The sequence below is a fragment of the Pseudomonas sp. G34 genome (assembly GCF_031119625.1).
Lineage (GTDB): Bacteria > Pseudomonadota > Gammaproteobacteria > Pseudomonadales > Pseudomonadaceae > Aquipseudomonas.
The window spans coordinates 1-56,384 of sequence record NZ_JAVHZV010000004.1 but is presented as its reverse complement, the minus strand read 5'-3'; the positions used below and the strand labels follow the sequence as shown (position 1 = coordinate 56,384).

General features: G+C 64.9%; 51 protein-coding genes and 1 pseudogene (1 of these 52 running past the window's edge). 21 read left to right on the top strand and 31 right to left on the bottom strand.

The window, feature by feature from the left end; genetic code table 11:
• Positions 1–613, bottom strand: the 5' portion of a protein-coding gene (locus tag QYS36_RS02805; RefSeq protein WP_308838054.1) for a hypothetical protein. The gene continues 341 nt to the left of window position 1, outside the view; the window shows 613 of its 954 coding nt (coding positions 1–613); its start codon is at positions 611–613; its stop codon lies beyond the left edge, outside the window.
• Positions 614–848: 235 nt separating this feature from the next.
• Between QYS36_RS02805 and QYS36_RS02800 the strand changes: the two are divergent.
• A pseudogene (locus QYS36_RS02800) lies at positions 849–974 on the top strand (L-rhamnonate dehydratase); the annotation flags it as partial.
• A 130-nt stretch (positions 975–1,104) separates the two neighbouring features.
• On the opposite strand, the gene QYS36_RS02795 reads toward QYS36_RS02800, so the two are convergent.
• Together QYS36_RS02795 and QYS36_RS02790 are read right to left on the bottom strand one after the other, a co-directional pair.
• A complete protein-coding gene (locus QYS36_RS02795) occupies positions 1,105–2,496 on the bottom strand; it encodes an insulinase family protein (protein WP_308838053.1) in 1,392 nt (463 codons plus the stop codon).
• Entirely contained in the window at positions 2,496–4,139 is a 1,644-nt protein-coding gene (locus QYS36_RS02790) for a Na/Pi cotransporter family protein (protein ID WP_308838052.1), read from the bottom strand. The genes QYS36_RS02795 and QYS36_RS02790 overlap by 1 nt, the downstream gene beginning before the upstream one ends.
• 416 nt (positions 4,140–4,555) lie before the next feature.
• Here QYS36_RS02790 and QYS36_RS02785 point away from each other — a divergent pair, with 416 nt between their 5' ends.
• The 4 genes from QYS36_RS02785 to QYS36_RS02770 all read left to right on the top strand — a co-directional run bounded on the left by QYS36_RS02785 (position 4,556) and on the right by QYS36_RS02770 (position 8,801).
• Complete coding sequence (locus QYS36_RS02785) at positions 4,556–5,536, top strand: helix-turn-helix transcriptional regulator (RefSeq protein ID WP_308838051.1); 981 nt, start codon at positions 4,556–4,558, stop codon at positions 5,534–5,536.
• Between the two features lie 94 nt (positions 5,537–5,630).
• On the top strand, positions 5,631–6,503 hold the full coding sequence (locus QYS36_RS02780; protein ID WP_308838050.1) for a transporter: 873 nt from the start codon (positions 5,631–5,633) through the stop codon (positions 6,501–6,503).
• A gap of 10 nt (positions 6,504–6,513) precedes the next feature.
• Positions 6,514–7,695 carry an MFS transporter gene (locus QYS36_RS02775; protein WP_308838049.1) on the top strand — a complete coding sequence of 394 codons (1,182 nt, stop codon included), beginning with the start codon at positions 6,514–6,516 and terminating at the stop codon, positions 7,693–7,695.
• Positions 7,692–8,801 carry a class II histone deacetylase gene (locus QYS36_RS02770; protein ID WP_308838048.1) on the top strand — a complete coding sequence of 370 codons (1,110 nt, stop codon included), beginning with the start codon at positions 7,692–7,694 and terminating at the stop codon, positions 8,799–8,801. Before QYS36_RS02775 ends, QYS36_RS02770 begins: the two co-directional genes overlap by 4 nt.
• A 122-nt stretch (positions 8,802–8,923) precedes the next feature.
• Here the strand turns inward: QYS36_RS02770 and QYS36_RS02765 are convergent, their stop codons facing one another.
• From QYS36_RS02765 to QYS36_RS02755, 3 genes are all read right to left on the bottom strand, one after another.
• Complete coding sequence (locus QYS36_RS02765) at positions 8,924–9,697, bottom strand: TerC family protein (protein WP_308838047.1); 774 nt, start codon at positions 9,695–9,697, stop codon at positions 8,924–8,926.
• A 91-nt stretch (positions 9,698–9,788) separates the two neighbouring features.
• Complete coding sequence (locus QYS36_RS02760) at positions 9,789–11,093, bottom strand: CitMHS family transporter (protein ID WP_308838046.1); 1,305 nt, start codon at positions 11,091–11,093, stop codon at positions 9,789–9,791.
• A 294-nt stretch (positions 11,094–11,387) separates the two neighbouring features.
• Complete coding sequence (locus QYS36_RS02755) at positions 11,388–12,302, bottom strand: AEC family transporter (RefSeq protein WP_308838045.1); 915 nt, start codon at positions 12,300–12,302, stop codon at positions 11,388–11,390.
• 89 nt (positions 12,303–12,391) lie between these two features.
• Between QYS36_RS02755 and QYS36_RS02750 the strand changes: the two genes are divergently transcribed.
• The 7 genes from QYS36_RS02750 to QYS36_RS02720 all read left to right on the top strand — a co-directional run bounded on the left by QYS36_RS02750 (position 12,392) and on the right by QYS36_RS02720 (position 18,995).
• Complete coding sequence (locus QYS36_RS02750; RefSeq protein WP_308838044.1) at positions 12,392–12,796, top strand: GFA family protein; 405 nt, start codon at positions 12,392–12,394, stop codon at positions 12,794–12,796.
• Positions 12,797–13,036: 240 nt separating this feature from the next.
• Complete coding sequence (locus tag QYS36_RS02745; protein WP_308838043.1) at positions 13,037–14,998, top strand: methyl-accepting chemotaxis protein; 1,962 nt, start codon at positions 13,037–13,039, stop codon at positions 14,996–14,998.
• 141 nt (positions 14,999–15,139) lie between these two features.
• Positions 15,140–15,529, top strand: coding sequence for a response regulator (locus tag QYS36_RS02740; protein ID WP_308838042.1), 390 nt, complete (start codon positions 15,140–15,142; stop codon positions 15,527–15,529).
• A gap of 103 nt (positions 15,530–15,632) precedes the next feature.
• Positions 15,633–15,953, top strand: coding sequence for a hypothetical protein (locus QYS36_RS02735; protein ID WP_308838041.1), 321 nt, complete (start codon positions 15,633–15,635; stop codon positions 15,951–15,953).
• A gap of 125 nt (positions 15,954–16,078) precedes the next feature.
• Positions 16,079–17,047, top strand: coding sequence for an XdhC family protein (locus tag QYS36_RS02730; RefSeq protein ID WP_308838040.1), 969 nt, complete (start codon positions 16,079–16,081; stop codon positions 17,045–17,047).
• A 3-nt stretch (positions 17,048–17,050) separates the two neighbouring features.
• Positions 17,051–17,605 (top strand): nucleotidyltransferase family protein, encoded by a 555-nt coding sequence (locus QYS36_RS02725; RefSeq protein ID WP_308838039.1) that lies wholly within the window; start codon positions 17,051–17,053, stop codon positions 17,603–17,605.
• A gap of 277 nt (positions 17,606–17,882) precedes the next feature.
• The gene (locus tag QYS36_RS02720) at positions 17,883–18,995 is read left to right on the top strand and encodes a metallophosphoesterase (RefSeq protein ID WP_308838038.1); all 1,113 of its coding nucleotides are present in this window, start codon (positions 17,883–17,885) and stop codon (positions 18,993–18,995) included.
• A gap of 2 nt (positions 18,996–18,997) precedes the next feature.
• On the opposite strand, the gene QYS36_RS02715 is transcribed toward QYS36_RS02720, so the two are convergent.
• Positions 18,998–19,984, bottom strand: coding sequence for a LacI family DNA-binding transcriptional regulator (locus tag QYS36_RS02715; RefSeq protein WP_308838037.1), 987 nt, complete (start codon positions 19,982–19,984; stop codon positions 18,998–19,000).
• 160 nt (positions 19,985–20,144) lie between these two features.
• On the opposite strand from QYS36_RS02715, the gene QYS36_RS02710 reads away from it, so the two are divergent.
• The 3 genes from QYS36_RS02710 to QYS36_RS02700 are packed head-to-tail and all read left to right on the top strand — an operon-like array spanning position 20,145 to position 23,653.
• Positions 20,145–21,311, top strand: coding sequence for a Gfo/Idh/MocA family oxidoreductase (locus tag QYS36_RS02710; RefSeq protein WP_308838036.1), 1,167 nt, complete (start codon positions 20,145–20,147; stop codon positions 21,309–21,311).
• Positions 21,308–22,375, top strand: coding sequence for a sugar phosphate isomerase/epimerase (locus QYS36_RS02705; protein ID WP_308838035.1), 1,068 nt, complete (start codon positions 21,308–21,310; stop codon positions 22,373–22,375). The genes QYS36_RS02710 and QYS36_RS02705 overlap by 4 nt, the downstream gene beginning before the upstream one ends.
• Positions 22,376–22,417: 42 nt before the next feature.
• Positions 22,418–23,653, top strand: coding sequence for a nucleoside permease (locus tag QYS36_RS02700; protein WP_308838034.1), 1,236 nt, complete (start codon positions 22,418–22,420; stop codon positions 23,651–23,653).
• Between the two features lie 25 nt (positions 23,654–23,678).
• Here the strand turns inward: QYS36_RS02700 and QYS36_RS02695 are convergent, their stop codons facing one another.
• From QYS36_RS02695 to QYS36_RS02685, 3 genes are read right to left on the bottom strand one after another with little or no spacing between them, the layout of a single operon-like run.
• Complete coding sequence (locus QYS36_RS02695; protein WP_308838033.1) at positions 23,679–25,349, bottom strand: phosphoethanolamine transferase; 1,671 nt, start codon at positions 25,347–25,349, stop codon at positions 23,679–23,681.
• Positions 25,350–25,359: 10 nt separating this feature from the next.
• Positions 25,360–25,899, bottom strand: coding sequence for a cytochrome b/b6 domain-containing protein (locus QYS36_RS02690; RefSeq protein WP_308838032.1), 540 nt, complete (start codon positions 25,897–25,899; stop codon positions 25,360–25,362).
• On the bottom strand, positions 25,899–26,165 hold the full coding sequence (locus tag QYS36_RS02685) for a PepSY domain-containing protein (protein WP_308838031.1): 267 nt from the start codon (positions 26,163–26,165) through the stop codon (positions 25,899–25,901). The genes QYS36_RS02690 and QYS36_RS02685 overlap by 1 nt, the downstream gene beginning before the upstream one ends.
• A gap of 151 nt (positions 26,166–26,316) precedes the next feature.
• On the opposite strand from QYS36_RS02685, the gene QYS36_RS02680 reads away from it, so the two are divergent.
• Together QYS36_RS02680 and QYS36_RS02675 are read left to right on the top strand one after the other, a co-directional pair.
• Positions 26,317–26,982: a response regulator gene (locus QYS36_RS02680; RefSeq protein ID WP_308838030.1), complete on the top strand. Its 666-nt coding sequence runs from the start codon at positions 26,317–26,319 to the stop codon at positions 26,980–26,982.
• Positions 26,979–28,340: an ATP-binding protein gene (locus QYS36_RS02675; protein WP_308838029.1), complete on the top strand. Its 1,362-nt coding sequence runs from the start codon at positions 26,979–26,981 to the stop codon at positions 28,338–28,340. Before QYS36_RS02680 ends, QYS36_RS02675 begins: the two co-directional genes overlap by 4 nt.
• A 24-nt stretch (positions 28,341–28,364) precedes the next feature.
• On the opposite strand, the gene QYS36_RS02670 is transcribed toward QYS36_RS02675, so the two are convergent.
• The 11 genes from QYS36_RS02670 to QYS36_RS02620 all read right to left on the bottom strand — a co-directional run bounded on the left by QYS36_RS02670 (position 28,365) and on the right by QYS36_RS02620 (position 41,113).
• Positions 28,365–30,314, bottom strand: coding sequence for a DUF4105 domain-containing protein (locus QYS36_RS02670; RefSeq protein ID WP_308838028.1), 1,950 nt, complete (start codon positions 30,312–30,314; stop codon positions 28,365–28,367).
• Entirely contained in the window at positions 30,311–30,631 is a 321-nt protein-coding gene (locus QYS36_RS02665) for a DUF2388 domain-containing protein (RefSeq protein WP_070884159.1), read from the bottom strand. The genes QYS36_RS02670 and QYS36_RS02665 overlap by 4 nt, the downstream gene beginning before the upstream one ends.
• A 74-nt stretch (positions 30,632–30,705) precedes the next feature.
• Positions 30,706–31,023 carry a DUF2388 domain-containing protein gene (locus QYS36_RS02660; RefSeq protein WP_308838027.1) on the bottom strand — a complete coding sequence of 106 codons (318 nt, stop codon included), beginning with the start codon at positions 31,021–31,023 and terminating at the stop codon, positions 30,706–30,708.
• 194 nt (positions 31,024–31,217) lie between these two features.
• Positions 31,218–31,430: a DUF1127 domain-containing protein gene (locus QYS36_RS02655; RefSeq protein WP_074881216.1), complete on the bottom strand. Its 213-nt coding sequence runs from the start codon at positions 31,428–31,430 to the stop codon at positions 31,218–31,220.
• 386 nt (positions 31,431–31,816) lie between these two features.
• Positions 31,817–33,253 carry an NAD(P)(+) transhydrogenase (Re/Si-specific) subunit beta gene (locus QYS36_RS02650; protein WP_308838026.1) on the bottom strand — a complete coding sequence of 479 codons (1,437 nt, stop codon included), beginning with the start codon at positions 33,251–33,253 and terminating at the stop codon, positions 31,817–31,819.
• Position 33,254: 1 nt separating this feature from the next.
• The gene (locus QYS36_RS02645) at positions 33,255–33,569 is read right to left on the bottom strand and encodes an NAD(P) transhydrogenase subunit alpha (RefSeq protein WP_111460703.1); all 315 of its coding nucleotides are present in this window, start codon (positions 33,567–33,569) and stop codon (positions 33,255–33,257) included.
• A 55-nt stretch (positions 33,570–33,624) separates the two neighbouring features.
• Positions 33,625–34,746, bottom strand: coding sequence for a Re/Si-specific NAD(P)(+) transhydrogenase subunit alpha (locus tag QYS36_RS02640; protein WP_308838025.1), 1,122 nt, complete (start codon positions 34,744–34,746; stop codon positions 33,625–33,627).
• Positions 34,747–35,791: 1,045 nt separating this feature from the next.
• Positions 35,792–36,163 (bottom strand): hypothetical protein, encoded by a 372-nt coding sequence (locus QYS36_RS02635; protein WP_308838024.1) that lies wholly within the window; start codon positions 36,161–36,163, stop codon positions 35,792–35,794.
• A 214-nt stretch (positions 36,164–36,377) separates the two neighbouring features.
• The gene (locus QYS36_RS02630; protein ID WP_308838023.1) at positions 36,378–37,187 is read right to left on the bottom strand and encodes a putative RNA methyltransferase; all 810 of its coding nucleotides are present in this window, start codon (positions 37,185–37,187) and stop codon (positions 36,378–36,380) included.
• Positions 37,187–38,329, bottom strand: coding sequence for a succinyl-diaminopimelate desuccinylase (gene dapE, locus QYS36_RS02625; protein WP_308838022.1), 1,143 nt, complete (start codon positions 38,327–38,329; stop codon positions 37,187–37,189). Before dapE ends, QYS36_RS02630 begins: the two co-directional genes overlap by 1 nt.
• Before the next feature lie 174 nt (positions 38,330–38,503).
• Positions 38,504–41,113: a glycosyltransferase gene (locus tag QYS36_RS02620; RefSeq protein ID WP_308838021.1), complete on the bottom strand. Its 2,610-nt coding sequence runs from the start codon at positions 41,111–41,113 to the stop codon at positions 38,504–38,506.
• Positions 41,114–41,331: 218 nt separating this feature from the next.
• Between QYS36_RS02620 and tcdA the strand changes: the two genes are divergently transcribed.
• Positions 41,332–42,144, top strand: coding sequence for a tRNA cyclic N6-threonylcarbamoyladenosine(37) synthase TcdA (gene tcdA / locus QYS36_RS02615; RefSeq protein ID WP_308838020.1), 813 nt, complete (start codon positions 41,332–41,334; stop codon positions 42,142–42,144).
• Here tcdA and QYS36_RS02610 read toward each other — a convergent pair.
• From QYS36_RS02610 to QYS36_RS02595, 4 genes are all read right to left on the bottom strand, one after another.
• Positions 42,141–42,545: a SufE family protein gene (locus QYS36_RS02610; RefSeq protein WP_308838019.1), complete on the bottom strand. Its 405-nt coding sequence runs from the start codon at positions 42,543–42,545 to the stop codon at positions 42,141–42,143. The genes tcdA and QYS36_RS02610 overlap by 4 nt on opposite strands.
• Positions 42,542–43,747, bottom strand: a complete 1,206-nt coding sequence (locus QYS36_RS02605) for a cysteine desulfurase (protein ID WP_308838018.1) — start codon at positions 43,745–43,747, stop codon at positions 42,542–42,544. The genes QYS36_RS02610 and QYS36_RS02605 overlap by 4 nt, the downstream gene beginning before the upstream one ends.
• A 91-nt stretch (positions 43,748–43,838) precedes the next feature.
• Positions 43,839–44,873, bottom strand: a complete 1,035-nt coding sequence (dapD, locus tag QYS36_RS02600) for a 2,3,4,5-tetrahydropyridine-2,6-dicarboxylate N-succinyltransferase (protein WP_308838017.1) — start codon at positions 44,871–44,873, stop codon at positions 43,839–43,841.
• Between the two features lie 37 nt (positions 44,874–44,910).
• On the bottom strand, positions 44,911–45,258 hold the full coding sequence (locus tag QYS36_RS02595) for an ArsC family reductase (protein ID WP_308838016.1): 348 nt from the start codon (positions 45,256–45,258) through the stop codon (positions 44,911–44,913).
• A 183-nt stretch (positions 45,259–45,441) separates the two neighbouring features.
• Between QYS36_RS02595 and QYS36_RS02590 the strand changes: the two genes are divergently transcribed.
• A complete protein-coding gene (locus QYS36_RS02590; RefSeq protein ID WP_308838015.1) occupies positions 45,442–47,082 on the top strand; it encodes a Na+/H+ antiporter in 1,641 nt (546 codons plus the stop codon).
• Between the two features lie 226 nt (positions 47,083–47,308).
• Here the strand turns inward: QYS36_RS02590 and QYS36_RS02585 are convergent, their stop codons facing one another.
• The 6 genes from QYS36_RS02585 to leuS all read right to left on the bottom strand — a co-directional run bounded on the left by QYS36_RS02585 (position 47,309) and on the right by leuS (position 54,936).
• A complete protein-coding gene (locus QYS36_RS02585) occupies positions 47,309–48,460 on the bottom strand; it encodes an acyl-CoA dehydrogenase family protein (protein ID WP_308838014.1) in 1,152 nt (383 codons plus the stop codon).
• Between the two features lie 158 nt (positions 48,461–48,618).
• Entirely contained in the window at positions 48,619–49,911 is a 1,293-nt protein-coding gene (locus tag QYS36_RS02580) for a lytic murein transglycosylase (RefSeq protein ID WP_308838013.1), read from the bottom strand.
• 71 nt (positions 49,912–49,982) lie between these two features.
• Positions 49,983–50,135, bottom strand: a complete 153-nt coding sequence (gene arfA / locus QYS36_RS02575) for an alternative ribosome rescue factor ArfA (RefSeq protein WP_013792548.1) — start codon at positions 50,133–50,135, stop codon at positions 49,983–49,985.
• Between the two features lie 230 nt (positions 50,136–50,365).
• Positions 50,366–51,400, bottom strand: a complete 1,035-nt coding sequence (holA, locus tag QYS36_RS02570) for a DNA polymerase III subunit delta (RefSeq protein WP_308838012.1) — start codon at positions 51,398–51,400, stop codon at positions 50,366–50,368.
• Between the two features lie 225 nt (positions 51,401–51,625).
• On the bottom strand, positions 51,626–52,231 hold the full coding sequence (gene lptE / locus QYS36_RS02565) for an LPS assembly lipoprotein LptE (protein WP_308838011.1): 606 nt from the start codon (positions 52,229–52,231) through the stop codon (positions 51,626–51,628).
• A gap of 98 nt (positions 52,232–52,329) precedes the next feature.
• Positions 52,330–54,936 (bottom strand): leucine--tRNA ligase, encoded by a 2,607-nt coding sequence (leuS, locus tag QYS36_RS02560; protein ID WP_308838010.1) that lies wholly within the window; start codon positions 54,934–54,936, stop codon positions 52,330–52,332.
• Between the two features lie 179 nt (positions 54,937–55,115).
• Here leuS and QYS36_RS02555 point away from each other — a divergent pair, with 179 nt between their 5' ends.
• Positions 55,116–55,442: a hypothetical protein gene (locus QYS36_RS02555; RefSeq protein WP_308838009.1), complete on the top strand. Its 327-nt coding sequence runs from the start codon at positions 55,116–55,118 to the stop codon at positions 55,440–55,442.
• Between the two features lie 67 nt (positions 55,443–55,509).
• Positions 55,510–56,274 carry a YdcF family protein gene (locus QYS36_RS02550; protein ID WP_308838008.1) on the top strand — a complete coding sequence of 255 codons (765 nt, stop codon included), beginning with the start codon at positions 55,510–55,512 and terminating at the stop codon, positions 56,272–56,274.
• The last annotated feature ends 110 nt before the right edge of the window (positions 56,275–56,384 follow it).

Here is a 56,384-nt window from a genome sequence, read left to right as displayed (position 1 = left end):
CGTCCCGCAGAAAATTGATGACGTAAGATCCCGCCAAGTCGTCGGCTCTTCTTAAGCTTTCACCCAAGTCATAGGTTTCATTGCGATACAGCATGTCGCGATTGGTCATTTCCAGAAAAGCTACCTGGCGCTCTGCTGGGGTAAAAAGCCCCGAGTCGTTGAAGGAGATCTTCGAAAGCGTCACGCGATCCAGCGACGCGAAAGGGTTTTCTGCCGTCTGGGCACCGTAGAGTTTTTCCTCACCGTAATGATGCTCGAGAAGGTAGTTGGCTGCCTGCTTCGCTACCGTTTGCCGTTCGTGGTTGAGATCGTCGGGCAACTCCTGAAGAAAATCTGCGTTTTTGCTGTGCTCTTTGATCTGCTGGTGGTTAAGGTCCAGAAAGGCATCGAAATTTATGGCAGCGGTGGTACTTCCGGTGGACTCGCTCTTGAGTAGAAGAGATATCTTCGTGGCTGCGGGCGAGATAGTTACCGTAACGCCCGATGGGGTGCCGATGGGCTGTCTGCCGGGTGCTGCAGTAGTTTTGTCGATATCACCTTGAACGACTTTGATCGCAGCGCCCGCTGTGACCGAACGGCCGGCCAATAGACTGTCCACGTTGAAATTGGTCATATCCTTATTCCTTGGATTTGGCTGTCCTGCGCGCGAGCGTTAGCTGGCATCGCGGTGCGATGTTCTATCTCCTATCTCGGCCGTTTGGGGGAGGTCTTAAGGGCTATTGCCTCCGGTCGTCAGAACTCACAAGCATGCTGGAGGCTACTGTTCGATGTTCGGATAGCAGTTTGCTGATGGCTTACCTGCCTGCAGCCATTGAGTAGAACGAAGAATTTCGTCGCCGTTGCGGCTGGTAGGTGCCCTGCTTGAGTTGGCAGATCCTGGAGTGAGCATCATGCACAAGTGCTAAATGGGCTAGACCTTGGAATATGTCCGCCGCATGCTGCCCCAACTCTCCGAATACGAGCCGCGATGGCTTGGTGGGGACGACCACGAGCCCGGCCTGGGCCTGGAAATCTCCGAGGCGTACCTGAGCGAGTTCAATATCATCGAGTAAGCCACGACTGCGTTCGCTGCATCTTCGAGCCCCGGTTATCCGGGGCTGTTCGTTAGCGACGGCGCAGCAGGCTCACCAGTCCCACCAGCGCCAGCAACAGAATCACCACCGCCACCGCACCCACCACATACAGACCGGCAGTACTCAGCAGTGGCTGCTCGACGCGCAGATAGCTCGGCTGCTTGAGCAGCAGATTCAGCGCCGCATCGAGCTGGGCGGTGTGGATCTTGCGCAGTTCCGGAGCCGGGTCGGCGAAGCGGCCGTCTGCGTAACTGCCCAGGGAGCTCCAGTAGGTGTCGGCCAGGGCGCTGTTGCCTTGGGCGGTCCAGTTCTGGCGGGCGAGGGCGACGCTGCGCAGGCGTTCGACGGTGGCGTCGTCGAGGCCGTCCTTGGCCAGGCGCTGCAGCAGCTCGTGCAGGCGCTGCTGGGTCTGCGCCACATCCTTGCGGGCCACGTCGGCGTGGATGCTGAAGAAGCTGCTGCTGCCGTAGGCGCTGCGCAGCACGGTGGGGCTGTAGGCCAGGCCGTGTTCCAGGCGCAGATCCCGGTACACCGCCCACTGCAGGTAGTCGCGCAGCATCTGCCAGGTGCCCTGGTCGAGCTCGCCGACCCAGGGCTCGGTGAAGATCAGGTTGACCTGCGCGGTGTCGCCGACCAGGCCGCTGGTCAGCGTGCGCTCGGGCTCGGCGTGGCCGGTGTTTTCCGGCAGTTCGCGCAACTCGGGCATCGGGCCGGGCGGCAGTTCGCCAAAGCGCCGTTCGAGGTAGGCGGGCAGGCGGCGATCCAGGTCGCCGACCATGATCAGGGTCATGTTGTTGGCCACGTACCACTGTTCGTGCAAACGCTCCAGAGCAGCGGCGTCCAGCCGGTCGAGGGAATCCTGCTCGGCACAGGCCTGGCCCAGCTCGGCGGCAAGCTGTTCGGTGGCATCGTCGCGTTTGGTGGCGGCGCCCAGCAGGCGCTGCCAGGCAGCGGGGTGTTCGCCATTTTCGTGGACGATCACCCGCTTGGCCGCCTCGATGCGTTCGGCGGTGAATTCGGTGTTGAACAGCGCGGCGAGCAGCAGATCCAGGGCCGCACGCTGATTGGCGGCCGGCACCTCGAGGACGAAGGTGGTGTCGCTGTCGCGGGTAAAGGCATTCCAGTCGCCACCGAGGGCCTGCATGCGCTCTTCCAGCCCGGCTTCGCCGCTGTCGTCGATGCCGCTGAACAGCAGGTGTTCGAGCAGGTGCGGCAGCTCCTTGTGGTCGCAGTCGAACTGGTCGAAACCGACCCCGACCACCAGGCGGATCGACACGTGGCCGCGCTCGGTGGTGGGCTTGAGGATCAGCTGCAGGCCGTTGTCCAGCGGGTAGCCTTCGACCTTCAGGCGGTCGGCCGCCCACAGTTGGCTGCACAGCAACAGGCCCAGCAGCAGCGCCAGTGAGCGACCGGCAGACAGCACTATTCGCCACCTTCTTCGGCGAGCAGGGCACCGGTTTCGTGGTTGCCGAGTACGGCATAGGCACTTGCGCAGAACAGCGAGTTGAGGCGTTTCATGTCGTCGATCAGTTCCAGGTGCAGTGAGCTGGTTTCCAGACTCTTGACCACCTGCCTATGCAGACGTTCGACATGTAAATGGGTGAGCCGGCGTTCCTGGATGCGGAAGCGGCGTTTCTCGCGTAGCAGTTGGCGGGCGGCATCGGTGTCGGCGGAGAAGAACACCGACAGGCCCAGGCGCAGGTTGCCGAGCAGGCGTTCGTGCAGCGCAGTGAGCTCCTCCAGGCCGCTTTCCGAGAAGGCATGACGCTGGGCGGTCTTCTCGTCCTGGATCTTGCCGAGCATGCGCTCGATAAGGTCGCCGGCCCGTTCCAGGTTGGAGGAGAACTCGATGATCTCGGCCCAGCGGTGGCTGTCCGCTTCGCTCAGGTCCTCCTGCGGAACCTGGGCGAGATAAAGCTTCACGGCGGTATACAGGGCGTCGATGTCGTCGTCGATGCGCCGCAGGTCCTTGGCGAGGATCGGCTGGCTGCCGCGCAGGGCGTCCTGCAGATGGCCGAGCATGCTGTCGACCAGATCGCCGATGCGCAGGGTTTCGCGCACCGCATTGGACAGCGCCAGGCTCGGCGTGGACAGCGCCGTGGGGTCGAGGTGGCGGGCCTTGGCGACGGCGTTGATGTCCGGGCGATCGGGCAGCAGCCAGTTGCAGAAGCGCGCCATCAGCCCCAGGGTCGGCAGCATCAGCAGGCAGCGCAGGGTGTTGTAGAGCACGTGGAAGCCGATCACCAGCTCGGCGGGGTGCCATTTCAGGCTGTCCAGCCAGTGTGCCAGCGGGTCGAGCACCGGGATCACCAGCAGCAGGCCGATCAGCTTGTAGAGCAGGCTGCCCAGGGCCACGCGGCGGCCGGCCTGGCTCTGCATGCTGGCGTTGAGAAAGGCCAGCACGCCGCTGCCGATATTGGCGCCGATCACCAGGCCGATGGCCACCGGCAGGCCGATGACGCCAGAGCCGGTCAGGGTGGCGGTGAGCAGCACCGCGGCCAGGCTCGAGTAGGAAATCAGCGCGAACAGTGCGCCAACCACCGCATCGAGCAGCACGTCGCCGGTCAGCGAGGCGAACAGCACGTGGATGCCCTTGGCCTCGGTGATCGGTGTGGCAGCAGCAACGATCAACTGCAGGGCGAGAATCATCAGCCCCAGGCCGATGGCCACGCGACCGAGCTGGCCGGCGCGGGTCTGCTTGCGCGACAGGAAGAACACCACGCCGAGAAAGATCAGCAGCGGCGACAGCCAGCTGAGGTCGAAGGTCAGCACCCGCGCCATCAGCGCAGTGCCGACATCGGCGCCGAGCATGATCGCCAGCGCCGGGGTCAGCGCCATCAGGCCCTGGCCGACGAACGAGGTGACCAGCAGCGCCGTGGCGTTGCTGCTCTGCACCAGGGCGGTCACGGCGATACCGGCAACGAAGGCCATCGGCCGCTTGCCGACGTTGTGGCTGAGCACCCGGCGCAGTTGCGAGCCATACACCCGCAGGATGCCGGTACGCACGATATGGGTGCCCCAGATCAGCAGGGCAATGGCGGACAACAGATTGAGCAACGTCAACATCACGCATCTCCCTGATACGCAGATTCGATCGGGCTGGGATTACCGGTGACGGGCCCGCGAACGGGCCAGTCACATAGCCGGGCTTCGAATCAATCGGTGCCTAGTTGCAACTGTAGCTGCCAGCGCGCGGCTCCAGGAAACAAACGCCTGCCGGGTCGCACGGCAGGTGACCGGCGATGAGTGCACATCGTGGCTTGGGCTGGAGCGCCCATCCCAGCTGTGGGATGGGCGTCGTTGCCGCGCGTACCGGGCCGGGCAACCGCATCCTGCATCTGTAGGATAGCCATGGCGTCGGGCTGCGGGGATACTCGGTCTCAGGCCCTGCCCCCGTCTCCACTGACTGGCCGCTCACTGATGACTGAGAACCGTAGAACGGTTCAGACAAGAATAAAAAAGTCGCAGCAAGGTACTACGCCATGAGCATCAAACAACGCGCGCTCTGCGCCGATCGTTTTACCGCGTTCAATACCCTGGCTCTCGAGTTGCAGCAGCTGGCCCAGAACACCCCGTTGACGCTGTTTCGCCAGCAAGCCCTGACGCGATTGCAGGACGTGATCGCCTTCGACAAGGCGTGGTGGGGGCGTTCGGCACTGGTAGACGGTCTCCCCGAGGAGCACAGCAGCTCGGTGTTCATGTTGCCAGCCAGCTATGTCGACGACTGGCGCTCTATCCGTGAGCAGGACATCACCATACCCCTTGCTCAGGCCCGGCCCGGCCGTTCAGTGTTCATCGACAGTCAGGCCGAGCAGACGCCCGAGGGATTGCGCTGGCTGGGCGCCGAGCACGGCTTTGGCGAGTTTCTATGCGTTATCCATATCGATCAGCCTACCCAGCTGGTGGTCCATCTGACCCTGTACAGAAATCTCGGCGCAGCACCTTTTGCGGACGAGGATCAGTTGCTGCTCGATCACCTCATGCCCCACCTGGTGACCGCCGAGGGCGCCAATCATATTCGTGCCCTGGTGGCCCTGCGCGAAACTCTAAATGGCCCGGGCACCCTGGCGCTTGCCGTTTGTGACCAGCAGGGTGTGCTGCACTATGCCGAGCGTGGTTTCGTCGATCACATGCTGGTCGAATGGCCTCACTGGCAAGGCGCCTGCCTGCCTGCGGAGCTGACGCTTGGCGGCTACCAGGGCCACAAGCTGACCCTGGAGTCCACGCTGGTGGGTGACTTCCACCTGCTGGTGGTGCGCCCCTGCTCGGCGCTCAACGTCCTGAGCGCGCGGGAAACCGACGTCGCCGAGCGCTTTGGCGGCGGCCGGACCTACAAGGAGATCGCCCGCGAACTGGGGCTGGCGCCCAATACGGTGCGTCACCACATTCGCAGCATCTACGAGAAGTTGGGGGTAAGCGGCAAGGCGGGCATCGCCCAGCTGCTCAACCACCCGCCAAATTGACCCAGAAGTAGCAACCGACTGCTGCGCAAAACAGCGGTCACGGGAAAGTTTTGTCTGCCGTTTATTCCGAAGAAACACACAACAGGAAAACGCCATGTTCACTCGCTATGCATGCTTGGCCCCCTTCTCTCTGGCTGCGATGGCCTGGTCCGGTGCGCAGGCTGCCGACCTGAATGCGCGGGATTTCGTCTCGGCGCCGGTCGGCACCAGCGTTGGTGTCGCCTACCTGCCCCTGGTGCGCGCCAACGACTATCACGGTGTAGCGGACGGCACCGGCAAAGCGGATCTGGCGGTCAACGTCTTCGCCTACCGGCAGCTGTGGTTCAGTGATATCTGCGGGACCCTCTGTACGCCTCAGTTCGTGGTCTCCTACGTCGATACCGAGGCACGTTTGCCCGGCGCGGCCGAGCGCACCAGTGACCACGGGGTGGGCGACCCGCAGATCGGCGGCACGCTGTTTTTCATCAACGACCCCAAAGCCCGCACTTACAGCGGCCTGCTGACGATGCTCAGCGTGCCCATTGGTGAGTACGACAGCCGCAATGCGGCGGTATCTGCCGGCTCGAATCGCTGGAGCCTGAACCTTAATTACAACTACACCCAGGGGGTCGGCGAGAACTGGCTGCTGGAGGCCAATGTCGAAGCCTACCTGTACGGCAAGAACGACGATTACTTCGGCGCCGACCTCGAGCAGAAACCCCTCTATCGCCTGCAGGCATTCGCCTCCTACGACTTCACGCCCAGCACCTACGGGGCCTTTCGGCTGATCCACGCCGATGGCGGCGAGCTGCAGCTCAACGGCCGCACCCTCGACGACACTCACCAGCGCTACACCCAGCTCGGTTTCGAGGTCGGTCACTGGCTGGACCGCCGCAACCAGTTGATGCTGGGCCTGACCCGCAACGTGGCAGCTTCCAATGCCTATGCGCAGAACAGCCTGCTGCTGCGCTTCGCGCACGTATTCTGAGGAGGCTGCCATGTCCCTATCCAACCTGATTGGGCTTAGCGCTCGGCAGCTCTTGGCCGTCGTGCTGTTCGCGGCCATCGCCCCTTGCGTGCTGATGACCGCGCCGGTAGTCGCTGCGCAATATGCCGCGCAGCTCGGCCTCGGCCCCGCGCGGATCGGCCAGTTGTTTTCCGTCGAGCTGGCGGCGATGAGTCTGGCGACCCTGCCGTCCTACTACTGGCTGTCGCGCTGGAATTGGCGACGCGTTGCCTTTGCCGCGGCCGGGGCGTTCGTCCTGGTTAATCTGCTGTCGGCTTATAGCCTGGATTTCCACGCACTGTTATGGCTGCGGGCGTTGAGCGCCCTGGCCGGAGGCACGCTGATGGTCATCTGTATCGCCAGTGCCTCGGGCAGTGCCCAGCCGGAGCGGGTTTATGGGCTGTGGGTGAGCGGCCAGCTGGTGCTCGGGGCGCTGGGCTTGTGGGTGTTGCCAGCGCTGTTCGCCATGGCCGGGCTAAAGGCGCTTTACCTGAGTCTGGCCTTGCTGATGGCCCTGTGCATGCCCCTGGCCGGCTGCTTTCCAGCCGCAGTTGCCCAACCTCGCGCACAGTCATCGCTCTGTTCGGCAGGCAGCGTACTGCCCGGTGTTCTTGGAGTGCTGGCAGTACTGCTGTTCTACGCCGGCCTCAGTGCGGTCTGGACGTTCATCGGCAGCATTGCCGCGGCCGCCGACATCGACGCGCTCAGCAGTGGGCAGATTCTTTCCATCGCCACCGTGTTGGGCATTCTCGGCTCGCTCTGCGCAACGCTGGCCGGCTCGCGATGGTCGCGGCGCGTCCCTTTGCTGGGCGGGTACGCTGTGATGGCCGCTGCGGTGGTGCTGCTCATGGCGGATCCTGGCCTCTGGCGTTTCGCCCTGGCCGCGCTGCTGTTCAAGTACGCCTGGACCTTCGTGCTGCCGTTCATTCTCGCCACCCTTGCCAGTTTTGATCAACGGGGGCGGCTGATGAGTACCGTCAACCTGGTCATCGGCGGCGGCCTGGCGCTGGGCCCGATGCTGGCAGGGCCAATTTTGGAGCGCGCTGAGGGCATGAGCCTGGTGTTGTTGGGCAGCGCCTGTTGCCTGCTGCTGTCCTGCCTGTTGCTGATGCTTGGCCAGTTGCTGCACAAGCCACCTGTTTATTCATTCGCGTCCACTGGAGTGCAGCCATGAACGGTACGACCGGTTTTTTCTTCGACGAGCTGTGTTTCTGGCACAGCGCCGGCATGCACGCCTTGGTCTTGCCGGTTGGCGGCTGGGTGCAGCCACCGGCTGCCGCCGGATTTGCCGAATCGCCCGAATCCAAGCGTCGGCTCAAATGCCTGATGGACGTCTCGGGCCTGAGCCGCCAGCTGGCGCTGCGCAGTGCAGAACCTGCCAGCGAGGCCGATCTGCTGCGCGTTCATCCCCAGGCTTACCTGCAGCGCTTCAAGGCCCTGAGCGATGCCGGCGGCGGAGAGTTGGGAGCCAATGCGCCCATCGGCCCGGGCAGCTATGAAATCGCCAAGTTGTCGGCAGGGCTGGCGATAGCCGCCGTGGACAGCGTGATGCGGGGCGAGCTCAGCAACGCCTACTCGCTCTCGCGGCCGCCTGGCCATCACTGCCTCGCCGACCAGGCGATGGGCTTCTGTTTCCTGGCCAATATCCCCATTGCCATCGAGGCGGCCAAGGCAGCGCATGGGCTTGGGCGAGTGGCGATCATCGATTGGGATGTCCACCACGGCAACGGAACGCAATCGATCTACGAACAGCGTGACGATGTGCTGACCATCTCCCTGCATCAGGAAAACTGCTTTCCGCCTGGTTACAGCGGCATCGAGGAACGCGGGCGCGGCGCCGGCCAGGGGTTCAACATCAACATTCCGCTACCGCCCGGCAGCGGCCATGACGCTTATCTGCAGGCCATGGGTTCGATCGTGATACCGGCGCTCGATCGCTTCGCGCCGCAGCTGATCGTGGTGGCCTGCGGCTACGACGCCAATGGCGTCGATCCGCTTGCCCGCATGCTGCTGCACAGCGACTCGTTCCGGGCGATGACCGCGCTGGTCAAGCAAGCTGCCGAGCGCCACTGTGGCGGGCGCCTGGTGATGGTTCACGAGGGCGGCTATGCCGAGGCCTATGTGCCTTTCTGCGGGTTGGCGGTCATCGAGGAGATGGCCGGCATACGCACCGCCGTCGATGACCCTCTGCTGGCACTCCTGCAGCTGCAGCAGCCCGGCGCAGCGGTCAGCCAGTTCCTGCAGGGGCATGTAGCTCAGCTCGCCACGCAACTGGCATGAGCAGGCGGCGTGACTCGGCCGCTTGGCGGTAACGGCCCTTAAACCACAAGGCCCGTATCCATGGATACGGGCCTTGTGGTTGCTACGCCAGCATATGCTGGTGCCGCGTCAGGCGGGAGTGATCACTGCCCCGGCACGTCCTTGCGCAGTTTTACCGGCTCCGGGTCGGCCTTGCCTTCGGCGCGGCGGCGGGCGGTGCGCATGCGGATGTTCAGCGCTTCCACGCCCAGGGAGAAGGCCATGGCGAAGTAGACGTAGCCCTTCGGCACGTGGACTTCGAAGCTCTCGGCGATCAGCACGGTACCGACCACGATGAGGAACGACAGCGCGAGGATCTTCAGGCTCGGGTGCTTCTCGATGAAGTCGCTGATGGTACCGGCGCAGATCATCATGACGATGACCGCAACGACGATGGCCGCGACCATGACCGGCACGTGGGAGACCATGCCCACCGCGGTGATCACCGAGTCCAGCGAGAAGACGATGTCGATGATGGCGATCTGGATGATGGTGCCGAGGAACTGCTTGCCGGCGCCGCCGGGCTGCTCGGGGCTTTCTTCCTCGCCTTCCATGCCGTGGTAGATCTCGGTGCTGCTCTTCCAGAGCAGGAACAGGCCGCCGAAGAACAGGATCAGGTCACGGCCGGAGATGCCCTGGCCGAACACGTGGAACAGGTCGGTGGTCAGGCGCATGATCCAGGTGATGGAGAGCAGCAGCAGGATGCGCGTGACCATGGCCAGGGCCAGGCCGAAGAAGCGGGTACGCGCCTGCAGGTGCGGCGGCATGCGCGACACCAGAATGGCGATCATGATGATGTTGTCGATGCCCAGAACGATTTCCAGGGCGGTCAAAGTCAGGAAAGCAACCCAGATTTCCGGGTTGGTGAGCCATTCCATTAGAGGTTCCTTGTGGGTGATAGAAAACTGGCGCGAGCCAATCGGCATGGGTGCCGAAGTCTAGCGCCAGCGATGTGAAAATTCCGTCAAATCAGCTACCGAATAGCGGAAACACGCCAAGTATCAGGGCCGCCGCCAGGATCGTCATGCACACCAGCACTGCCCATTTCAGGGTGAAGCGCTGCAGGTCACCGAACTCGATTTTGGCCAGGCCGATCAGCAGGTAGGTGGACGGCACCAGTGGGCTGAGCAGGTGCACCGGCTGGCCGACGATCGAGGCGCGGGCCATTTCCACGGCGCTGATGCCATAGCCGGAAGCGGCCTGGTTGAGCACCGGCAGGATGCCGTAGTAGAAGGCGTCGTTGGACATGAAGAAGGTGAACGGCATGCTCACCAGCGCGGTGATCACCGCCAGGTGCGGGCCGAGGGCGTCCGGGATCACCGCCAGCAGGCTCTTGGACATCGCGTCGACCATGCCGGTGCCGGTCAGGATGCCGGTGAAGATCCCCGCCGCGAAGATCAGGCCGACCACCGCCAGCACGTTACCGGCATGGGCGGAAATACGATCCTTCTGCTGCTGCAGGCAGGGGTAGTTGATGATCATCGCGATACTGAAGGCGATCATGAACAGCACCGGCATCGGCAGCAGGCCGGCGATCAGCGTGGTCATCAGCACGATGGTCAGCAGCGCGTTGATCAGGATCAGCTTCGGGCGACGGGCCTCGGGGAACTGGGAAACGCTGATTTCGTCCCGGGTGATCTTGCCTTCCGGCAGTTGCAGCACACCCAGGCGCTTGCGCTCACGCAGGCCGTAGAGATAGGCCACGCCGAACAGCACGATGGCGCCGACGATCATGCCCGGAATCATCGGCACGAAGACGTCCGACGGGTCCACGTGCAGGGCGCTGGCAGCGCGAGCAGTCGGGCCGCCCCAGGGAGTCATGTTCATGATGCCACCGGCCATGATGATCAGGCCGGCCATGATGGTCGGGCTCATTTTCAGGCGACTGTACAGCGGCAGCATGGCGCCGACGCAGATCATGTAGGTGGTCGAGCCGTCGCCATCCAGGGACACGATCAGCGCCAGGGCCACGGTGCCGACGGCGACCTTCAGCGGGTCGCCCTTGACCATCCTGAGGATCAGCCGCACGGGCGGGTCGAACAGCCCCGAGTCGATCATGATGGCGAAGTAGAGGATGGCGAACATCAGCATCACGCCGGTGGGCGCGAGCTTGCTGATGCCTTCGAGCATCATCGGGCCGATCTGCGCGGCGAAGCCGCCGATCAGGGCGAAGATGATCGGGATGATGATCAGCGCGATGAGCGCCGACAGGCGTTTGCTCATGATCAGGTACATGAAGGTCGAGACCATGGCGAAGCCAAGGAATGTGAGCATGGTGGTTCTCCGGACGTTATTCGGCTAGATGCGGGTTAGGCGCGAGGGGGCTAGCGTTGCGGCGAGCGGAGAGGGAGCAGGCGTGAGGAACTGGGGCGGAGCATGGTTAATTACCTGTTTTGTTCTTGTTGACGGCAGCTGCGGGCCTCACTGGCGGCAGCTCATCGACCAATCTCTGTCGGTCAGTGAGCAGATGCTAGAGCACCAAGCTTTCAGCCAGCTTTCGTTGCAGGCAGGTAATCGAGGGCGGACAGGTTGTCTCGCGCGGGCGCCTTAGCCCACGCGAGCCGTGGGCTAGAGGAGTTTTTCGAGGAGCAGCAACACGCCCACCAGCGAAGCGGCGGCCAGCAGGTGCTGCAAGGTGATGATGCCGGCCATCAGGTTGGCATCGCCGCCCAGCTGCCGCGTGAGCACGTAGGCGGTCGGTGCGGTGGGCAGGGCGAAGAACAGCACCAGCACGGTGCTTTCCATGGTCGGCAACTGCAGCCCAACGGCCACCGCCAGGGCCAGCAGTGGCATCAGCAGCAGGCGCAGCAGGCTGTTCCAGGCCAGGGCCGGCACTTCGCCGCCCAACTGCTCGGGCTTCAGCGCGGCGCCCACGCACAGCAGGCCCAGCGGCAAGCTGGCGGCGGCGAGCAGGCTGAGCAGCCGGCCGCTGCCGCCGGGCAACCCCAGGCCGCTGAGGTTGACCAGCGCACCGGCCAGGCAGGCCAGGATCAACGGATTGCGGATGATCGGCAGCAACAGGCTGCGGGCGCTGACCCCGCGCTCGGCGGTCAGCGACCAGACCGACAGCACGTTGACGGTCGGCACCATCAGCGCCAGCATCAGGGCTGCCAGGGTCAGGCCCGGCTGGCCGAACAGGCTGCCCACCGCGGCCAGGCCCAGGTAGGTGTTGAAGCGCAGGATGCCCTGGCTGAAGGCGCCAAAACGCGCCGCCGGCCAACCGCGCACACGGCGCACGATCAGCAGGGCCAGCCAGGCGATGCCCAGGCCGAGCAGCACGGCCAGGGCCATGCGCGGCAGCTGCGGGTTGCTCAGCGGCGCGGTGGCCAGGCTGTTGAACAGCAGGGCCGGGAACAGGATGAAGTAGTTGAGGCGTTCGGCCCCTGGCCAGAAGGCCTCGTTGGGGAAGCCGCGGCGGCTGAGCACGTAGCCGCCGACGATCAGTGCGAAGAGTGGCCAGAGGGCCAAGAGCAGGTCGGTCACGGGAGCCCCCGGTGGTGGTGAGCGTGCATCTTCGCCAGTGCCGCACGTTCAGGCAAGCAGGGATACCACGGCGTTTCGAGGAGAGTGGGATGAGCGATCTACATCAGGGCGGCTGCCAGTGCGGCGCCTTGCGTTACCAGTTCCGGGCAGCGCTGCGCGATATCGCCCACTGCCACTGTTCGATCTGTCGGCGCAGCACCGGCGGCACCCTGGTGACCTGGATCACCGTGCCGCTGGCCGCCTTTGCCTGGCTGCGCGGCGAACCGGCGCGTTTCGCCTCCTCGCCCACCTGCGAGCGCTACTTTTGCCCGAACTGTGGCGCTCACCTGGCGCTGTTCACCACCCTGAGCCCGAGCAGCCTGGACGTGACCATCGCCACGCTCGATCACCCCGAGCACGCGGCCGCCGACCGGCATATCTGGACCCAGAGCCGTTTGCCCTGGCTGGAGGTCGACCCGTCGTTGCCCCAGGAGCAGCAAGAGCGGATCGACTAGCGACGCGTACCCGACTTGATGGACATCGACATCCCACCGCCTTGTTCTCACCGGTGCGCCGAACTTTATTAAAGAATGGATGTCGCGCGCCGATTACCCTTCTGTACCTCGTCTATTGCCTACCGTGCCGCATGCCACATGCGTCCTCCTGTTCAACGTGCCGCGCAGACGGCGTGACAACAGGCAATCTTTTCGCTTCGTTATCAAGCTGCCGAAGTACTTTTGAATAGGTGATACACCATGCTCAGAAACATCCCCTTGAGCCTCAAGCTCTTGCTGATCCTCGCCTGCCCGCTGTTGGGCTTTCTCTGGCTCGCCGCCCTGCAGGTCAACGGCAGCTATCAGACGCTCCAGGAGATGGAACGCACCCGGGAGGCCAGCGTCGTCGCGCAGAAGGTCAGCCAGCTGATCACCGTGCTGCAGCGCGAACGTGGTGCCAGTGGCGTTTTCCTCGGCAGCCAGGGCAAGAACATGCAGGACGTGCTGCAGCGCATGCGCGGCCAGACCGACGCTGCCCTGGCCGATGCGCGCACCCTGGCCGGTAGCGCCGATGCCGGGCTCGATGAAGCCCTGGCCACCCTGAGCGGCCTGGATGCCATGCGCGGGCAGATCGACAAGCTGGCGATCAACAACCGCGAATCCGGCGCGCGCTTCACCGCTATCATCGGCAAACTGATCGGTTACACCCACGCCGTCGAGCGTTCGCTCAGCGACCCGACACTGTCGCGGGCGCTGTCGTCGCTCAACCAGTTCATCGAGATGAAGGAGCGCGCCGGCCGCGAACGCGCGATGCTCGGCGTGGTGTTCAACCAGGATCGTTTCGACGCCGAGCTGCTCTCCACCTTCAGTCGCAACCTGGGTGAGTTCACCGCCTATTCGGAAGGTTTCCGCCGCAACGCCTCGGCCGACTTCGTGCGCAAGCTCGACGAGAAGATGCAGCAGCCCAGCGGCCTCGAAGTGGCGCGCCTGCAGAAACTGGCCTTCGAAACGCCGCTCGGCCAACCACTGGGCGTCAAGGCCACCGACTGGTTCCAGACCGCCACCAACCGCATCGACCTGATGGGTGAAGTGGAGAACGAACTGGGCAGCAGTGTCTACGAGCTGGCTACCGGGGCGCGTGCCAAAGCTTCGGCGATGTTGTGGATGACGTCGATCAGCGTGCTCATCGCCATGGCCATCGTGGCTGTGCTGTCCTACCTGATCATTAGTAACATCAAGCTGGCCGTGGGCGAGGCAAACCGTGCCCTGCTGTCGCTGTCGCAGCGTGATCTGACGGCTCGTTCAGGCTATGTCGGCAAAGATGAATTCGGCGAGATCAGTCGCAACCTCAACATCATGGCTGGGGAGCTGACGCAGATCGTCCAGGAAATCGGCTCGGCCACCGCTCAGGTCGCCACGGCTGCCGAAGAATGTTCGGCGGTAACCCTGCAGACCAGCAACAGCCTGGAGCGCCAGCGCCAGGGCACCGAGCTGGTGGTCACCGCCATCAACGAGATGAGCGCCACCGTTCGCGAGGTGGCGCAGAGCACCAACGACGCCGCGGAAATGTCGCGTCAAGTGAACATCAGCACCACCCAGGGCCGCCAGGAAATCGAACGCACCGTCGAAGTGATTCGTGAACTGTCGACCCAGGCCGACGACACTGCGCGGATCATCGGTGACCTCAAGCACGAGAGCGATTCGATTTCCTCGGTGCTCGACGTGATTCGCGGCATTGCCGACCAGACCAACCTGCTGGCGCTCAACGCGGCCATCGAAGCGGCGCGTGCCGGCGATCATGGCCGCGGTTTCGCGGTGGTGGCATCCGAGGTGCGCACCCTGGCGCAGAAAACCCAGGAGTCGACCGGCAGCATCCAGGAGATGATCGCTAACCTGCAGCGCGGCTCCGACCTGGCCACCCAGTCCATGCAGGAAACCCTCGGCAAGGCCCGCGCCGGCGCGAGCAATATCGGCCGCGCCGGTGACCTGCTGGCCGAAATTGCCTCGGGCGTGAGTAGCATCAGCGACCGCAACATGCAGATCGCTGCTGCCGCCGAAGAGCAGAGCGCGGTGGCCGAAGACATCAACCGCAACGTGGTGGAAATCAACGACGTGGCCATCCAGGTCAGCTCCGGTGCCGAGCAGACCGCCGTCACCAGCCAGGAGCTGGCACGTCTGGCCGATCATCAGCAGAAGTTGGTGAGTCGCTTCCGCCTGGCCTGATCGTTCTGACCAGTCGTCGCCCGCTGCAACGGCGGGCGGCGATCCGGCCGTTACAGGCCGCCAGTCGGTGCCACGAAAAATTAATGAAATCTTGCCCGGTCGGGCAGGTCAGAGCCTGACCCTTACTGCCGGATCCGCGCAATGCCACTGATAGTCATAGCCGAAGACGAACGCTCGATCAGAGAGCTGCTCGTGGAAATCTTCGAAGACGAAGGCCACGAGGTCAAAGCCTTTCCCTGTGCCGACGACGCCTGGGAATACCTGTCCAGCAGCGACGGCCAGGTGGACATGGTGCTCACCGATTTCAGCATGCCGGGCGACATCGACGGCATCTTTCTCGCCCACCTGATTCGTGATCGTTTCCCGGATCTGCCGATCATCATCTCCTCGGGTTTTCTGGAAGGCACCACCGATTTCGACGGCCTCAACGTGGCCGTGATCCCCAAGCCCTGGAGCGTCAGCCAGTTGCTCGCCATGTGCGCCTCGATGACCCCGGCAAAGGCGCCGCAACCTGGTAACCCCCAAGGCTGAATGGCCGGCAGCGGGCGCTCGCTGCATCTCGGACAGGTGACTGCGCAGAAACCGCGGCAGGTATGTAAAATCGCCGCCCCGTTTTACTGCTGGAGATGTCACCTTGGCCATTCACTTCTCGCCCTCCTCGAACACCATCGCCTGCGGGCGCAGCGGCGCGAGCCTGAGCACCACCGAAGATCAGGCGCAGGTTTCCTGCAAACTCTGCCTGCGTACGCTGGACAAGGCGGCTGCGCCGGTGGTGACCAACCGTACCCCGACCCTGGCCGAATTGCGCGCCGCAGCCCGTGCCGCCAAGGCGCCAGCGGGCAAGCCGGCACCGGCAGCAAGCGTCAGCGTGAAAGCCGCCTGGCAGCAGAAACTCGAGCAGCTGCCTGGGCGCAATCGTCTGCCGCGCGGGGTAGCGCGCCAGGCCTTCGTCTAAGCCGCTCACTTAAGCCACTCACTGGCCGCAAAAACACTGAACCGAAGCGATGGCCTGGCTACCAACTTGCATGCCCGATATCGTGCCGATTCTGGCGCGCGGCGGTGATGGCTGAGGTGGTGTCGATGAAGCAACTTGACCTGCAGGTGGTGCAGCAGGCCCGCAACTGGCTGCAGCAGGGCCACGCCGTGTGGCTGTGCACGGTGTTGTCCACCTTCGGCTCGGCGCCGCGGGCGCCGGGTGCGATGCTGGTGGCGCTGCCGTCCGGCGAGTCCTGCGGTTCGCTGTCCGGCGGCTGCGTCGAGGAAGATTTTCTCGAACGGGTGCAGCGCTCGGCATTCGCTCCCTGCAACCAGATCGTGCGCTACGGCGAGGGCGGCCTCACGCCCACCCGTGCGCTGCCCTGCGGCGGCGTGCTGGACGTGCTGGTCGAGTACCTGCAGCCGGGCGAGGCCACCCTGCGGATGCTCGGCCAGGTCGAACAGGCGCTTGGCGGCGGTGAACTGCTGGTGCGCGAAGTGCCGTTGGGCGAGGGCGCCAGCCGCTGCCGGCCGGGCAGCATGAGTGACGCGAAGGTCCAGCGCAGCGCCGAGCAGGTGTCTATCCGGGTCGGTGCCGTGCTGCGCGTGGTGCTCGCCGGCTGGTCGCCGGTGGCCGAATTCTGCGCCGGTTTTGCCGTGGCCCTGGGGTATGAGGTGATCGTCTGCGATCCGCGTGCCGAGGCCATCGCCGAGATGAGCGTGGCGGGCGTGCAGGCCATCGAGATACTGCCGGCACGCTTTCTCGCCGAGCAGGGCGCCCATGCTGCCACGGCGATCCTGGCGCTGACCCACGACCCGCGCCTGGACGACCCGACCCTGATCGAAGCGGTGCGTACCGAGGCCTTCTATATCGGTGCCATGGGCTCCCTGCGCACCAGCGGCAAACGCCTGGAGCGGCTGGCGCGTTTGGGTGGCTTGAAGCCCGAGGAGCTGGCGCGCATCCATGCGCCCATCGGCCTGCAACTGGGCAGCAAGTCGCCGGCGGAAATCGCCCTGGCGACCCTGGCCGACGTGCTACGGGTGGCCAACGGCATCGACCGCGGGGCGCTGTAACCCATGGCGACCAACAGCCCCGTGGTCATCGTGCTCGCCGCCGGGCGTGGCAGGCGTTTTCTTGCCTCCGGTGGCGCCGGCAGCAAGCTGCAGGCCGACCTGCATGGCAAACCGGTGCTCGACCATGTGCTGGCGGCGGTCGAGCACTCGGGGCTCGAGCATCATGTTGTTCACCGCGCTGACGGCGACGGCATGGCCGACTCGATCGCCGCCGGTGTACGGGCCACGGCAACGGCCGCGGGCTGGCTGATCCTGCCCGGTGACCTGCCGCTGATCAATGCGCCAAGCCTGAACAGCGTGGCGCAAGCATTGGCGCAGCAGCCAGTGGTGGTGCCAACCTTCGAGGGCCGCAGGGGCCACCCGGTCGGGTTCGCCCGTGAGTGCTTCGCGGCGCTGGCCGCCCTGAGCGGCGAAGCCGGCGGTGCAGCGGTGGTTGAGGGTTACCGCCGTGAAGGCCGCGCCCTGCTGTTAGCGCTGGATGATCCGGGCATCCTCAGCGACGTCGATACGCTCGCCGATCTGCAGCGCATCCACGCCCTGCTGGCCGCCGCCAAGTAGCGCGATCAGCGGGCCGGGGCGAGAAACGGCAGCCCTCGATTATCACTATCGACGCAAATGATGCGGTGCTTCGGGCCTTTACCGATACCCTGTACCTCGATGAACACAACGCCATTGCTTGCGAAACAAGCCGGTGGTCTCTCCGGTTCATCATCCTTTGGTTACCGCCTCTAATTGGGGCGGTTTTTTTTGCCTGGGGAAAATGTGAAGTGCACCCGTGGATGGCCGCGGTGTCACAGAGGGCGGCGGCCGATCCATCCTGAAGAGCGAGATAACGGTGTTTCATCTGATCACGGGCGTCCTGGCCCTGTATGTGTTCTGGCGAATGGTGTGGCTGCAGCCCTGGCCGCGGGCGATCAAGGCGCTGCTCGGCATGTTGATCCTGGCGGTTGCCGAGCACCATCTGTTGACCCGCTATTACTTCGGCAGCATGGCCTCGCCGGAAATTCCCGGCACCCTGCTGATGGTGCTGGGCTGTGCATTCGGCGCGTTGATCATCAGCGCCATGGTGCTGCTGGTGCTGGATATCGCCGCGCTGCTGCCTCGCTTGCGAACAGTCCTTGGCGCCCCGCGGTTGCGTGCGGGTGTCGGTGTTGGCGCGATCCTGCTGTCGGCCCTGGGCGTCTGGCAGGCGGTGCGGGTGCCCGATGTGCGCGAGGTGGAAATCACCCTGGCGCAGCTGCCCGTTGAACTGGACGGCCTGCAACTGGTGCAGCTCACCGACCTGCACGCCAGCCGCCTGCTGCAGCGCCCGTGGCTGGAGGCGGTGGTGGCCAGGACCAACGCCCTGCAGCCGGATCTGCTGGTGATCACCGGTGACCTGGTCGATGGCACGGTGGCTGCGCGAACAGCCGATGTGGAGCCCTTGCGCGAGCTGCGCGCGCGGCTGGGTGTGTATGCGATTGCCGGCAACCATGAGTACTACGCCGAGTATCAGCACTGGCTGGAGCACTTCGCGCAGCTGGGCCTGCCGATGCTGCTCAACAGCCATGTGACCATCAGAGAGCGTGGTGCCAGCCTGGTGCTGGCCGGCATCACCGATCCCGCTGCTGCGCGCTTCGGCCAGCCGCTGCCGGATATCGAGGCTGCCCTGGCCGGCGTACCGAAAGACGCTGCGGTGATCCTGCTCAGCCACCGCCCCCTGGCCGCCGCGGGCAACGCATTGGCCGGTGTTGACCTGCAGCTGTCCGGGCATACCCATGGCGGCCAGGTGCTGGGCATGCACTGGGTCACCCAGGCCTTCAACGAGGGTTATGTGTCCGGCGAATACGCGGTGGGCGACATGCGCCTGTACGTAAGCAACGGCACCGGTTTATGGAACGGCTTTCCACTACGCCTGGGCAAGCCTTCGGAGATCACCCGCATCACCCTGCGCTCGGCCAAGGGCTAGGATCAGTTCGAGGCGGCGGTACTCGCGCGCACCACCAGCTGGAACGGCAGCACCTGGTGCCGCTCGCCGATGGCCTGGCCATCCAGCTGCGCCAGCAACAGGGCCACCGCGTGCTGGCCGAAGGCTTCGGCCGGCTGGGCGATGGTGGTCAGCGGTGGGTTGCAGAAGGCGGCGAAGGAAATGTCGTCGAAGCCGGCCACCGCGATGTCCTCGGGAATCCGCAATCCGGCCTGGCGGATGCACTGGATGGCGCCCATGGCCATCTCGTCGTTCTCGCAGAAGATCGCCGTCGGCCGCGCTTCGCTTTGCAGCAGACGCGCCGCCGCGGCATGGCCTGACGAGCAGTCGTAGTTGCCGTATTGCAGCAGGGCAGGGTCGACCGCCATGCCTGCCGCCTCGAGGGCGTGCCGGTAGCCGGCGAAGCGCTCGCGGGTCAGCGGGCTGTCCGCCGGGCCCTTGATCAGCCCGATGCGCCGATGCCCCAGGGCCAGCAGGTGCTCGGTCATGGCCCGTGCCGCCCCCCGGTTGTCGAGGCTGACCGTCGGCCAGGGCGCGTCGTCGACGATTTCGCAGATGTTCACCAGTGGCGGGTGATCCTGGCGCGCGAACGGGTCGAAGGCGCGCAGCTGGATGACGCCATCGGCCTGGCGGGCATCCACCAGCCCGGCGAACTGCCGCTCGGTTTCGGGGTTGCCCAGGGTGTTGCACAACAGCACCCGGTAGCCGACCGCGCTGGCCGCCTCCTGGATACCGCGAATCACCCGGGCGAAGAAGGTATTGGCGATATCGGGCACCAGCACCACCAGGTTATGGGTGCGCTGGGAGCGAAACTGGATGGCCATCAGGTTGGGCGTGTAGCCCGCCTTGTCGACCGCTTCCAGCACCTTCTCGCGGGTGTCCGGCGACACCTGCTGCGGGTTCTTCAACGTGCGCGAAACCGTGGCGACGGATACGCCGGCCAGTGCGGCCACCTTGCGGATATTGGTCATGCGCCCTCTGTTTGCTGGCCGGCTCTGCGCCCTGTCTGGCGGCTAGCTTATCCCATAGCCGGCGGTCATGGTGCGCTTGACCTGCATCGTTGAGGTGGCTATATATCCTGATATGTAACCGGTTACATTCAATAAAAAACAGCGAAATCGGAGTGTAGTGATGGCAGCTTCTCGGGTCAGGCTGGGCATGGTCGGCGGCGGCGCTGGCGCCTTCATCGGCAAGGTGCACCGCCAGGCGGCAGCGTTGGCAGGCGGGATCGACCTGGTGGCGGGTGCGTTCAGTCGCGACCCGGCCGCCAATGCCGCAACGGGCCGGGAGTGCGGCTTGCCCACCGAACGTGTATACGCCAGCTGGCAGGCGCTGCTCGACGGTGAAGCACGGCTCGAGCCTGGCGAGCGAATCAACCTGCTGGCCATCGTCACCCCCAACCATCTGCATGCACCCATCACTGCCGCCGCCATTCGCGCGGGCATCCATGTGTTCTGCGAAAAGCCGGCGGCGCTGAGCAGCGCCGAAACCGCCGACCTGGCCCATCTGCTGGTGCAGGGCGAGGCCCTGTATGGCCTGGCCCACACCTACCAGGGCTACCCGCTGGTCTGGCAGGCGCGGCACATGGTGCAGGCCGGGGAAATCGGTCGGTTGCGCAAACTCCACGTCGAATACCCCCAGGGTTGGCTCAGCGACGATCTGGCTGGCCAGGGCAACAGGCAGGCGCTCTGGCGCGGTGATCCGCAGCTGGCCGGGCAGGGCGGCTGCGTCGGCGATATCGGCACCCATGCCTTCAGCCTGGTCGAGTTCGTCAGTGGCCAGCGCATCGCCCGCCTCTGTGCGCACCTCGCCACCCATGTGCCTGGCCGGGCGCTGGATGACGACTGCGCCATGCTGTTTACCACCGAGCAGGGGGCCAGCGGCGTGCTGCTCGCCAGCCAGGTGTGCGCCGGCGAGGAGAACGCCCTGAAGATCCGCCTCTACGGCGACAAGGGTGGCCTGGAGTGGCGCCAGGAGCAACCCAACAGCCTGATTCATCGCCCCCTCGATCAGCCCATGCGCGTGCTGCGTGCCGGGGCCAACCACCCCTGGTTGTGCGATGAGGCGCTGCAGCGCATTCGCCTTCCGGCGGGCCACCCCGAGGGGTATCTGGAAGCCATGGCCAATCTGTACGCCGACTTCGCTCGGGCGATTGGCGGGTGCCCCAGCGCCGCTGCCGCCTTGCCCGGCATCGAGACCGCTGCGCGGGGCATGGCCTTTATCGAAACGGTGCTGGCCAGCCACGCCAGCGAGGCGAAATGGACACCGCTGGCGTCGTCCACTGGAGTGTACGCATGACCGCCAATACAGGGGGCATCCGCGGCCCCGGCATTTTCCTCGCCCAGTTCCTGGCGGCCGAGGCGCCGTTCGACACCCTGGCCAACCAGGCGCGCTGGGCGGCTTCGCTCGGCTACAAGGGCATCCAGCTGCCGACCCTGGGGCCGCAGTGCATCGACCTGCAGCGCGCCGCCGAGAGCCAGACCTACTGCGACGAGCTCAAGGGCATCTGCGCCGAGGCCGGGGTGCAGATCAGCGAACTGTCCACTCACCTGCAAGGCCAGCTGGTAGCCGTGCACCCGGCCTTCGACAAGCTGTTCGACGACTTCGCCCCGGCGCAGCTGAGAGGCCGCCCGCAGGCGCGCACCGAGTGGGCCGTCGACCAGCTGAAGCTCGCCGCCCAGGCCAGCCAGCGCCTGGGCCTGGCCGCCCACGCGAGCTTTTCCGGCGCGCTGCTGTGGCCCTATCTGTACCCCTGGCCGCAGCGCCCGGCGGGGCTGGTGGAGGAGGGCTTCGCCGAGCTGGCGCGGCGCTGGCTGCCGATCCTCGAGGCCTTCGACGAGGCGGGTGTCGACCTCTGCTACGAGCTGCACCCCAGCGAAGACCTGCACGACGGCGTCACCTTCGAGCGCTTTCTGGCTGCCGTTGGCGATCACCCGCGCGCCAACATTCTCTACGACCCCAGCCACATGCTGCTGCAGCAGATGGACTACCTGGGCTTCATCGACCGTTACCACCCGCGCATCCGCATGTTTCACGTCAAGGACGCCGAGTTCCGACCCGATGCCCGCTCCGGGGTGTATGGCGGCTATCAGGCCTGGGTCGATCGCCCAGGGCGTTTCCGTTCCCTGGGCGATGGGCAGATCGACTTCAAGGCGATCTTCAGCAAGCTCACCCAGTACGGCTACCAGGGTTGGGCGGTGCTGGAGTGGGAGTGCTGCCTCAAGGACTCGGCCCAGGGTGCGGCCGAAGGCGCCGGTTTCATCGAGCGCCAACTGATCACCCGCGCCGAGCGCGCCTTCGACGATTTCGCCGGGGTCGCCAGCAGCAACTCGCGCAATCGGGGGCTGCTTGGCTTGAAGTAGATCGTTTAACGCCGTCTCGTGAACAACAACAAGGATAAGACCATGAGCACTTTGACTGTCAGGCTGGGCGTGATGATGTTTCTGCAGTTCTTCATCTGGGGCGGCTGGTTCGTCACCCTGGGCACCTTTCTCGGGCGCACCCTGGGCGCCAGCGGCGGGCAGATCGGCATGGCTTACGCGACCCAGTCATGGGGGGCGATTCTGGCGCCCTTCGTGGTCGGGCTGATCGCCGATCGCCTGGTCAACGCCGAGCGTTTGCTGGCGGTGCTGCACCTGGGCGGCGCCGTGCTGCTCTACCAGCTCTACCGCGCCGAGGACTTCGCCACCTTCTACCCGCTGGTACTCGGCTACATGGTGGTGTACATGCCCACGCTCGGGCTGGTCAACGCCGTGGCGTTTCGCCAGTTGCGCGACCCGGCGGCGCAGTTTTCCAGGGTGCGGGTGTGGGGCACCCTGGGCTGGATCGTCTCCGGCCTGGTGATCAGCTTCGTGTTCGCCTGGGACGCCCAGCAGGCCATCGCCGAGGGCGCGCTGCGCAACACCTTCCTGCTCTGCGCCGGCGCTTCGCTGCTGCTCGGCCTGTACAGCTTCAGCCTGCCGGCCACCCCACCGGTGCCTGGCCAGCAGACCGGCCTCAAGCGCCTGCTCGGCCTGGATGCCCTGCAGATGCTCAAGGATCGCGGCTTCGCGACCTTCTTTCTGGCTTCGATCCTGATCTGCATCCCGCTGGCCTTCTACTACCAGAACGCCAACCTGTTCCTGACCGAAATCGGCGTCGCCAACCCCACCGGCATGATGACCCTCGGCCAGGTTTCCGAAGTGTTGTTCATGCTGCTGTTGCCGCTGTTCATCAAGCGCTTCGGGATCAAGGCGACGCTGCTGGTGGGCATGGCGGCCTGGGCGCTGCGCTACCTGCTGTTCGCCTACGGCAACGGCGGCGAGCTGGTGGCGTTCCTGGTGATGGGCATCGTGCTGCACGGCGTGTGCTACGACTTCTTCTTCGTTTCCGGGCAGATCTACACCGATGGCAAGGCTGGCGAGAGCATCAAGAGTTCGGCACAGGGCCTGATCACCCTGGCCACCTATGGCGTCGGCATGCTGATCGGCTTCTGGGTCGCCGGCGCGGTGTCCGATCATTATGCCGTCGAGGGGCTGCACGACTGGCGCAGCATCTGGCTGTTCCCCGCGGTGTTCTCGGTCGCCGTGTTGCTGGCCTTCCTGCTGACCTTCCGCGAGCGCGCCGCAGACGAACCGGCCGTAACCCACCGGGTGGGCTGAGGCGCCTTGCCGCCCGCGGCCTGGTTCAACCGTCGCAGCGCGCCTCGGGATCCTTGAGCAGCATGCTCAACAGCTGTGGCGGCTGGTGAACCAGGCCAGTGGGGGTTTCGCAGACGCGCTGGATGAAGTTGTCGGTGAACAGCAGCTTGCCGTGCACGAAGTGTTCGTTGGCGCGCAGGTTGGGGTTGTGGATGCGCGTGCCAAGGCGCGCGGCCAGCCACTTGCCGGCCTCGTAGTGGCTGATCCAGCGCTCGGCTGCCAGGCTGGCCATGGTCTCGGCCTTGGCCTCACGGCCGATGACGATCACCGGCACGTCGCTGACTTCCGGTACCAGGTCGTTGTGGCCCCAGTGGCCGCCTTCACCCAGGCGCTGGCCGTGGTCGCCGGTGATGATCAGGTAGCGCTCGCCCTCCAGGCGGTCGAAGTCGGCGATCACCTCGGCCAGCAGGCCGTCCAGGTAGTGCACCGAGTTGTCATAGGCGTTGCTCTGGCCATCCGGGCCCTGATCCACCCAGGGCGCCGGGGTCTTTTCGTGGCGGTAGTTCTGCGCGTAGGGCAGGTGCGCGGTGCGCAGGTTGAGCACCACGAAGTTGCGCTCGGCCCAGCGCTGCGCGTCGAGCACGTCGAGCAGGGCACGATCCTGCTGTTTGAGGAAGCGCACCGGGTGGTCTTCGCGGGTGATCGACACGTCCAGGTAACGGCTGCCGAGGTTGGCCAGCAGCTTGGATTCCTGGGAGGAGATCCAGTGGGTGCGAAAGCCCGCCTGCTTGGCGAAGCGGAACAGGTTGATGTCGCCGGTGCGCAGCAGTGCATCCTTGCCGGGCTCGCGAATCGGGTTGATCAGGTACGGCAGGCTGACATCGGTGGCCACCCCGGCGGCGATGCCGGGGCGCACGAAGGCGCTGGGATGCTCGCGCAGGTAGGCGGCCAGTTTCGGCGTGGTGTCCCGGTCGTAGCCGAACACGCCAAGGCGATCACTGCGCAGCGAATCGGCGACCACCAGCCAGACATGCTTGGCTTCGCTCAGGCTCGGGCTCAGTGCATAGGGGGCGAAGGTGCTGGGCGGCAGTTCGATTTCCGGCTTGAACGCCAGGTGCACCGCCCAGGCGGAAAACACGTTGAGGTTGTTGTGCAGGGCGCTGCGGCTCGGGCTGGCGGCGAACGAGTCGAGGTTGCGGTAGGTGGCGCGATAGGGTTTGGAGAGCAGCACCACGGCGATCAGCAGCAGTGCCCAGCGGCTCTGCGGCAGGTTGACCCGGCCGGGCAGGCGCCAGTGCAGGGCGAGCAGCAGGCCGTAGGGAGTGCCCACGCAGAGCAGCACCGGCCAATGCTGGGCCAGGCTGTGCGCGGCGGTCTCGCGTACTTCGCCGGGGTCATTGAGCAGCGACTGGATGTCGATGGCGGTCAGCGGTTCGCCAAAGAAGCTGATGTTGGCCAGCTGCAGCAGTTGCATCACCGCGAACAGCGTCAGGATGCCCATGCTCAGCCAGCGCAGGTTGCACAGCCACAGCCCCAGGCTGAACAGCCACAGCACGACCACGTAACCCGCCTCCAGCTCGGCGTGGTTGTTCGGCGTGAACAGTTGCTGCAGAAAATCATCGGCGAGCAGCAGGGCGCAGCTCAGGGTGGCCAGGGCAAGCAGCGACAGCCAGGCGCGCGGAGCGCTGGCACGGCGAGGCGCAAGCAGGGTCAGCATGGGTCGAGTCTCAGCGATGGTCGGACGGGGCGCGGCGTTTGCCGGTGATCATCGACAGCGGCAGGTTTTCGCGCAGGTGCAGGCTTTCGATCACGGCTGCGGCCAGGTGGATGACCACCAGCGTCGCCAGGCTGTTGGCCGCCCAGGCATGCAGGCTGAGCGGCCAGTCGGCGCCCCACAGGGCATCGACCTCCTGCATCAGAAAGCCGCTGATGCCAAGGGTGGCGATGGCGCTCATCATCAGCAGCATCACCAGGGCGCCAATCGGCGAGTGGCCGAGGCGGCGGTGCGGTTCGCGCTTGAGAACCAGAGCCAGGTGTTCGCGCAAGCGTGTGCGGGTCGGCCAGAAGTCCGTCCAGCGCGCGCTGCGTGGACCGACGAAGCCCCACACCAGGCGTACCGCCAGCCAGGCGCAGGCGTAGTAGCCGAGCCAGGTGTGCCAGTCGTCACCTTGCTCGGTAAAGAAATAGTTGGCGACGAAGACCCCGGCCACCGACACATGGAACAGCCGGATCAGGGGATCCCAGAGTCGTATCGTCGCCGCGTGCATCAGTCTTCGATCTCGGTCTTGATGGCCTTGCCGCTAACCGGGTCGTGATAGATCTCGACCTTGCGCTTGTCCTTGTCGAAGCCGTAGATCTCGTAGCAGTTGCCTTCCGTGACCTTGAACTTGCTGATCTGGTAACCCTGCTCTTTCAGCTTTTCCTGAAACTGCTGCGGGTCCTGCCAGGTGGAGCGGTCGGCGGTGGTGCATTCGGTGCTGGCCATGGCCAGCGGGCTGCCCAGCAGCAGGGCGAAAAGCGCGACGTAACGCATGGTGAGACTCCTTGTGATGGGGGTGAGTAGCACCTTGCGACGCGAAGCTTAGGAAAGCCTTAATGGGCAAAGCTCGGTAACATCTACCCCTGCCAAATGCGCCGCGCGAAGCGCATCATGGCGCCGTTTTATCGATGACGAGGTGCGTGCCGTGCGTGTCCTGCTGGTTGAAGATGATCGTGCCCTGGCGCGGGGCATTCGCGTGGCCCTGCGTGGCGAGGGCTATACGCTGGACTGGCTGGAGGATGGCGTCGAGGCCGCCCATGCGCTGCGCAGCGAACAGTTCGACCTGGTGCTGCTCGACCTCGGCCTGCCGCGCCTGGATGGCATGACCCTGCTGCGCCAGCTGCGTGCACGCAGCGAGAACGCCGTGCCGGTGCTGGTGCTTACCGCCCGCGACGGCATGGATGATCGGATCCAGGGGCTGGATGCCGGCGCCGATGATTACCTGGTCAAACCCTTCGACCCCGAAGAGCTCAAGGCGCGCATCCGCGCCCTGTTGCGGCGCAGCCAGGGCCGCGCCCAGCCGGTACTGGAATTCGCTGGGGTGACCCTCGATCCCTCCACCCAGGAGGTGCGCTACCAGGGCCGCAGCGTGCCGATGACGCCCATGGAGTATCAGCTGCTGCACCAGTTGCTGATTCGCCCCGGGGTGGTGGTGACCCGCGAGCGCTTGGCCAATGCGCTGTATGGCTGGCAGGAAAGCGGCCCGGGCAACACCCTGGAAGTACTGATCCATAACCTGCGCCGCAAGCTGTGCAGCGAGCTGATTCGCACCGTACGCGGGGTCGGTTACCTGGTGGAGCAGCGGCCATGATTTCCATCCGCACGCGCATCCTGGCGCCGACCATCGCCCTGGTGCTGGCCGGTAGCCTGGCCCTGGTGCTGCTCGCCCTGCGCGACAGCCACCGGCAGACCGAGGCGGTCTATGACGCCCAGCTGGTGCAGGCCGCGCGTGTGCTGCAGGGCATGCTGCAGCAGCCCGATGGCCGCCCGGTCGACTGGCAGTTCGTCCGCCAGGCGCTGGATGGCGCCCTCGATCGCTCGACCGAGGGGGTGTTCTCGCACCCCTACGAAATCAACCTGGCGTTCCAGGTGTGGGATCGTGACGGCAACCTGCTGGTGCGCTCCGAGCAGGCGCCGCATCTGCAGAAGCTGCCAGCGCCGGGCATTCACGAATTCTTCTTCAACGACCAGGAATGGTGCGGCGTGCTGCTCGATGACAGCGCGGGCGGCCTGCGTATCTGGGTTGGCGAGCGGGAAGACCTGCGCCAGGATCTGATCCACCAGATTCTCCAGCACACCCTGATGCCGACGCTGATCTGTCTGCCGCTGCTGGCCGCGTTCATCTGGCTGCTGCTCGGCTGGGGGCTGCGCCCGCTGCAGCGCCTGGCCCAGCAACTGCGCGAGCGCCCGGAGCACAGCCTGGAACCTTTGCCGGCCGGGCCGCTGCCGCCGGAGCTGGAACCGATGCGCCTGGCCCTGGATGACGTGCTGAGCCAGTTGCGCGCACTGCTCGAACGCGAGCGGCGCTTCATCGCCGATGCCGCCCATGAGCTGCGTACACCGCTGGCGATCCTGGAGATTCACGTGCGTAACGCGGCCCAGGCCGAAAGCGTGCAGGAGCGCGAGGAGGCCCTGGCATTCCTCAAGCATGGCGTGCACCGCGCCACCCGTATCGCCAGCCAGCTGCTGACCATGGCGCGCCTGGAAGCGCCGTCGCAGAATTTGCAGCCGCTGGACCTGACCGCCGTGGTGCGTGAGGAGCTGGCCGACCTGGCGCCGCTGGCGCTCAACCGGCAAATCGACCTGGCCCTGGATGCCGAGGAAAAAGCGCTGATTCAGGGTGACCGCGGCCTGATCGTCATCCTGCTGCAGAACCTGGTCAGCAACGCGCTGACCTTCTCGTCACCTGGCAGCGAGGTGAGCGTGCGCGTGTGCCGGGAAGGTGAGGGCGTGCACCTGCAGGTCGTCGATCAGGGGCCGGGCGTCGAAGAAGCGCGCCTGCCGCGCCTCGGCGAGCGCTTCCACAGTGCCGGCAACCCCCAGGGCGCGGGGCTGGGGTTGGCCATCGTCGGCATGATCACCCGCCACCTGGGCGGCTCCATCGGCTTCAGCAATGCCAGCCCACGGGGGTTCAGGGCGGTGGTCAGCTTTCCCGATACGGCTGGCTGATCACCGCTGATCGGCCTGCCGCTTTCAGAGCTGCAAGCCGCCGCTTTGCTTGTGCAGCTTGCGCAGGTGCTCGCCGAGCAGTTTCAGGTTGGCTTCGTTGGCTTCCAGTTCGGCCAGGCGCTGGGGTTCCAGCAGGCGGCGCACTTCACCGTCGAGATCGGCGCTGAGCAGGCTCAGTTGCTGCTGGCGGGTGCGCGTTTCGCTTTCCAGGCGCTGCCATTCTTCCTGCTGCGGCAGGCCGTAACCACCCTCGAGCAGCTCGGCCGGGCGGCTCAGGAAGCCGGTGTTGGCGAGGATCTGCTCCAGGGCGTCACCGGCCTTGTCGAGGCTCGGATCCTTGGCGGCGCGGCCGCTCAGGTAGCGCTGTTTGAGTTCGTCCTGGGAGAGCAGCAGCTGGCGGCGCATGGCCGCCTGTTCGAGCAGCAGCATGGCGGCACTGGCGCGCAGGTCGGCCTGCTCGAACCACTGGCGACGCTGTTCGGACGGCTGCTCGAGCCAGTCCTCGACGCGCTGCTGGTGGATCGGCAGACGCTGCTGCAGCACCTTGAACATGGCCTGGTAGCGGTCGCGGAACGAGTCGAAGCGGTAGCCCAGGCGCAGCGCCTCGCGGGAGTCGTCCAGCACGCTGCCATCGGCCAGGTCGCGGGCTTCGAGTACCTCCAACAAACCGATGGGGGTGATGCTGTCGAGGTTCTGCAGGCCGGGCAGGCCCGTGCCGCTGCGCAGCAGCTTGAGGGTTTCCACCGCACAGTTGTTGGAGACGAAGAAGTAGTCGCCGTCGTAGCTCCAGTGCTGCTCGACGGCGCGGGCGACCAGTTGCTCCAGGCGCTCGCGTGACAGTTTCAGGGGCACCGAGGCCAGGCTGCGCAGCTCGACCTTGGTGTACTCCTCGATCACCTGGGCCAGGGGCAGCACGAACAGCCGCGACGGGTAGGCACCGGTCAGGCCGTCCCAGCTGGACAGCTGCACGTCGTTGACGAAGGCGCGGTAGGACAGCACCAGGTGCTGATCCAGATCCAGCCGGCAGTCCGGCCCACGTGGCCGGCCCGGTGCGCAGATGACCAGGCGCAGCATGGTGTGGCCCCAGCGGCTGGCCATGTTCTGGTTGGCTTCGGCAAGCAGGTAATCCACCTCGTAAACCCGTTCGGGGTCGAGGTTGGCCAGCGCCTGCTTGTCGAAATCGCGCCCGGCGTTCAGGTAGGCATAGCCGCTGCCGCAGGGCGCCTGGTTGGCTGGCGACCAGCCGAAATGCGCGCTGAAAAACCGCGCCAGGGAGGGGCGACGGCAGGCGTATTCGGGGTCGAGGAGAAAGTACTCCATATTCACCGCGACGAATTCGCGCGGGTTGCTCAGCTCGTAGCTGTCCGGGCTGCGGGCGACCTGGCCGTTTTGCATGTCGCGCTCACCGCGCGTGCCGACCCGCTGGGGCCAGCCGGCCAGGTCGAGCAGGCGCGGCTCATCGCTGAGGGTGAAGCGGCGCTCGGTCTGCCCGCGGCATTCGGCGCGCAGGCCGACCGGGCCCAGGTCGGCATTGTGCCGTTGGCAGCGACGCAGCAGGGTGCGCTGCTCGGCGCCCCAATAGGCACCGCGATCATAGAGGTGGGTCACTTCATGCAGTACGGTGGCCAGCAGTTCCTGGCGCACGGTGCCGTGGGGGCGACCGTTTGGCGTGCGCGCGGCGCTGCCGTCGGTAAGGCTGGGCAGCAGCTTGGCGTTGAGCTCGACGCCACTGAGGCGCCCGGCTCGGCCGTAGATGTCCGCTGGCAAGTCGACCCAGCGCACCACGACCTCACGGTCCACCGCTGCGCGCAGGCGCGGCGGCAGGGCGCCGTGGGCTTGGTCGAGCAGGGTCTGGCTGGCGTGGCGTTGCTCGGGCGTGAGCCCGGATTGTTCGAGAGAAAATTGCAGCTGGGCATGGCTGGCCGTGCTGACCAGCAAGGTCAGCAGCAGGAGCCAGCCACGGGCGGTTATCACAGCGCGAGAATGGCTTCTGCGAGTACCTGGTCGGAGGCGTTCTGGGCCTCGGGAACTTGGCTGCGCAGCGCGCCGAAGGCGGCTTCCAGCTGGGCACCGCGGATATCGCCCTGGCTGGCGACGAAGCTGGCGGCATCGTCACGGGCTTCGATCACCACTTTCATGTCGCGGATCGAGGTGGTGGTGTCCGAGGTGAAGTCGATGGTGCGATCCAGCGCACGGACGATGATGTTGCTGGTGGCCACCAGGGTCTGGGCCTGAACGGCGCCGGCGAACAGGGCCAGCGAGGCGGTGGCGGCTAACAACGGACGCTTCATGAACGGTCTCCGAATGGGGTTGATTGGCTGCTTGGACGAGGAACCTGTGCCGCAGTTCCAGCAATGACAGGCGCTTAATGGGCGAGGATGGCCTGCGCCAGTTGTGCATCATCGGCCTGCAGGGCAGGCATGCGCGCACGGATGTGCTGCAGGGCGGTTTCCAGGTGTGCGCCACGCACGGCGCCTTGGCTGGCGACGAAGCTGGCAGCGTCGTCCCTGGCGGCCAGCACCACCTTGTTGTCGACCACGGAGGAGGTCGCATTGGAGCTGGTATCGATGGTGGCAGCGAGTGCATCGACCAGGGTGTCGGTGGTGACCACGAAGCTGCTGGCGCTGGCGCCTGCGGCGAAGCCGAACAGGCTGACAAAGGCGAGGGTGCGGACGATGGGCATGGGCTTGGTCTCTACGGCTCACGGAAAGCCGCATTCTACCCGCTCTGCACGGCGCCGTTGAGAAAGACCTGCACAGTTTGTGTAGCCTTGTTGGCAGCCGCATGACCCTTTGCTGAACATGCCTCCTGAAACGACAAAACCCCGCTGGCGCTGCATGCCGGCGGGGTTTTGCGGGAGAAGCTCAGGTGTCGCGATTAGCGCCAGAACGGTTTGCTCAGTTCGGCGTAACGCTGACTTTCGCTGATGCCGGCATCGGCCAGCAGGCGAGGGTCCAGACGCGCCAGTTGGCGGCGGCTGACGATGCGACGCTGCCACAGGAGCAGAGTAGCGAGAATGTTCAGCGGCAGGCTGGTGGCAGATTTGGACGAGTTGTCGACAAGCAGATCGGAACTGAGGGTACGTTCCATGGTGTGCATCCTTCCGCTTTTGGCGGGACTGGTTAAGTTCTGGGGCCTATTTTCGACTTCGCGCGGGGTTGGCAGTAGCCACAGCTGCAGTAAATTAGCAGGGTACTAGATAGGGTGCTTTGTAACTGTAGCGTCAATTTAATTGGTAACTGTACCGGTGTTTGTGAATTTGCCGTGACTTTGCCTGTTTGGCAGTGCTTTGAACTGAAATTTGTTCGATTTTCAGTTAATTCATTGCGGTACAGTTACGATTGTTCGGCTTAGTTGCTTAGCTCATTATTTTTTTGAGCAGCAACTCTCGTTATCAATCGGTGATGCTGTGCTTTTTTCTCGCGCTCAATTGCCCTCGAAGAGGGCGCGGCCGCTCTACCGCGCCCCTTTGCGGGTCATTCGACGGCCTTGAGCATATCCTCGATAACCTTCTTGGCGTCGCCGAACACCATCATGGTCTTGTCCAGGTAGAACAGTTCGTTGTCCAGGCCGGCATAGCCGCTGGCCATCGAGCGTTTGTTGACGATGATGGTCTTGGCCTTGAAGGCCTCGAGGATCGGCATGCCGGCAATCGGCGACTTCGGGTCGTTCTTCGCCGCCGGGTTGACCACGTCGTTGGCGCCGAGCACCAGCACCACATCGGCCTGGCCGAATTCGGCGTTGATGTCTTCCATCTCGAACACCTGGTCGTAGGGCACTTCCGCTTCGGCCAGCAGCACGTTCATGTGGCCGGGCATGCGGCCGGCTACCGGGTGAATCGCGTACTTCACGGTCACGCCCTTGTGCGCGAGCTTTTCGGTGAGCTCCTTCAGGGCGTGCTGGGCGCGGGCCACCGCCAGGCCGTAGCCGGGCACGATGATCACGCTGTCGGCGTTGCCGAGCAGGAACGCGGCGTCGTCGGCTGAGCCGGATTTCACCGGGCGTTGCTCGCCGCTACCGGCTGCCGGGCCGGCATCCGGGGCGCCGCCGAAGCCGCCGAGAATGACGTTGAAGAACGAGCGGTTCATCGCCTTGCACATGATGTAGGAGAGGATCGCGCCGCTGGAGCCGACCAGGGAGCCGGCGATGATCAGCATCGAGTTGTTCAGCGAGAAGCCGATACCGGCGGCGGCCCAGCCCGAATAGCTGTTGAGCATCGACACCACCACCGGCATGTCCGCGCCGCCGATGGGGATGATGATCAGCACGCCGATCACGAAGGCCAGGGCCACCAGTATCGCGAAGGCGTTGAGGTTGCCGGTGAAGGTGAAGTACAGGCCCAGGCCGGCGATGGCCAGGCCGACCAGCAGGTTGATCAGGTGCTGGCCGGCGAACTGTACCGGCGCGCCCTGGAACAGGCGGAACTTGTACTTGCCGGACAGTTTGCCGAAGGCGATCACCGAGCCCGAGAAGGTGATGGCGCCGATGGCCGCACCGAGGAACAGCTCCAGGCGGTTACCGGCCGGAATCGGGTCAGCGATGCTGGCGACGATACCCAGCGATTGCGGTTCGACCACCGCGGCGATGGCAATGAACACGGCGGCCAGGCCGATCATGCTGTGCATGAAGGCGACCAGTTCCGGCATCTTGGTCATCTCGACGCGCTTGGCCATGATCGAGCCAGCGGTGCCGCCGACCAGCAAACCGACGATCACGTAGCCGATGCCTTGCACCGCCAGTTCGCTGCCCAGCTTATGGATGAGGCCCAAGGTAGTGAGCACGGCGATGGTCATGCCGATCATGCCAAAGGCATTGCCACGTCGCGAGGTGGTCGGGTGCGACAGGCCTTTCAGGGCCTGGATGAAGCACACCGAGGCCACGAGGTAGAGGAGGGTGATCAGGTTCATGCTCATTTCACTGCTTCTCCGCCGCGGCTTTCGGGGCCTTCTTCTTGAACATTTCCAGCATGCGCCGGGTAACCAGGAAGCCGCCGAACACGTTGACCGCCGCGAGGGCCACGGCCAGGGTGCCCATGGTCTTGCCCAGCGGGGTGACGGTCAGGGCGGCGGCCAGCATGGCGCCGACGATGACGATCGCGGAGATGGCGTTGGTCACCGCCATCAGCGGCGTATGCAGGGCAGGGGTGACGTTCCAGACCACGTGGTAGCCGACGTAGATGGCCAGCACGAAGATGATCAGGTTGTAGATGCCGTCGGAAATCAGATCCATCGGGATGATCCTTTTCTTGTAGTGATTGGCCCTCTCCATAAAGAGAGGGAGGCCATCATTTGTTGGTGCGCACGATCTCGCCGCCTTTGCACATCAGGCAGGCAGCGACGATGTCGTCTTCCAGGTTTAGGTGGAAGGCGCCGCTCGGGTCGATCACCAGCTTGAGGAAGTCGAGCAGGTTGCGTGCATACAGGGCCGAGGCATCGGCGGCGACCAGGGCCGGCAGGTTGCCGTGGCCGACCAGGGTCACGCCGTGCTTGACCACCACCTTGTCCAGTTCGGTCAGCGGGCAGTTGCCACCCTGGATCGCTGCCAGGTCGATGACCACCGAGCCCGGTTTCATCTCCGCGACCGTGGCTTCGTGCAGCAGCGTCGGTGCCTTGCGGCCCGGAATCAGCGCGGTGGTGATGACGATGTCGGCCTGTTTGGCGCGCTCGTGCACCGCCCTGGCCTGGCGCTCCATCCACGAGGCTGGCATTGGCCGGGCATAACCGCCGACGCCTTCGGCGCACTCGCGCTCCTCATCGGTCTCGAAGGGCACGTCGACGAACTTGGCACCGAGGGATTCGATCTGCTCCTTGACGGCCGGGCGCACGTCGGAGGCCTCGATCACCGCGCCCAGGCGCTTTGCCGTGGCGATGGCCTGCAGGCCGGCGACGCCAGCACCGAGGATCAATACGCGAGCGGCTTTCACCGTACCGGCGGCGGTCATCAGCATCGGCATGAAGCGCGGGTAGTGATTGGCCGCCAGCATCACCGCCTTGTAGCCGGCGATATTGGCCTGGGAGCTCAGTACGTCCAGGCTCTGGGCGCGGGAGGTACGCGGTGCAGCCTCCAGGGCGAAGGCCGTGACACCGGCGGCGTTCAGGCGAGCGATGGTGTCATTGCTGAACGGATTGAGCATGCCGACCAGCACGGAGCCAGGTTTCATCAGCGCCAGTTCGCTGTCGTCCGGTGCGACCACCTTGAGCACCAGCTCGGCGCAGAATGCTGCCGCTGCATCGCCAATGCTGGCGCCGGCGGCTACATAGGCTGCGTCGGTAATGCTGGCGGCAATGCCGGCCCCGTTCTGGACGGTGACCTGGTGGCCCTGGCCGATCAGCTTCTTGATGGTTTCCGGCGTCGCGGCTACCCGCGTTTCGCCTGCCTGGGTTTCGAGGGGAACACCAATGTGCACGCTTGCATCTCCTGCGATCGTTGCAGATTCACCCAGAGGGCGGCAGAGGTACGGTGTCGACTAAAGTCGTACCGCGGCATTCTGCAAACAGAGCAGGTCGGTAAGCAATATTCATGGAGTAATTATTTTTCATGACTACAAGTTATCGGAGATATTGTTATTTTTCATGCTGAACTATCCCGGTAAAATCTGTGCATATTGCGGCTAAATTCCGGTTTGTTGCGGCTATCGTGAATAAATGTCTGAAAAGATGATGAGCGTTTACAGGCTGGGGTGCGGCGCGATGTCGCACCGTTCAAAATCATTTACGGGCTCATAAAACAGCGTTTTTGAGATTTTTGTAGTCATTTTTATTGCTCGCTACTGATTGCCAGAGGTCAGCCTGATTCTTCTGGCAGGAAGTCGGGCGTAGAACCTGTTCACGATTTTCTAGGCGACATAAGAGGCTGCTACAAGGCAGAAGCGGACGGTCATTGCTGCGATTTCAAACCTGCTCATATTGGTGGGCTGAAGCCCACCCTACGAGGCTACAAGGCAGAAGCAGGCGTAGGGTGGATGACGCTCTTTTCATCCACCATTGCGATCGCAGAGCGGTGGACGGGTCGGGCCGCGTAGGTGAGGCGTCGTCCACCCTACGAGGCTGCTTCAAGGCAGCAGCCGTTCACTCGTGGGAGAGGCTTTAGCCTCGAGTCTTTTTCAAGGCAAACAAAGAGCTCGGGGCTAAAGCCCCTCCCACGAGTTCGCGAACGGCCGCTTGCCCGGGCAAAGGCAACCGTCAATGATCCATTGTGGGAGCGCGCCATGCGCGCGAAAAATCGCGGGCATGGCCCGCTCCCACAGGTACTGCACCGATGTCTGCTCCCGCCACTTCGCAGGCAAAGCACTGAAGTCGAGCTGAAAGATCGTGAACAGGCTCATACAACGAGGCGGCAAGAGGGAAGGGGCAGAGGCGGAGCACGGCAGCGTGTGAGGAAAGGGTGCCAAAGCACCCAAAGCCGAGCGGTCGACTTTGGGCGTGGTAAGGGGATTGGCTAGGGGAGGGCTGTCAGCCCGTACGCCAGGTGATTTCCTGTACACCATCAGCGCTGATACGCAGCCATTGATCGGCCTGCTCATCGCTTTCTTCTTCTTCCCAACTGCCCGGTGCGCAGCGAACTTCCACGCCCAGCGCGGCATAGGCCGCCTTGGCGCAGGCCAGGTCGTCGTCCCAGGGGGTGGCGTCGCTTTCCAGGTAGAGGCTGTGCCATTTGCCTACGGCCTTGGGCAGCCAGGTCACCGGAATGTCGCCGGCGCGGCACTTGAAGGTCTGGCCTTTCTGCTGCCAGTCGGAGCACGGGCCAAGGGCCTGGGTCAGCCAGGCGGCGATGGCCTGGTGGTCGGCATCCTTCAGGTATATCTCGATATCCGGTTGGCGCATTTGGATCCTCATCTCGATCTGCTGTGCGTCGGCCCTACCGCGTTAAAAATAGACTCAGAAAGCCGCTTGCGGCTAACGCACTTCAGTGCGGCCCCGGAGGGGCGAGCGAAGCGAGTCATGCTCATGTACAAAAGTACACTCCGCTTCCTCGTCTGTTTTTGCGGGGCCGCCTAGGTATTGTAGGGCTCTAGCTCGCGAGATCGTGCACGGGTTTTTAGGGGGCGTCTCGCTCGATCCAATCGTAGCGGATGGCGACGGTTACTTCGAAGCTTTCGGCAATGACCGCGGCGCGGCGTTCGGCACTGGCGCGCCAGCCGTGGGGCGTCATCGCCAATAGGTCGGCACGTGCTTGCGGGTTGTCGAGCAGCAGCCGGAAGCTCAGGGTTTCACTGTGCGCCAGGTGCATGCCCGCCGGGATCAGTTCGAGGTGTTTCTGATCGTCGTAGTCGCGCACTTCGTCGTAGAGCTTCTGGCGCAGTTCCATCAGGTGTTCGCGGGTCGGGCCCATGCGCAGCAGGCCGCCGCCGGGCGCGAGCAGGCGCTTGGCTTCCTGCCAGTCGAGCGGGCTGAACACGCTGGCCAGCAGCTCGCAGCTGGCATCGGCCAGGGGCACCCGGGCCATGCTGGCGATCAACCAGTTCAGTTGGGGGGCGCGCTTGCAGGCACGTTTGACCGCTTCACGGGAGATATCCAGCGCATAGCCATCGGCCTCCGGCAGCGCCTCGGCGATCTGCGCGGTGTAATAGCCCTCGCCGCAGCCGATATCCAGCCACTGCTGCGGCGCGTAGCCAGCCGCCAACTGCGCCAGGCGCGCCGCCAGCGGGGCATAGTGCCCGCCATCGAGAAAACGCCGGCGCGCTTCGACCATGGCCGCGTTGTCGCCCGGGTCACGGCTGTTCTTGTGCTGCACCGGCAGTAAATTGAGGTAACCCTGGCGGGCACGGTCGAAGCGGTGGTTGGCCGGGCAGGCCACGCCGTTGTCGACAGCCTGCAGTGGCGCCTGGCAGATCGGGCAACTGAGCATCAGGCGAGCAGCTTGACCAGGGTCTGGTAGTAGATCTCGGTGAGTACATCGAGATCGCTGGCCAGCACCCGCTCGTTGACCTGGTGGATGGTCGCATTGACCGGGCCGAGCTCGACCACCTGGGTACCCAGGGTGGCGATAAAGCGCCCATCCGAGGTGCCGCCGCTGGTGCTTGGCGTGGTTTCGCGGCCGGTCACCGTGCGGATGCTGGCGCTGACCGCATCGAGCAGCGCGCCTGGCTCGGTGAGAAATGGCAGGCCCGACAGCGCCCAGTCGATGTGGTAGTCCAGGCCGTGCTTGTCGAAGATTGCGTTGACCCGCTGCTGCAGGCCTTCGACGGTCGACTCGGTGGAGAAGCGGAAGTTGAACACCGCCTTCAGCTCACCCGGAATCACATTGGTGGCGCCGGTGCCGGCGTTGAGATTGGACACCTGGAAGCTGGTCGGTGGGAAGAACGCGTTGCCATCGTCCCAGTGCTCGGCAGCCAGTTCGGCCAGCGCCGGTGCCGCCAGGTGAATCGGGTTCCTGGCCAGATGCGGGTACGCCACGTGGCCTTGAATGCCGCGCACGGTCAGGGTCGCGCCCAGGGAGCCGCGGCGGCCGTTCTTCACCACGTCGCCAACCAGGGTGGTGCTCGACGGCTCGCCGACGATGCACCAGTCCAGGCGCTCGTTGCGCGCGGCCAGGCGCTCGACCACGGCTTTGGTGCCATGGTGGGCCGGGCCTTCCTCGTCACTGGTGATCAGGAAGGTGATGCGCCCCTTGTGGTTCGGGTATTCGGCGACGAAGCGCTCGACGGCGATGATCATCGACGCCAGGCTGCCTTTCATGTCCGCCGCGCCGCGACCGCAGAGCATGCCCTGCTCGTCGATCAGCGCCTCGAACGGGCCGTGTTGCCAGGCCTGCAGCGGGCCGGTGGGCACCACGTCGGTGTGCCCGGCGAAGCACAGCACGGGGCCGTCCTGGCTACCGTGGCTGGCCCAGAAGTTGTCCACGTCCTCGATGCGCATCGGTTCGATGGCGAAACCCAGAGCCGCGAGGCGGCGCATCATCAGGTCCTGGCAGCCTTCGTCCAGTGGCGTGACCGAAGGCCGGCGGATCAGGTCGCAGGCGAGCTCGAGGGTAGGGGACAGGGCCGTCATGGAAACTCCGGTAAAGCAGTACAGGGCGGGAAGGGCGCATAGCTTAAAGCAAAACGCTCGGGGCTCGTAGGCGTATGCACGGTTGCCGCAGGGCCGCCGCCAGGCCACGGGGCTGTGGCGGATAAGAAAACGGCGGCCAATGGGCCGCCGTTCGCACGTCGCGTTAGAGGGTTGTCAGACCTTCTCTGCCTCGTTATCGGCGTCGTCCTGCACCACCGGAATTTCCAGCGGCTTGGGCTGCGAGGAGAGCAGCGCCATGATCAGCGCGGCCAGGTAAGGCAACGACTGCACCAGCAGCATGATCACCCAGAACTTCACGTCGTAGCTGGGCAGCCCCTGCACGATGGCGATGCCCAGGGCACCACCCCAGAGCAGCAGCATGATGAACACTTCTTCGCGGGCCTCGGCCAGGGCCACCATCAGGCCATGGCTGGAGCGCATCTTCGGGGTACGGAAGAACGGGATGGTCTTGGTGAACATGCCGTACAGCACTGCCTTGGCGATGGTGTGCGACAACGCCAGCCCGGCCACCGCGGCGCAGAAGGCATCCTTGAGGTTGACGCCCACCGCCCGCTGGTAGAGGAAGATGATCTTGCCGACCTTGAACAGGAACAACGTCAGGGGCGGAATCGCGAAGATCAGCAGCGGCGGGTCGACCCGTTGCGGCACGATGATCATCGCCGCCGACCAGAGCAGCGCACCGGCGGTGAAGAAGATGTTCAGACCATCAGCGACCCACGGCAACCAGCCAGCGATGAAGTGATAGCGCTGGCCGCGCTTGAGCTCGCTGTCCTTGCCGGCCAGCAGCTGACGGGCGTGGCCCTTCATGATCTGGATGGCGCCGTAGGCCCAGCGGAAGCGCTGCTTCTTGTAGTCGATGAAGGTGTCCGGCATCAGGCCCTTGCCGAAGCTGTTGTGGGCGTAGGCGGCGGAATAGCCTTTCTCGAATACCCGCAGGCCCAGCTCGGCATCCTCGCAGATGGTCCAGTCGGCCCACTTCAGCTCGTCCATCACGGTACGGCGAATCATGGTCATGGTGCCGTGCTGGATGATCGCGTTGCGGTCGTTGCGGGTCACCATGCCGATATGGAAGAAGCCCTTGTACTCGGCGTAGCAGAGCTTCTTGAAGGTGCTTTCTTCGCCGTCACGGTAGTCCTGTGGCGACTGCACCACGGCAATCGACGGGTCGGCGAAGTGCGGCACCATGTACTTGAGCCAGTTGCGATCGACGCAGTAGTCGGAGTCGATCACCGCCACCACTTCCGCGTCCGGCGCGGTGTGCGGCAGGATGTAGTTCAGCGCGCCACCCTTGAAGCCGTGCAACGGCGCGACGTGGAAGAAGCGGAAGCGTGGACCGAGCTGTTCGCAGTAGTCGCGCACCGGTTCCCACACCGCAGGATCCTTGGTGTTGTTGTCGATGATCAGGACTTCGAAATCCGGATAGTCGAGGTTGGCCAGGGCGTCGAGGGTCTGTTTGACCATCTCCGGCGGCTCGTTGTAGCACGGCACGTGGATCGACACCTTGGGCCGGTAATGGCTGTCGCCGACCACTGGCGTAAAGGGCCGGCGGCGCTGCGTCCAGACCGTTTCGGCCAGCTCGTGGGCCTCGGTGAGCAGGACGATGAACACGCCGATGGCGCCAATGCCGAGCAGCACGCCGACCAGGGTGCTGAACCAGGTGCTGTATTGCTGGCTGTAGTCGTAGCCGATCCACACCAGCGCCGAGCCGCCGGCAAACGCCACGAAGGTCAGGAAGGTGCGCCCGCGCTGGCGCAGCGCACTGCCGTCGATCAGCATCAGGGCCAGCGACAGCAGTGCCATGACCACCGAGGCGACTGCCAGCATGCGCCATTTCGGAATGGCGACTACCGGGCCTTCGAAGTTGAATTTCGGTTGGCGGTCGAGGTTGTACACGCCCCAGTAGGCACCTACCGAGCCTTCGTCACCGGCCTTCCAGGGCTGGTCGAAGGCTTCGATGACGAAGTAGTTGTAGCCCTGGGCGTTGAGCGTGGTGACCAGGGTACGCAGGTAGATGGCCTGGTCGGCCTGGGTCGCTTCGGCGCCACCACGTACCCGGCCGTTGCTCGGCCAGCCGACCTCGGAAAGCAGCAGGGGCTTTTTCGGGAACAGTTTCTTCAGGTCACGGGCGCGGTCCAGGGTGAACTGGGTCGAGTCCTTCATGGGAATGAATTCCCAGTAGGGCAGCACGTGGGCGGCGATCAGGTCGGCATGGTCGGCCAGCTCCGGGTATTCATCCCAGATGTGCCACTGCTCGGACGTGGTGACCGGCACCTTGACCGCCGAACGCACGCGGTCCATGTAGGCGGTCAGCTGCTTGACGGTGACTTCGCGGCGGAACAACGCTTCGTTGCCCACCACCACGCGCACCACGCTGCGCGAATTGTTGGCGATATCGATCGCCTTGGTGATCTCGCGTTCGTTGCGCTCCTCGTCCGGGCTGATCCACACGCCCAGGGTCACGCGCAGGCCGAATTCCTCGGCCAGCGCAGGGATCTTGTCGAGGTCGCCGTCTACCGAATAGGTGCGGATGCTGTCGGTCTGCTTGGACAGCAGCTCGAGGTCCTCGCGCATCTCCTGATCGCTCGGGTACACGCCGGTTTGCGGGCTCTGCCCCTGCCGGAACGGCGAGAACGAATAGCCGGAGATCTGTTCCGGCCAGTCCGGGGCGGTGACCGGGCGGTTGTAGAGCGCCCAGAGACCGGTGAACAGGGCGGCAATCGCCAGGAAAACAACTAGATTGAGGCCGAACTTGCGCGAAAGCATGCTGTGTAAGGTTCCGAAGGGTGGAACGGGGAGAAGACCGGCGAACGCCGGCTGGCGCGCATGCTACTCCGTCGATGAATGACTGTATAGCACAGCGCCGGGGAGCTGCCTGGCGATGTTTGCCCGCTGTGCATCGCCCCGCGACAGGTGCCGGCCCGATGGTGCTTGGGAAGCGCTGCCGGCCTTCTTATAATGCGCGCCCAGAGAGAGGAGCCCCCATGTCGTTCGATGAGCAGCGTTTCGCCGGTATTGCCCGGTTGTATGGCCGTCAGGGCGCCGAGCGCCTGGCTGCCGCCCACGTGGCCGTGGTCGGCATCGGTGGCGTCGGTTCCTGGGCAGCCGAGGCGCTGGTGCGCTCCGGCGTTGGCGAGATTTCCCTGTTCGACCTGGACGACGTCTGTGTCAGCAATACCAATCGCCAGGCCCATGCTTTGCAGGGGCAGGTGGGGCGTGCCAAGGTCGAGGTGATGGGCGAGCGCCTGCGGGCGATCAACCCGGCGTGCGTGGTGCATGAGGTGGCGGATTTCGTCACCCGCGACACCATGGCCCAGTACATCAGCGTCGAACTCGATGGGCTGGTCGACTGTATCGACAGCGTGGCCGCCAAGGCGGCGCTGATCGCTTGGTGCAAACGCCGCAAGATCGCCCTGGTGACCACCGGCGGCGCTGGCGGGCAGATCGACCCGGCCCAGGTGCAGGTAGCCGACCTCAACAAGACCTTCAACGATCCCCTGGCCGCCAAGGTGCGCTCCACCCTGCGCCGTGACTACGGCTTCTCGCGCACGCCGGGGCGCACCTACAGCGTGCCCTGCGTGTTTTCCAGCGAGCAGCTGCGTTATCCGGGGGCGGATGGTGGTGTTTGCCAGAGCAAGGCGTTCGTCGGCGAGGGGGTGAAGCTCGACTGCGCCGGCGGCTTCGGTGCGGTGATGATGGTCACCGCCACCTTTGGCATGGTCGCCGCGGCGCGTATCGTGGACAAAATCGTGGCTGGCGCCCGGCGCCCAAGCGAGCGGGCTGCGCCGCCCGCTTAATCCGCCTCGATCAGCCGGCGCATCTGCTGCACCACGGCGTTCATGCCGCTGGCGCGTGAGGGTGATAACTGCCGGGACAGGCCGAGCTGGGCGAACCAGTCACTGATGTCCAGGCTCGCCAGCTCGCTAGCATTCAAGCCATTGACCCGTGCCAGCAACACGGCCAGCAGGCCGCGAATCAGCCGTGCATCGCTGCTGGCGCGAAAGTGCCAATGGCCGTCGCGCTGTTCTCCGCTCAGCCATACCTGGCTCTCGCAGCCGTGCACGCGATCTGCCTCATGGCGCTCAGGCAGCGGCTCCAGGCGTTCGCCCCACTGCATCAGCAGGCGCGCGCGCTGTTCCCAGCCTGCGCAGGCGTTGAATGCCTCGAGTGCTTCGCGGGCGTTGTCGGGCAGGCTCATCGCAGCAGTTCCAGGGCATTGTCCAGCGCCGTGAAGAAACGTCGCAGGTCGCTTTCATCGTTGTAGAGGCCAAGCGACACGCGGATCGCGCCGTTCACGCCCAGGCGCTGCAGCAGCGGCATGGCGCAGTGATGACCGGCGCGCACGGCGATGCCCTGTTCGGTGAGCAGGTGGGCGAGGTCGCCGCTGTGGATGCCGTCCACGGTAAAGCAAGCCAGCGCGGTGTGCGGCTCGCCGAGCAGGCGCAGCCCTGCGTAGCGGTGCAGGCCGGTGAGCAACAGGCGATGCAGCGCCGCTTCGTGCTGGGCGACCGCCTCGGCGTCTAGGCGCCCGAGGTAGTCCAGGGTTGCGCCCAGGGCGATCACCCCGGAGACCGCCGGCGTGCCGGCCTCCAGGCCGAGCGGTGCCGGGCGCAAGGTCGAGGCGTGGTAATCCGCCTGCTGGACCATTTCCCCGCCGAACTGCCAGTGGCGCAGGCGCTGCAGGGCGTCGCGGCGCCCGTAGAGCAGGCCAACGCCATCCGGGCCGTAAAGCTTGTGGCTGGAGCAGACGTAGAAGTCGCAGCCCAGCGCCTGCACGTCTTGGCGGCCATGTACCACGGCCTGGGCGCCGTCCAGCACGCTCAGGGCGCCCTGTTCTCGCGCCTGGCGGATCAGCGGCTGCACATCCTGCCAGCGCCCCAGCACGTTGGACAGCTGGCTGAGGGCGAGCAGGCGAGTACGTGGGCCGATCAGCGCGGCGGCCTGCTGCGGGTCGATATCACCTTGTGGGGTCAGCGGCAGCACCACCAGTTTCAGGCTTTTGCGCGCCACCAAGTGCTGCCACGGCAGCAGGTTGGCGTGGTGCTCGGCGGCGCTGATGACGATCTCGTCGCCAGCCTCGAACACATGTTCCAGGCCATAGGCGAGCAGGTTGAGGGACTCGGTGGCGCCGCGGGTGAACACGATCTCGTCACGACTGGCTGCGTTCAGCCAGCGTGCTGCCGCGTCACGCGTCGCCTCGAAGGCGCGGGTGGCGCGCTCGCCCGGCAAATGCTGGGCACGGTGCACATTGGCTGCGCCGCCGGCGTAGTAGGCCAGCAGGGCATCGAGTAGCGCTTGCGGTTTCTGCGCCGTGGCCGCGCTGTCGAGGTAGGTCTGGCCGTCGGCGTCCAGGGCCCGCAGGCCGGGGAAATCGGCGCGCCAGGGGGAAATCAGGGTCATCCGGATCTCGTCACGCAGAATGTGAAAACGGGCTGTGCCCACGAAGACACTAGTCTATCGCGCGCACAGCCCGTTCGGGCGAAGCCGGGGCTCAGTTGTGAGCGTGCAGGGCTTCGTTCAGCTCGATAGCCGACTTGTTGGTCTTGCACTCAACCGCGCCGCTCTGCGAATTACGGCGGAACAGCAGGTCCGGCTGGCCAGCCAGGTCGCGACCCTTGACCACCTTGACCTGGTTGTTCTGGTCGTCGAGCAGGGCGATCTTGGTGCCCGCGGTAACGTACAGGCCAGCTTCGACGATGTTGCGGTCGCCCAGCGGAATGCCGATACCGGCGTTGGCACCGATCAGGCAGCCTTCACCCACGGAGATGACGATGTTGCCGCCACCGGACAGGGTGCCCATGGTCGAGCAGCCGCCGCCCAGGTCCGAACCCTTGCCGACGAACACGCCCGCGGAAACGCGGCCTTCGATCATGCCTGGGCCGGCGGTACCGGCGTTGAAGTTGACGAAGCCTTCGTGCATCACGGTGGTGCCTTCGCCGATGTAGGCGCCCAGGCGCACCCGTGCGCTATCGGCGATACGCACGCCGGTCGGCACCACGTAGTCGGTCATTTTCGGGAACTTGTCCACCGCGAAGACTTCCAGCAGATCGCCTTTCAGGCGTGCTTCCAGCTGACGCTCGGGCAGCTCGGCCAGGTCGACCGCACCCTGGCTGGTCCAGGCGACGTTGGGCAGCAGCGGGAAAATGCCGGTCAGGTTCAGGCCATGGGGCTTGGCCAGGCGGTGCGACAGCAGGTGCAGCTTGAGGTAGGCCTCGGGGGTGCTGGTCAGCGCGGCATCTTCGGCGAGCAGGGTGGCGACCAGCGGCTTGGCGCTTTCGGCCAGGCGAGTGAGCAGGGCAGCTTGTACCGAGTCGATGTGCTTCAGGGCGCTGGCCAGTTCACCGGCTTGCTGATTGGTGATGGCGATGGCCTGGTTGCCGCCGCTGTAGCCGAGTTTCTCGGTGACCTTGGCGACCAGCTCGGCGCTCGGGTTGAGCAGCGGCTGTGCGTAGAACACTTCCAGCCAGGAGCTTTGACGGTTTTGGGTGCCGACCCCGAAGGCCAGGCTGAACAGCGTATTGGACATGAGCTTTTCCTTGCAGCGAATTCGATTGAGGGCGATATCAGGCCACTTCGGTGGCGTAACGCTCGGGTTTGAAACCGACCAGCGTGCGGCTGCCGAGATCCAGCACCGGACGCTTGATCATCGACGGCTGGGCCAGCATCAGTTCGATGGCTTTGGCCTGGTCGAGATCGCTTTTCTGGGCGTCGTCGAGCTTGCGGAACGTGGTGCCGGCACGATTGAGGATGGTTTCCCAGCCGTGTTCGTCACACCATTTTTGCAGGTTGCCGCGGTCGATGCCGGCGGTCTTGTAGTCGTGAAACTGGTAAGCGATACCTTGCTCGTCGAGCCAGGTACGGGCCTTCTTCATGGTGTCGCAGGCCTTGATCCCGTAAAGCACGTAACTCATTGGTCTACCTCTGGAAGATTCCACTCGTCGAATCTTCCTGCATGCTTGTGAATGCCGAAGCCTGTGATTATGCCACGACGATTCGGCTTGCGGCGCATCCGCCTGCACTGTGCGTAGGGTCTGGCGTTAGAATGGCTGCGCCCTCGCCAGGCGTGCGGCCGTTCTTGTAAGGATCTTCCCCCCATGCAGCTTCTCTACACCATCCTGACCATGTTGCTGGTGGTCAGTGGCACGCGCATCGGCGCGCAGTTCATCCCCTTGCCATTGCCCCTCCTGCAGATTCTGATCGGCGCGCTGCTGGCGATTCCGGTGCTGGGCCTGCACGTGCGGCTCGACCCTGAACTGTTCCTGCTGCTGTTCATCCCGCCGCTGCTGTTCGTCGATGGGTGGCGCATGCCCAAGGGGCAATTTCGCAAGCTGCGCACGCCGATCCTGTTTCTGGCGTTCGTCCTGGTGTTCGTCACGATTCTGGGTGCCGGATATTTCATTCACTGGTTATTGCCCGGGGTGCCCCTGGCTGCCTGCTTCGCCCTGGCTGCCGTGCTGTCGCCGACCGACGCGGTGGCGGTGGCGGCGATCACCCACGGGCGCCTGCCCAATACCCTGAACAGCCTGCTGCAGGGCGAGGCATTGATGAACGATGCCTCGGGCCTGGTAGCGTTCAAGTTCGCCGTGGCGGCGACCCTGACCGGCATGTTTTCCTTCGCCGATGCCAGCCTGCAGTTCGTGCTGGTGGCCGTTGGTGGCCTGGCCATCGGCGTGGCGCTGAGCTATCTGCTCGGGCGCATGCGCGCCTGGATGATCGGTCGTGGTTGGGAGGAGCCGGCGCCCCATGTATTGCTGATGTTGTTGCTGCCGTTCGCCGCCTATGTGGCGGCCGAGCACCTGGGCTTGTCCGGCATTCTCTCGGCGGTGGCCGCCGGCATGATGCAGAGCCGCCTCGACCTGCTGCCGCGGCAGACCACCACACGGCTGCTCAACCGGGGCGTGTGGGCGATGCTCGAATTCACCTTCAATGGCCTGATCTTCCTGCTGCTGGGTTTGCAGCTGCCGGACATCATCAAGGCGGTGATGGGCGAGAGCCTCGATAGCTGGCAGCTGTTGCTGCCGGCGCTGGGCTACGTGCTGGCGATCTACGCCGTGTTGATGCTGCTGCGCTTCGTCTGGGTGTATTGCTACTGGCGTACCTCGGGGATGGTGCGGCGCTGGCGCGGCAAGTCGACGCGCTTCGCCGGGCAGTCGCGCATCGCCCTGACCGCGGTGCTGACGATCGGTGGCGTGCGTGGTGCGGTGACCCTGGCCGGCGTGATGTCGCTGCCGTTGCTGCTCAATAACGGCCAGGCGTTTCCCGAGCGCGATCTGCTGATCCTTATCGCCGCCGGGGTGATCCTGGTGTCGCTGCTGGTCGCCAGCGTGCTGCTGCCCAGGCTGCTGCCCTTGCTGCCGCAGGACAACGTGGCGCTGCAGGAGGCCGAGCTCAATCGCCATCGGGCGCAGGTGCTGGAGGCGGCTATCCGCTGCCTGGAGAACGATGAGGAAAAGGCCACCGATACCGATAGCGCGATTGCCACGGCCGAGATCCGCGCCAAGCTGATGAGCGAATACCGCGACCTGCTCGAGCGTACCCGCACGCGCCGTGCCGAAGAGTCGCGCGACTATCAGCGCCAGGCCGACCAGCTGGAATACCGCATGCGCCTCCAGGCACTGCGTACGCAGCGCCTGGAGCTGTATCGGATGCGCAAGGACAACCAGCTGGACGACGACATGCTGGCCGACATCCTCCGTGATCTGGATAACGCCGAGGCGCGGCTGCTCAAGGGCTAGTGAAAGTGCTTAGAGGCTGTTCATGAGCTTGTTCGTCGATTTTGGCAACTAAGTGGCGGAAGCGGCCTTTCGTAGGGTGGACGACGCTTCACCTACGCGGCCCGATCCGTCCACCGCTCTGCGAGCGCAATGGTGGACAAAAAGAGCGTTGTCCACCCTACGCTGGGAACGTCCGCTCTTGCCTTGTAGCTGCCGCGTCATGCCCATAAAGATCGTGAACAGGATCTTAGAGCGCGTAGTGCTTGAGCTCTCGGGCGATCAGCAGGCGCTGGATCTCGCTGGCGCCTTCGTAGATCTGGGTGATGCGCGCATCGCGGTAATAGCGCTGCACCGGGAAGTCCTCCAGATAGCCGTAGCCGCCGTGTATCTGCAGGGCCTTGGAGCACACCCGCTCGGCCATTTCCGAGGCGAACAGCTTGGCTTGCGAGGCCTCGGACAAACACGGCTCGCCGGCGCTGCGCAGCCGTGCGGCGTGCAGGGTCAGCAGGCGGGCGGCGTTGATCTGGGTATGCATGTCGGCCAGCAGGTTGGCGATGCTCTGGTGCTCGCCAATGGGCTTGTCGAATTGCACGCGCTCACGGGAGTAGAGCAGGGCGGCCTCGAAGGCCGCACGGGCGATACCAACCGCCTGGGCGGCGATGCCGATACGCCCGCCCTCGAGGTTGGACAGGGCGATGCTCAGGCCCTTGCCGCGTTCGCCAAGCAGGTTGGCGGCGGGAACGCTGCAGTCGTCCAGGGTGATGGCGCAGGTGTCCGACGCGCGGATACCCATCTTGTGCTCACTGCGCTCGATGCGAAAACCGGGGGTATTGGTGGGCACCAGGAAGGCGGAAATACCCTTTTTGCCAAGCGCGGCATCGGTCACCGCGAAGACGATGGCCAGGCCGGCACGGCGGCCGTTGCTGACGAATTGCTTGGCGCCATTGAGCACCCAGCGGCCATCACGCAGTTCGGCACGGGTGCGCAGGTTGTGGGCCTCGGAGCCGGCCTGGGGCTCGGTCAGGCAAAAGCAGCCGATCACTGCGCCGCTGGCCAGGCGCGCCAGCCATTCGCCTTTCTGCTCATTGCTGCCGTAGTTGAGCAGCGGCCCGCAGCCCACCGAGTTATGTACGCTCATCAGGGTGCCGGTGGCGGCATCGGCGGCGGAGACTTCTTCCACGGCCAGGGCATAGGCCACGTAATCGAGGTAGCTGCCGCCCCAGGTATCCGGCACGATCATGCCCAAGAGACCCATCTCGCCCATCTGGGCGACCGCCGCATCGTCTATCCAGCCAGCCTTTTCCCACTCCTGGGCGTGGGGCGCGATGGCGCGCCGGGCGAACTGCCGGGTGCACTCGCGGATCATGCGTTGTTCTTCGTTCAGCTCGATGTCGTGCATAGCGACCTCTCTGTTGTCGTTGGCTCGCGCCGGATCACGGCAGGCGAGCAGTCAGGCACACCCTGGATCACAGGGAGTGCCTGCTACAGAGTCGCCCAGGAACGGGCGAATCGCAAACATCAAGAATGCGTGGTAGCGGTCGCTACCACGCGGCAGGGTCAGTGTGGCTGGCGCAGCTGCTCGAGCAGCTTGGCATCCGGGTAGCCGTCCGCCGGCCAGCCCAGGTGCAGCTGGAAGGCGCGGATGGCCTTGCGGGTATTGGCGCCGATGATGCCGTCGGCGTGGCCGGAGTCGAAGCCGCGGGCATTCAGGCGTTCCTGCAACTCGACGCGTTCGCTGCGGCCCAGCTGGCGATCACCTTCGGGCCAGCTGGCCTGTACGGTGTTGCCGCCGCGCAGGCTGTCGGACAGCAGGCCGATGGCCAGGGCATAGGAGGTCGAATTGTTGTAGCGCAGGATACTGCGGAAGTTGCTGAACAGCAGGAACGCCGGCCCACGATGCCCGGCAGGCAGCAGCAGGGTCGCGCTGGCGTCGTCACCTGGGGTGCTCAGCGGCTGGCCCACGGGGTGGATGCCCAGGGCGCGCCACTGCGCCACGCTGCGGCGTACTTCCGGGTCGGCCAGGGCGTAATCGAAACCTTGCGGCAGTTGCACTTCGTAACCCCAGGGTTGGCGCAATTGCCAGTTGGAGCCCTGCAGGTAATGGGCAGCCGAGGCCAGGGCGTCGGCGGTGGAGGTCCACACGTCGCGCTTGCCGTCGCCGTCGAAGTCCACGGCGTGCTCGTTGTAGGTGGTGGGCATGAACTGAGTCTGGCCCATGGCGCCGGCCCAGGAGCCGACCAGGCTCTCCGGCGCGATATCGCCATGCTGGAGAATCTGCAGCACGGCCAGCAACTGGCTGCGCCAGAAGGCCTGGCGACGGCCTTCATAGGCCAGGGTGGCCAGGGAGCGCACCACGTTGTGGTTGCCGATATTGCTGCCGAAGTTGCTCTCCAGGCCCCAGATGGCGACCAGGGTTTCGGCGTCGACACCGTAGCGCTGTTCGATCTGGTTGAGCATGGCGCGGTTCTGGGTCAGCAGGATACGCCCGCGGGCGACCCGGCTCGGCGACACCGCACCCTTGAGGTATTCCCATACCGGGCGGCTGAACTCGGGTTGGCTGCTGTCGGCCTTGACCACGTCGGGGTTCGGCACCACGCCGGCGAAGGCACGGTCGAACAGGGTCGGGCTGATGCCGGCAGCGATGGCGTCGCTGCGCAACAGGTCGCGCCATTGTTCGAAGCTCAGCTGCTCTTCGGCGGGCTGGCCAAGGGCAGTAGGGGCGGAGGTGGTGCTCGGTAGCCCGCTGGTGGATGCCAGAGGCTGGGCAGGGGCATCGGCGCAAGCCGTGAGCAAAAGCAGAAAGCTGGCCGCAGCGGTGGCAGGCAGGCCGCGAATGAACAGGTTGGGCATGGTCATCTCAACACGTTTTGCAGGTGACCACCTTAGCACGGATGAGCAGAAATGCGGGCTGGGCGAGGTTTTCAAGCCGCCTTAAATGAACAAGCCTCCCAGTTTTGCTGGGAGGCTTGGCGGTTGTAGCTGCCCTTTCCTTTGCCGGGGCGTTCCTGGCGTGAGCGGAACAGCGGCTGGGCGATGATGGATTTGGCCTTGTTGGGGCGCTTCTTCTTGCTCATGGCAGATCCTCGATCAGTGCTCGCAAGGAGAGCGAGCAGCGCAAATCATGCGCCGCTGGGCAGGCAATGTCCATATTCGAAGTAGGCGTTAACAGGCTGTGGAAAAACTAGCTGCGTTGCCATCGCAGCGTTAAAAACAGCCTCAAATGCTCATGTACTACTCGTACACTCCGCTTTTTGTCTGTTTTTGCCTTGCGCTGCCTGCCTCGCCTACGTTTTTCAACGGCCCGTCAAGCGCCGAGTTTCAGGCGTTGCCCGGCCATCATCAGAACCAGGCGTGACAGGCTGGCCCAGGGATCGCCCGGTGCCTGACCCTTGACCTGGGCATCGATCTGCTGGGCATCCATCAGCAAAGCGTTCCAGCGCGCCGGGGTATGGCGCTGCAGGGCCTTGCTGACCAGCGGGCGGCGCTTGTCCCAGACTGGCGGGCGCGCCGAGGCGAAGGCCTTGTCCAGGGGGACGCCCTGGCCATGCTGGTAGGCGATATTGGCCAGCTGGCGCAGCTCGCGGGCCAGCATCACCACGATGAACAGCGACTCCTGGCCCTCGCCACGCAGCCCGTCGAGCATGCGCAGGGCATGGGCGGCCTCGCCATTGAGGATGGCGTCGATCAGGCCGAACACGTCGTAACGGGCGCTGTCGGCGACGGCGGCCTGCACGGTGCCGGCATCGATCTGCTGGCCGTCGGCGAGCAGCTTGAGCTTTTCGATTTCCTGGGCGGCCGCCAGCAGGTTGCCTTCGACGCGCGCGGCGATCAGGTCGATGGCCTCGGCGCTGGCGTTCATGCCGGCTTGCGCCAGGCGCTGACGGATCCACTGCGGCAGCCCGTTGGCATCCACCGGCCAGATCTGCACGAACTGGCAGTGGGGACCGTCGATCAACGCCTTGGCCCACTTGGTCTTCTGCGCACTGCCGTCGAGCTTGGGCAGGCTGATCAGCAGCAGGGTGTCTTCCGGCGGGCGGCCGAGGTATTCGAGAATCGCCGCGGCGCCCTTGTCGCCCGGCTTGCCGTTGGGAATACGCAGCTCGATGACGCGCTTCTCGGCGAACAGCGACAGGCTGGCGCCGGCCTCGTAGAGCATGCCCCAGTCGAAATTGGCTTCGGCGTGAAACACTTCGCGCTCGGTGAAACCCTGGGCGCGGCTGGCGCTGCGGATGGCGTCGGTGGCTTCCTGGCACAGCAGCGCTTCGTCGCCGCACACCACGTAAACCGGGGCGAGCGCGCCTTGCAGGTGTTTGCCGAGTTGGGCGGGAGCGAGTTTCATGAATTATCTAAACCCGATGGGCTGAAGAAAAGGCCCTGCCAGCTTTGCGCCTGATGTGCGATCAGATGGCGGTGAGGCGGTAGCGGCCGTCGGTGCAATAACCTGTGGGAGCGGGCCATGCCCGCGATTTCGCGCGCATGGCGCGCTCCCACAGATAGGGCCTAATGGTCGCTTATGCTCCCATGCTGCCATCGCATCAAACCGACGTACGCAACCGTGAGCGGGTTACTGCGCCGGTAGTTCGATGGGCGATTGCTGCGGCTGCGCCGCTTCGCGCTGGCGCGCCGCTTCCAGGGCATCGGCTTCGGCCTTGGCCTTGGCTTCGGCGGTCTGCTGCAGTTCGTCCAGTTGCGCCGGGGTGATCTGTTGCAGGCGCTGGGCCAGTTGCTGCACCAGGTCGCGGCGCATTTCGGTGCGCAGCTGGGCGGCCTGCTGGTCGTTGCCGATCAGGTTGTTGGAGTCCTGCACGTAGTAGCTCTGCACTTCGAGCTTGTTGCTCAGCAGCAGCAGGTTCTTGGCCCCGCGGATCTCGTAATCCAGGCTCATGGTGCGCTCGTATTCGACGCTGCGTGCCGAGCTGGTGTAACTGGCCGAACGCTGGCTTTCCTGCTCGCCGGCCAGGTACAGCTTGTAGGCGGCGCCCGGGAACACGCGAACGCCGTTGTTCTCCAGCACGTCCTTGACGTCACGCACGGTGTCGCCGTAGGTGTCGCGTGCGCTGACGTCGAGCTCCTTGAGGGCGAACTGCACGTCGCCGGTGCCACGCAGCTGGAAGCCGCACGCGCCGAGCAGGCCAGCCAGGCCGATTACCAACAGATTGCGCTTGATCATCTCGTATCCCCTTGTCCTGCCGGCTCCGCTGGCCGGCATGGCCGAAAACTCTAGACCGGATGCTGGCCGCGGTGGGCGGCCAGCCGTTCCCTGTCGCCTCAACTGGCGACGATATTGACCAGCTTGCCAGGCACCACGATGACCTTGCGGATCGTCAGCCCTTCGGTGAAGCGTTGTACGTTTTCGTTGCTGCGCGCCGCCGCTTCCACCGCCTCGCGGCTGGCATCGGCCGGCACGTCGATCTGCCCGCGCAGCTTGCCGTTGACCTGGATCACCAGTTGCAGGCTGTCCTGCACCAGGGCCGCTTCGTCGACCACCGGCCAGCTGGCGTCGATGATCGCTTCCTCGTGGCCCAGCTCCTGCCACAGTTCGTGGCAGATGTGCGGGGTGATCGGGGCGAGCAGCAGGGCGACGGTTTCCAGGCCTTCCTGAAGCAGGGCGCGCTGTTGGTCGTTGTCCTGCGGGGCTTTTTCCAGCACGTTCATCAGCGTCATCACCTGGGCGATGGCGGTGTTGAATTTGTGGTGCTGGCCGACATCCTGGGAGGCCTGCTTGATCGCCAGGTGGATGGCGCGGCGTACGTCCTTGCCGGCGTCGTCCAGCTTGGCGATATCCAGTACGCCCGGCAGGCCCCGGCTGATATGACCTTGGGCCAGGCGCCAGACGCGGCGCAGAAAGCGGTTGGCGCCTTCGACGCCGGCATCCGACCATTCGCAGCTCATGTCGGGCGGCGAGGCGAACATCATGAACAGGCGGCAGGTGTCGGCGCCGTAGGCATCGATCATCGCCTGCGGGTCGACGCCGTTGTTCTTCGACTTGGCCATCTTCTCGGTGCCGCCGATTTCCACCGGCAGGCCATCGCTGGTCAGCTTGGCGGCGATCACCTTGCCCTTGGCGTCACGCTCGACGGTGACGTCGGCCGGGTTGAACCAGTCCTTGCCGCCGTTATCGAGGGTGCGGTAGTAGGTTTCGGCGACGACCATGCCCTGGGTCAGCAGGTTCTTGAACGGCTCGTTGGACGTGACCAGGCCTTCGTCGCGCATCAGCTTGTGGAAGAAGCGCGCATACAGCAGGTGCAGGATGGCGTGCTCGATACCGCCGATGTACTGATCCACCGGCAGCCAGTGGTTGGCAGCGGCCGGGTCGACCATGCCGCCGGTGTAGTGCGGCGAGGCATAGCGGGCGAAATACCAGGACGATTCCACGAAGGTGTCCATGGTGTCGGTTTCGCGCTTGGCCGCTGCGCCGCATTTCGGGCAGCTGCATGCGTAGAACTCGGGCATGCGCGCCAGGGGCGAGCCGGCGCCGTCCGGGACCACGTCTTCGGGCAGCACGACCGGCAGTTGGTCTTCCGGCACCGGCACGTCGCCACAGCTGTCGCAGTGGATGATCGGGATCGGGCAGCCCCAGTAACGCTGACGGCTGATGCCCCAGTCACGCAGGCGGAACTGGGTGCGCGATTTGCCGAGCTGCTTGCGCAGCAGCGCCGCTTCGATGGCGTCGAAGGCGCCTTCGAAGTCCAGGCCGTCGTATTCACCGGAGTTGATCAGCTGACCATGTTCGCCATAGGCGTCCTGCCACTCGCTGCCCACGTCATCGCCAGCGCTGGTACGCACCACGGCCTTGATCGGCAGGTGGTACTTGCGGGCGAAGGCGAAGTCGCGCTCATCGTGGGCAGGCACCGCCATCACTGCGCCGTCGCCGTAGTGCATCAGCACGTAGTTGGCGACCCACACCGGCAGCTTCTCGCCGGTCAGCGGATGCTCGACGAACAACGAGGTCGGCAGGCCTTTCTTTTCCTGGGTGGCCACGTCGGCTTCGGCGACGCTACCGGCCTTGCATTCGGCGATGAACGCCTGCAGTTCGGCATCGTGCTGTGCGGCCAGGGTGGCCAGCGGGTGCTCGGCGGCCACGGCCACGTAGGTCGCGCCCATCAGGGTGTCGGGGCGGGTGGTGAACACCTTCAGCGCGCCGGCTTCGCCGATGGAGTCGACGTCGTAGGGGAACTGCACTTCCATGCCACGGGATTTGCCAATCCAGTTGCGCTGCATGGTCTTGACCTGTTCCGGCCAGCCATCGAGTTCGTCCAGGCTACTCAGCAGCTCATCCGCATAAGCGGTGATCTTGAAGTAGTACATGGGGATTTCGCGCTTCTCGATCACCGCGCCGGAACGCCAGCCGCGGCCGTCGATGACCTGCTCGTTGGCCAGTACGGTCTGGTCGACCGGGTCCCAGTTGACGGTGCCGTTCTTGCGGTAGATCACGCCTTTTTCGAACAGGCGAGTGAACAGCCATTGTTCCCAGCGGTAGTAATCCGGCTTGCAGGTGGTGACTTCGCGCGTCCAGTCCACCGCCAGGCCCAGGCTTTTCAGCTGGCTCTTCATGTAGGCGATGTTTTCGTAGGTCCACTTGGCCGGCGCGACGTTGTTCTTCATCGCGGCGTTTTCCGCCGGCATGCCGAAAGCATCCCAACCCATGGGCTGCAGCACGTTCTTGCCGAGCATGCGCTGGTAACGAGCGATCACATCACCGATGGTGTAGTTGCGCACGTGCCCCATGTGTAGCTTGCCGCTCGGGTAGGGGAACATCGACAGGCAGTAGAAGGTGTCCTTGCCGGGCTGCTCGCTGACGACAAAGGAATTCTGCGCGTCCCAGTGGGATTGCGCGGCGGCTTCGATTTCACGTGGCTGATACTGTTCGTGCATGGCTACTTGCGCTAGGAGAAGGGGCTTTCGGGAAACGCCGTAGCATACATGACCCCCCTCGGCAGAGGGAAACGCTGATTACGCGGCCTGCCTCGGCCAGCGCCATTTGTCGTCGCGGCAGGTCTGCCGCGGGGTGGCGGCTAAGCTGCAGTGAAAGGCGCCCTGGCTGGAGGTGTGCGATGCAAGCTGATGGAACTCCCGGTAACCCGAGTGACCCCTACGGGCGGTTGCTGCAACGCCTGACGACAGCCCTGGGCGAGGCCGACAACCTGGCCCAGCTGTCCGACAAGCCCACTGTGGAGATGGATGTGCGCGACCTGTCACCGGACGAGCTGGCGCTGATCAGCGCTTACCTCGCCAGCGACCGCGCCTGGCTGGGCGGCTGGCATGGCACGGCCGCGGATTGGTATCAGGCGCCTGGGCTGGCACCGCCGTTCCAGCGTCAGCCCGCCTTCGTCGGCCCAGGGCAAGGTCGCTCTGCCGTGGGCGCGCGGAAAAAAGACTGATCCTGCCCTGCGGCTTGCGCGCAAACCTCGAGAGCCCCTAGGCTTCGACCCTTTGCGGAGGTGCTCGATGCCGTTGCGTTACCTGCTCAAGCAGTTCTTCATGCCGCCCGGCATCCTGTTGTTGCTCATCGCCCTGGGCTGGTTCCTGCGCCGCCGTTTCCCGCGGCTGGCCCTGTGCTGCTTCAGCCTCGGGCTCGGTGGCCTGTGGCTGATGAGCCTGCCGGTGACCGTGGAGTGGATGGCCAGGGCGATAGAGCGCGAGCCAGCCATCGCCCAGCAGCAGTGGAGCACGCTGGCCCAGCAGGCCGACGTCATCGTCGTGCTCGGCGGTGGCCGCGACTCGGACGACCCTGCCTGGGGCGGCGAGCAGCCCAGTGCTCTGGCGCTGGAGCGGACCCGCTATGCGGCGCGGCTGGCCAAGGCCACCGGCCTGCCGGTGCTGACCACTGGCGGGCTGCATTTCGGCCGGCCACCCAGCGAGGCGGCGCTGATGGCCGAGGTGCTGCGCGAGGATCTGGGCGTTGACGTGCGCTGGCAGGAAGAACGCAGCCGCACCACCTGGGAAAATGCCACCGAGACCGCTGCACTGCTAAAGCCCGAAGGCATTCGCCGGGTGTTGCTGGTGACCCAGGCCTGGCACATGCCCCGTTCGCGCTGGTGCTTCGAACAGGCCGGCTTCGAGGTGGTGACCGCGCCGGTAGGCTTTCTCGGCGTGCCCAATGGTCGGCCCATGGGCGGCTGGCTGCCGGAAGGCAAGGCCTTCTGGCAAAGCACCTTGCTGCTCAATGAAGTGATCGGCGCCTTGGCTTATCCGCTGGTGTACGGACGTTAGCCTTGAGTGGTGGGCTGAAGCCTAAGCCGGTATCTCGATTGCAGCGATGCCTTACCCGCCGCCTGATCAAGGCCACAACCTGTGGGAGGCTCTGTGGTGCATGAATAACT

Bases quoted from the DNA above. Each gene is read 5' to 3' on its own strand.
- QYS36_RS02655 (WP_074881216.1), bottom strand. From the start codon at position 31,430: ATGGAACGTACCCTCAGTTCCGATCTGCTTGTCGACAACTCGTCCAAA.
- QYS36_RS02700 (WP_308838034.1), top strand. From the start codon at position 22,418: ATGAGCACTTTGACTGTCAGGCTGGGCGTGATGATGTTTCTGCAGTTC.
- QYS36_RS02745 (WP_308838043.1), top strand. From the start codon at position 13,037: ATGCTCAGAAACATCCCCTTGAGCCTCAAGCTCTTGCTGATCCTCGCC.
- dapE (WP_308838022.1), bottom strand. From the start codon at position 38,329: ATGACGGCCCTGTCCCCTACCCTCGAGCTCGCCTGCGACCTGATCCGC.
- tcdA (WP_308838020.1), top strand. From the start codon at position 41,332: ATGTCGTTCGATGAGCAGCGTTTCGCCGGTATTGCCCGGTTGTATGGC.
- QYS36_RS02605 (WP_308838018.1), bottom strand. From the start codon at position 43,747: ATGACCCTGATTTCCCCCTGGCGCGCCGATTTCCCCGGCCTGCGGGCC.
- QYS36_RS02710 (WP_308838036.1), top strand. From the start codon at position 20,145: ATGGCAGCTTCTCGGGTCAGGCTGGGCATGGTCGGCGGCGGCGCTGGC.
- QYS36_RS02635 (WP_308838024.1), bottom strand. From the start codon at position 36,163: ATGCGCCAACCGGATATCGAGATATACCTGAAGGATGCCGACCACCAG.
- leuS (WP_308838010.1), bottom strand. From the start codon at position 54,936: ATGCACGAACAGTATCAGCCACGTGAAATCGAAGCCGCCGCGCAATCC.
- QYS36_RS02685 (WP_308838031.1), bottom strand. From the start codon at position 26,165: ATGCGTTACGTCGCGCTTTTCGCCCTGCTGCTGGGCAGCCCGCTGGCC.
- QYS36_RS02610 (WP_308838019.1), bottom strand. From the start codon at position 42,545: ATGAGCCTGCCCGACAACGCCCGCGAAGCACTCGAGGCATTCAACGCC.
- QYS36_RS02690 (WP_308838032.1), bottom strand. From the start codon at position 25,899: ATGCACGCGGCGACGATACGACTCTGGGATCCCCTGATCCGGCTGTTC.
- QYS36_RS02590 (WP_308838015.1), top strand. From the start codon at position 45,442: ATGCAGCTTCTCTACACCATCCTGACCATGTTGCTGGTGGTCAGTGGC.
- QYS36_RS02765 (WP_308838047.1), bottom strand. From the start codon at position 9,697: ATGGAATGGCTCACCAACCCGGAAATCTGGGTTGCTTTCCTGACTTTG.
- QYS36_RS02790 (WP_308838052.1), bottom strand. From the start codon at position 4,139: ATGTTGACGTTGCTCAATCTGTTGTCCGCCATTGCCCTGCTGATCTGG.
- QYS36_RS02585 (WP_308838014.1), bottom strand. From the start codon at position 48,460: ATGCACGACATCGAGCTGAACGAAGAACAACGCATGATCCGCGAGTGC.
- QYS36_RS02780 (WP_308838050.1), top strand. From the start codon at position 5,631: ATGTTCACTCGCTATGCATGCTTGGCCCCCTTCTCTCTGGCTGCGATG.
- QYS36_RS02650 (WP_308838026.1), bottom strand. From the start codon at position 33,253: ATGAGCATGAACCTGATCACCCTCCTCTACCTCGTGGCCTCGGTGTGC.
- QYS36_RS02785 (WP_308838051.1), top strand. From the start codon at position 4,556: ATGAGCATCAAACAACGCGCGCTCTGCGCCGATCGTTTTACCGCGTTC.
- QYS36_RS02750 (WP_308838044.1), top strand. From the start codon at position 12,392: ATGAGCGATCTACATCAGGGCGGCTGCCAGTGCGGCGCCTTGCGTTAC.
- QYS36_RS02555 (WP_308838009.1), top strand. From the start codon at position 55,116: ATGCAAGCTGATGGAACTCCCGGTAACCCGAGTGACCCCTACGGGCGG.
- holA (WP_308838012.1), bottom strand. From the start codon at position 51,400: ATGAAACTCGCTCCCGCCCAACTCGGCAAACACCTGCAAGGCGCGCTC.
- lptE (WP_308838011.1), bottom strand. From the start codon at position 52,231: ATGATCAAGCGCAATCTGTTGGTAATCGGCCTGGCTGGCCTGCTCGGC.
- QYS36_RS02725 (WP_308838039.1), top strand. From the start codon at position 17,051: ATGGCGACCAACAGCCCCGTGGTCATCGTGCTCGCCGCCGGGCGTGGC.
- QYS36_RS02630 (WP_308838023.1), bottom strand. From the start codon at position 37,187: ATGCTCAGTTGCCCGATCTGCCAGGCGCCACTGCAGGCTGTCGACAAC.
- QYS36_RS02620 (WP_308838021.1), bottom strand. From the start codon at position 41,113: ATGCTTTCGCGCAAGTTCGGCCTCAATCTAGTTGTTTTCCTGGCGATT.
- QYS36_RS02665 (WP_070884159.1), bottom strand. From the start codon at position 30,631: ATGAAGCGTCCGTTGTTAGCCGCCACCGCCTCGCTGGCCCTGTTCGCC.
- QYS36_RS02660 (WP_308838027.1), bottom strand. From the start codon at position 31,023: ATGCCCATCGTCCGCACCCTCGCCTTTGTCAGCCTGTTCGGCTTCGCC.
- QYS36_RS02595 (WP_308838016.1), bottom strand. From the start codon at position 45,258: ATGAGTTACGTGCTTTACGGGATCAAGGCCTGCGACACCATGAAGAAG.
- QYS36_RS02695 (WP_308838033.1), bottom strand. From the start codon at position 25,349: ATGCTGACCCTGCTTGCGCCTCGCCGTGCCAGCGCTCCGCGCGCCTGG.
- QYS36_RS02770 (WP_308838048.1), top strand. From the start codon at position 7,692: ATGAACGGTACGACCGGTTTTTTCTTCGACGAGCTGTGTTTCTGGCAC.
- QYS36_RS02705 (WP_308838035.1), top strand. From the start codon at position 21,308: ATGACCGCCAATACAGGGGGCATCCGCGGCCCCGGCATTTTCCTCGCC.
- QYS36_RS02775 (WP_308838049.1), top strand. From the start codon at position 6,514: ATGTCCCTATCCAACCTGATTGGGCTTAGCGCTCGGCAGCTCTTGGCC.
- QYS36_RS02730 (WP_308838040.1), top strand. From the start codon at position 16,079: ATGAAGCAACTTGACCTGCAGGTGGTGCAGCAGGCCCGCAACTGGCTG.
- QYS36_RS02550 (WP_308838008.1), top strand. From the start codon at position 55,510: ATGCCGTTGCGTTACCTGCTCAAGCAGTTCTTCATGCCGCCCGGCATC.
- QYS36_RS02760 (WP_308838046.1), bottom strand. From the start codon at position 11,093: ATGCTCACATTCCTTGGCTTCGCCATGGTCTCGACCTTCATGTACCTG.
- QYS36_RS02675 (WP_308838029.1), top strand. From the start codon at position 26,979: ATGATTTCCATCCGCACGCGCATCCTGGCGCCGACCATCGCCCTGGTG.
- QYS36_RS02715 (WP_308838037.1), bottom strand. From the start codon at position 19,984: ATGACCAATATCCGCAAGGTGGCCGCACTGGCCGGCGTATCCGTCGCC.
- QYS36_RS02580 (WP_308838013.1), bottom strand. From the start codon at position 49,911: ATGCCCAACCTGTTCATTCGCGGCCTGCCTGCCACCGCTGCGGCCAGC.
- QYS36_RS02645 (WP_111460703.1), bottom strand. From the start codon at position 33,569: ATGGATCTGATTTCCGACGGCATCTACAACCTGATCATCTTCGTGCTG.
- arfA (WP_013792548.1), bottom strand. From the start codon at position 50,135: ATGAGCAAGAAGAAGCGCCCCAACAAGGCCAAATCCATCATCGCCCAG.
- QYS36_RS02740 (WP_308838042.1), top strand. From the start codon at position 15,140: ATGCCACTGATAGTCATAGCCGAAGACGAACGCTCGATCAGAGAGCTG.
- dapD (WP_308838017.1), bottom strand. From the start codon at position 44,873: ATGTCCAATACGCTGTTCAGCCTGGCCTTCGGGGTCGGCACCCAAAAC.